Origin of the sequence: Citrobacter freundii complex sp. CFNIH9, from assembly GCF_002903305.1 — a bacterium.
In the GTDB taxonomy this organism is placed as follows: Bacteria; Pseudomonadota; Gammaproteobacteria; order Enterobacterales; family Enterobacteriaceae; genus Citrobacter; species Citrobacter portucalensis.
In genome coordinates, this window is record NZ_CP026238.1 from 2,978,784 (window position 1) to 3,036,198 (window position 57,415).

Annotated in this window: 59 protein-coding genes and 3 tRNA genes (2 of these 62 only partly in view); 16 read left to right on the plus strand and 46 right to left on the minus strand. The window is 51.0% G+C overall.

The features are described 5' to 3' along the window. Positions 1 to 158, minus strand: partial view of a VOC family protein gene (locus C2U43_RS15270; protein WP_003833855.1) — the 5' end (the start) only. 409 nt of this gene lie to the left of the window's left edge; the window shows 158 of its 567 coding nt (coding positions 1-158); its start codon is at positions 156 to 158; its stop codon lies beyond the left edge, outside the window. 238 nt (positions 159 to 396) lie between these two features. On the opposite strand from C2U43_RS15270, the gene argS reads away from it, so the two are divergent. After that, positions 397 to 2,130 carry an arginine--tRNA ligase gene (gene argS, locus C2U43_RS15275; protein ID WP_008785061.1) on the plus strand — a complete coding sequence of 578 codons (1,734 nt, stop codon included), beginning with the start codon at positions 397 to 399 and terminating at the stop codon, positions 2,128 to 2,130. Between the two features lie 229 nt (positions 2,131 to 2,359). Next, positions 2,360 to 4,297, plus strand: coding sequence for a penicillin-binding protein 2 (gene mrdA, locus C2U43_RS15280; protein ID WP_048216124.1), 1,938 nt, complete (start codon positions 2,360 to 2,362; stop codon positions 4,295 to 4,297). On the opposite strand, the gene bglB is transcribed toward mrdA, so the two are convergent. From bglB to tar, 10 genes are all read right to left on the minus strand, one after another. After that, a complete protein-coding gene (bglB, locus tag C2U43_RS15285; protein ID WP_008785063.1) occupies positions 4,269 to 5,408 on the minus strand; it encodes a beta-galactosidase BglB in 1,140 nt (379 codons plus the stop codon). The two genes, mrdA and bglB, sit on opposite strands and share 29 nt — an antisense overlap. A 308-nt stretch (positions 5,409 to 5,716) precedes the next feature. Then, positions 5,717 to 6,109, minus strand: coding sequence for a flagellar protein FlhE (gene flhE / locus C2U43_RS15290; protein ID WP_003833862.1), 393 nt, complete (start codon positions 6,107 to 6,109; stop codon positions 5,717 to 5,719). After that, on the minus strand, positions 6,109 to 8,187 hold the full coding sequence (gene flhA / locus C2U43_RS15295) for a flagellar biosynthesis protein FlhA (RefSeq protein ID WP_003833865.1): 2,079 nt from the start codon (positions 8,185 to 8,187) through the stop codon (positions 6,109 to 6,111). The genes flhE and flhA overlap by 1 nt, the downstream gene beginning before the upstream one ends. After that, the gene (gene flhB / locus C2U43_RS15300) at positions 8,180 to 9,331 is read right to left on the minus strand and encodes a flagellar biosynthesis protein FlhB (protein ID WP_003833866.1); all 1,152 of its coding nucleotides are present in this window, start codon (positions 9,329 to 9,331) and stop codon (positions 8,180 to 8,182) included. Before flhB ends, flhA begins: the two co-directional genes overlap by 8 nt. 158 nt (positions 9,332 to 9,489) lie before the next feature. Beyond that, a complete protein-coding gene (cheZ, locus tag C2U43_RS15305) occupies positions 9,490 to 10,134 on the minus strand; it encodes a protein phosphatase CheZ (protein WP_003034659.1) in 645 nt (214 codons plus the stop codon). Between the two features lie 10 nt (positions 10,135 to 10,144). Next, positions 10,145 to 10,534: a chemotaxis response regulator CheY gene (gene cheY, locus C2U43_RS15310; protein ID WP_003034656.1), complete on the minus strand. Its 390-nt coding sequence runs from the start codon at positions 10,532 to 10,534 to the stop codon at positions 10,145 to 10,147. A gap of 17 nt (positions 10,535 to 10,551) precedes the next feature. Further along, positions 10,552 to 11,601 carry a protein-glutamate methylesterase/protein-glutamine glutaminase gene (locus C2U43_RS15315; RefSeq protein ID WP_003833872.1) on the minus strand — a complete coding sequence of 350 codons (1,050 nt, stop codon included), beginning with the start codon at positions 11,599 to 11,601 and terminating at the stop codon, positions 10,552 to 10,554. Further along, positions 11,598 to 12,470, minus strand: a complete 873-nt coding sequence (gene cheR, locus C2U43_RS15320) for a protein-glutamate O-methyltransferase CheR (RefSeq protein ID WP_103285435.1) — start codon at positions 12,468 to 12,470, stop codon at positions 11,598 to 11,600. The genes C2U43_RS15315 and cheR overlap by 4 nt, the downstream gene beginning before the upstream one ends. Positions 12,471 to 12,489: 19 nt before the next feature. Then, a complete protein-coding gene (tap, locus tag C2U43_RS15325) occupies positions 12,490 to 14,091 on the minus strand; it encodes a methyl-accepting chemotaxis protein IV (RefSeq protein WP_103285436.1) in 1,602 nt (533 codons plus the stop codon). A 43-nt stretch (positions 14,092 to 14,134) separates the two neighbouring features. Continuing rightward, positions 14,135 to 15,790, minus strand: a complete 1,656-nt coding sequence (tar, locus tag C2U43_RS15330; protein WP_003833879.1) for a methyl-accepting chemotaxis protein II — start codon at positions 15,788 to 15,790, stop codon at positions 14,135 to 14,137. A gap of 406 nt (positions 15,791 to 16,196) precedes the next feature. On the opposite strand from tar, the gene C2U43_RS15335 reads away from it, so the two are divergent. After that, positions 16,197 to 17,456: a dicarboxylate/amino acid:cation symporter gene (locus C2U43_RS15335; RefSeq protein ID WP_003833882.1), complete on the plus strand. Its 1,260-nt coding sequence runs from the start codon at positions 16,197 to 16,199 to the stop codon at positions 17,454 to 17,456. A gap of 76 nt (positions 17,457 to 17,532) precedes the next feature. Here the strand turns inward: C2U43_RS15335 and cheW are convergent, their stop codons facing one another. The 6 genes from cheW to flhD form a co-directional block, all read right to left on the minus strand. Continuing rightward, complete coding sequence (cheW, locus tag C2U43_RS15340; RefSeq protein ID WP_003034638.1) at positions 17,533 to 18,036, minus strand: chemotaxis protein CheW; 504 nt, start codon at positions 18,034 to 18,036, stop codon at positions 17,533 to 17,535. A 20-nt stretch (positions 18,037 to 18,056) separates the two neighbouring features. Next, on the minus strand, positions 18,057 to 20,093 hold the full coding sequence (cheA, locus tag C2U43_RS15345; RefSeq protein WP_057068897.1) for a chemotaxis protein CheA: 2,037 nt from the start codon (positions 20,091 to 20,093) through the stop codon (positions 18,057 to 18,059). Positions 20,094 to 20,097: 4 nt separating this feature from the next. Further along, a complete protein-coding gene (motB, locus tag C2U43_RS15350; RefSeq protein ID WP_103285437.1) occupies positions 20,098 to 21,027 on the minus strand; it encodes a flagellar motor protein MotB in 930 nt (309 codons plus the stop codon). After that, positions 21,024 to 21,911 carry a flagellar motor stator protein MotA gene (motA, locus tag C2U43_RS15355; protein WP_003034628.1) on the minus strand — a complete coding sequence of 296 codons (888 nt, stop codon included), beginning with the start codon at positions 21,909 to 21,911 and terminating at the stop codon, positions 21,024 to 21,026. The genes motB and motA overlap by 4 nt, the downstream gene beginning before the upstream one ends. 124 nt (positions 21,912 to 22,035) lie before the next feature. Next, the gene (flhC, locus tag C2U43_RS15360) at positions 22,036 to 22,620 is read right to left on the minus strand and encodes a flagellar transcriptional regulator FlhC (RefSeq protein ID WP_103285438.1); all 585 of its coding nucleotides are present in this window, start codon (positions 22,618 to 22,620) and stop codon (positions 22,036 to 22,038) included. After that, complete coding sequence (gene flhD / locus C2U43_RS15365) at positions 22,617 to 22,958, minus strand: flagellar transcriptional regulator FlhD (RefSeq protein WP_003034622.1); 342 nt, start codon at positions 22,956 to 22,958, stop codon at positions 22,617 to 22,619. The genes flhC and flhD overlap by 4 nt, the downstream gene beginning before the upstream one ends. Before the next feature lie 793 nt (positions 22,959 to 23,751). On the opposite strand from flhD, the gene uspC reads away from it, so the two are divergent. Further along, a complete protein-coding gene (uspC, locus tag C2U43_RS15375; protein WP_008785072.1) occupies positions 23,752 to 24,180 on the plus strand; it encodes a universal stress protein UspC in 429 nt (142 codons plus the stop codon). Positions 24,181 to 24,197: 17 nt separating this feature from the next. On the opposite strand, the gene otsA is transcribed toward uspC, so the two are convergent. The 6 genes from otsA to C2U43_RS15410 all read right to left on the minus strand — a co-directional run bounded on the left by otsA (position 24,198) and on the right by C2U43_RS15410 (position 31,086). Continuing rightward, the gene (gene otsA / locus C2U43_RS15380) at positions 24,198 to 25,619 is read right to left on the minus strand and encodes an alpha,alpha-trehalose-phosphate synthase (RefSeq protein ID WP_008785073.1); all 1,422 of its coding nucleotides are present in this window, start codon (positions 25,617 to 25,619) and stop codon (positions 24,198 to 24,200) included. Next, complete coding sequence (gene otsB, locus C2U43_RS15385) at positions 25,594 to 26,397, minus strand: trehalose-phosphatase (protein WP_008785074.1); 804 nt, start codon at positions 26,395 to 26,397, stop codon at positions 25,594 to 25,596. The genes otsA and otsB overlap by 26 nt, the downstream gene beginning before the upstream one ends. Before the next feature lie 175 nt (positions 26,398 to 26,572). Next, positions 26,573 to 27,559, minus strand: a complete 987-nt coding sequence (gene araH / locus C2U43_RS15390) for an L-arabinose ABC transporter permease AraH (RefSeq protein ID WP_008785075.1) — start codon at positions 27,557 to 27,559, stop codon at positions 26,573 to 26,575. A 14-nt stretch (positions 27,560 to 27,573) separates the two neighbouring features. Further along, positions 27,574 to 29,088 carry an arabinose ABC transporter ATP-binding protein AraG gene (gene araG, locus C2U43_RS15395; protein WP_060683804.1) on the minus strand — a complete coding sequence of 505 codons (1,515 nt, stop codon included), beginning with the start codon at positions 29,086 to 29,088 and terminating at the stop codon, positions 27,574 to 27,576. A gap of 132 nt (positions 29,089 to 29,220) precedes the next feature. Then, complete coding sequence (locus tag C2U43_RS15400) at positions 29,221 to 30,210, minus strand: arabinose ABC transporter substrate-binding protein (protein ID WP_003833897.1); 990 nt, start codon at positions 30,208 to 30,210, stop codon at positions 29,221 to 29,223. A 318-nt stretch (positions 30,211 to 30,528) separates the two neighbouring features. After that, positions 30,529 to 31,086: a DJ-1/PfpI family protein gene (locus C2U43_RS15410; protein ID WP_103285999.1), complete on the minus strand. Its 558-nt coding sequence runs from the start codon at positions 31,084 to 31,086 to the stop codon at positions 30,529 to 30,531. Between the two features lie 553 nt (positions 31,087 to 31,639). Between C2U43_RS15410 and C2U43_RS15415 the strand changes: the two genes are divergently transcribed. Then, complete coding sequence (locus C2U43_RS15415; protein ID WP_003034597.1) at positions 31,640 to 32,143, plus strand: non-heme ferritin-like protein; 504 nt, start codon at positions 31,640 to 31,642, stop codon at positions 32,141 to 32,143. 139 nt (positions 32,144 to 32,282) lie between these two features. On the opposite strand, the gene C2U43_RS15420 is transcribed toward C2U43_RS15415, so the two are convergent. Next, entirely contained in the window at positions 32,283 to 32,534 is a 252-nt protein-coding gene (locus C2U43_RS15420; protein WP_003034595.1) for a DUF2766 family protein, read from the minus strand. 129 nt (positions 32,535 to 32,663) lie between these two features. On the opposite strand from C2U43_RS15420, the gene C2U43_RS15425 reads away from it, so the two are divergent. Beyond that, entirely contained in the window at positions 32,664 to 34,085 is a 1,422-nt protein-coding gene (locus C2U43_RS15425; RefSeq protein ID WP_103285439.1) for an MFS transporter, read from the plus strand. Positions 34,086 to 34,118: 33 nt separating this feature from the next. Here C2U43_RS15425 and C2U43_RS15430 read toward each other — a convergent pair whose 3' ends face one another. Continuing rightward, positions 34,119 to 34,757, minus strand: coding sequence for an RpiB/LacA/LacB family sugar-phosphate isomerase (locus C2U43_RS15430; protein ID WP_003034591.1), 639 nt, complete (start codon positions 34,755 to 34,757; stop codon positions 34,119 to 34,121). A gap of 267 nt (positions 34,758 to 35,024) precedes the next feature. On the opposite strand from C2U43_RS15430, the gene yecR reads away from it, so the two are divergent. Continuing rightward, positions 35,025 to 35,360 carry a YecR family lipoprotein gene (gene yecR / locus C2U43_RS15435; RefSeq protein ID WP_008785081.1) on the plus strand — a complete coding sequence of 112 codons (336 nt, stop codon included), beginning with the start codon at positions 35,025 to 35,027 and terminating at the stop codon, positions 35,358 to 35,360. Positions 35,361 to 35,554: 194 nt separating this feature from the next. Beyond that, on the plus strand, positions 35,555 to 36,052 hold the full coding sequence (gene ftnA, locus C2U43_RS15440) for a non-heme ferritin (RefSeq protein WP_003034588.1): 498 nt from the start codon (positions 35,555 to 35,557) through the stop codon (positions 36,050 to 36,052). A 45-nt stretch (positions 36,053 to 36,097) separates the two neighbouring features. Here ftnA and C2U43_RS15445 read toward each other — a convergent pair whose 3' ends face one another. Next, positions 36,098 to 36,337: a YecH family metal-binding protein gene (locus C2U43_RS15445; RefSeq protein ID WP_003034586.1), complete on the minus strand. Its 240-nt coding sequence runs from the start codon at positions 36,335 to 36,337 to the stop codon at positions 36,098 to 36,100. Positions 36,338 to 36,562: 225 nt separating this feature from the next. Between C2U43_RS15445 and tyrP the strand changes: the two genes are divergently transcribed. After that, the gene (gene tyrP, locus C2U43_RS15450) at positions 36,563 to 37,774 is read left to right on the plus strand and encodes a tyrosine transporter TyrP (protein ID WP_003833907.1); all 1,212 of its coding nucleotides are present in this window, start codon (positions 36,563 to 36,565) and stop codon (positions 37,772 to 37,774) included. A gap of 26 nt (positions 37,775 to 37,800) precedes the next feature. On the opposite strand, the gene C2U43_RS15455 is transcribed toward tyrP, so the two are convergent. The 6 genes from C2U43_RS15455 to C2U43_RS15480 all read right to left on the minus strand — a co-directional run bounded on the left by C2U43_RS15455 (position 37,801) and on the right by C2U43_RS15480 (position 41,812). Next, the gene (locus C2U43_RS15455; RefSeq protein ID WP_103285440.1) at positions 37,801 to 38,466 is read right to left on the minus strand and encodes a YecA/YgfB family protein; all 666 of its coding nucleotides are present in this window, start codon (positions 38,464 to 38,466) and stop codon (positions 37,801 to 37,803) included. Between the two features lie 209 nt (positions 38,467 to 38,675). Further along, entirely contained in the window at positions 38,676 to 38,957 is a 282-nt protein-coding gene (locus C2U43_RS15460; protein ID WP_003833910.1) for a heavy-metal-associated domain-containing protein, read from the minus strand. Beyond that, positions 38,954 to 39,310, minus strand: coding sequence for a mercuric transporter MerT family protein (locus C2U43_RS15465; RefSeq protein WP_003833912.1), 357 nt, complete (start codon positions 39,308 to 39,310; stop codon positions 38,954 to 38,956). Before C2U43_RS15465 ends, C2U43_RS15460 begins: the two co-directional genes overlap by 4 nt. Next, a complete protein-coding gene (locus C2U43_RS15470; RefSeq protein ID WP_103285441.1) occupies positions 39,288 to 40,430 on the minus strand; it encodes a transglutaminase-like domain-containing protein in 1,143 nt (380 codons plus the stop codon). Before C2U43_RS15470 ends, C2U43_RS15465 begins: the two co-directional genes overlap by 23 nt. Before the next feature lie 208 nt (positions 40,431 to 40,638). Further along, entirely contained in the window at positions 40,639 to 41,109 is a 471-nt protein-coding gene (locus C2U43_RS15475) for an SRPBCC family protein (protein ID WP_103285442.1), read from the minus strand. Positions 41,110 to 41,122: 13 nt separating this feature from the next. After that, positions 41,123 to 41,812: a LolA family protein gene (locus tag C2U43_RS15480; RefSeq protein ID WP_103285443.1), complete on the minus strand. Its 690-nt coding sequence runs from the start codon at positions 41,810 to 41,812 to the stop codon at positions 41,123 to 41,125. 204 nt (positions 41,813 to 42,016) lie between these two features. On the opposite strand from C2U43_RS15480, the gene C2U43_RS15485 reads away from it, so the two are divergent. Beyond that, entirely contained in the window at positions 42,017 to 42,334 is a 318-nt protein-coding gene (locus C2U43_RS15485) for a hypothetical protein (RefSeq protein ID WP_103285444.1), read from the plus strand. Positions 42,335 to 42,490: 156 nt separating this feature from the next. Here the strand turns inward: C2U43_RS15485 and C2U43_RS15490 are convergent. The 6 genes from C2U43_RS15490 to uvrY form a co-directional block, all read right to left on the minus strand. After that, positions 42,491 to 42,577, minus strand: a tRNA-Leu gene (locus C2U43_RS15490). Positions 42,578 to 42,589: 12 nt separating this feature from the next. Further along, positions 42,590 to 42,663 (minus strand) — tRNA-Cys (locus tag C2U43_RS15495). Between the two features lie 51 nt (positions 42,664 to 42,714). Next, positions 42,715 to 42,790, minus strand: a tRNA-Gly gene (locus C2U43_RS15500). A gap of 151 nt (positions 42,791 to 42,941) precedes the next feature. Continuing rightward, positions 42,942 to 43,490, minus strand: a complete 549-nt coding sequence (pgsA, locus tag C2U43_RS15505) for a CDP-diacylglycerol--glycerol-3-phosphate 3-phosphatidyltransferase (RefSeq protein ID WP_003030490.1) — start codon at positions 43,488 to 43,490, stop codon at positions 42,942 to 42,944. A gap of 55 nt (positions 43,491 to 43,545) precedes the next feature. Beyond that, positions 43,546 to 45,375: an excinuclease ABC subunit UvrC gene (uvrC, locus tag C2U43_RS15510; protein ID WP_103285445.1), complete on the minus strand. Its 1,830-nt coding sequence runs from the start codon at positions 45,373 to 45,375 to the stop codon at positions 43,546 to 43,548. Continuing rightward, complete coding sequence (gene uvrY, locus C2U43_RS15515) at positions 45,372 to 46,028, minus strand: UvrY/SirA/GacA family response regulator transcription factor (RefSeq protein WP_003834023.1); 657 nt, start codon at positions 46,026 to 46,028, stop codon at positions 45,372 to 45,374. The genes uvrC and uvrY overlap by 4 nt, the downstream gene beginning before the upstream one ends. A gap of 296 nt (positions 46,029 to 46,324) precedes the next feature. Here uvrY and C2U43_RS30215 point away from each other — a divergent pair, with 296 nt between their 5' ends. Next, positions 46,325 to 46,468, plus strand: a complete 144-nt coding sequence (locus C2U43_RS30215; RefSeq protein WP_418219448.1) for a hypothetical protein — start codon at positions 46,325 to 46,327, stop codon at positions 46,466 to 46,468. 19 nt (positions 46,469 to 46,487) lie between these two features. Then, positions 46,488 to 46,712, plus strand: coding sequence for a DUF2594 family protein (locus tag C2U43_RS15520; RefSeq protein WP_003030482.1), 225 nt, complete (start codon positions 46,488 to 46,490; stop codon positions 46,710 to 46,712). A gap of 66 nt (positions 46,713 to 46,778) precedes the next feature. Here the strand turns inward: C2U43_RS15520 and sdiA are convergent, their stop codons facing one another. The 8 genes from sdiA to C2U43_RS15560 all read right to left on the minus strand — a co-directional run bounded on the left by sdiA (position 46,779) and on the right by C2U43_RS15560 (position 54,255). Beyond that, entirely contained in the window at positions 46,779 to 47,501 is a 723-nt protein-coding gene (sdiA, locus tag C2U43_RS15525) for a transcriptional regulator SdiA (RefSeq protein WP_008785095.1), read from the minus strand. Positions 47,502 to 47,731: 230 nt separating this feature from the next. Next, a complete protein-coding gene (tcyN, locus tag C2U43_RS15530) occupies positions 47,732 to 48,484 on the minus strand; it encodes an L-cystine ABC transporter ATP-binding protein TcyN (RefSeq protein ID WP_003030477.1) in 753 nt (250 codons plus the stop codon). Next, positions 48,481 to 49,149: a cystine ABC transporter permease gene (gene tcyL / locus C2U43_RS15535; protein WP_003030474.1), complete on the minus strand. Its 669-nt coding sequence runs from the start codon at positions 49,147 to 49,149 to the stop codon at positions 48,481 to 48,483. The genes tcyN and tcyL overlap by 4 nt, the downstream gene beginning before the upstream one ends. Before the next feature lie 21 nt (positions 49,150 to 49,170). After that, a complete protein-coding gene (gene dcyD / locus C2U43_RS15540) occupies positions 49,171 to 50,157 on the minus strand; it encodes a D-cysteine desulfhydrase (protein WP_103285446.1) in 987 nt (328 codons plus the stop codon). Positions 50,158 to 50,264: 107 nt separating this feature from the next. Then, complete coding sequence (tcyJ, locus tag C2U43_RS15545) at positions 50,265 to 51,065, minus strand: cystine ABC transporter substrate-binding protein (protein ID WP_003030469.1); 801 nt, start codon at positions 51,063 to 51,065, stop codon at positions 50,265 to 50,267. Between the two features lie 100 nt (positions 51,066 to 51,165). Next, positions 51,166 to 51,717, minus strand: a complete 552-nt coding sequence (fliZ, locus tag C2U43_RS15550; protein ID WP_003030467.1) for a flagella biosynthesis regulatory protein FliZ — start codon at positions 51,715 to 51,717, stop codon at positions 51,166 to 51,168. 57 nt (positions 51,718 to 51,774) lie between these two features. Continuing rightward, complete coding sequence (gene fliA, locus C2U43_RS15555) at positions 51,775 to 52,494, minus strand: RNA polymerase sigma factor FliA (protein WP_016153479.1); 720 nt, start codon at positions 52,492 to 52,494, stop codon at positions 51,775 to 51,777. A gap of 162 nt (positions 52,495 to 52,656) precedes the next feature. Then, positions 52,657 to 54,255 (minus strand): flagellin N-terminal helical domain-containing protein, encoded by a 1,599-nt coding sequence (locus tag C2U43_RS15560; protein WP_103285447.1) that lies wholly within the window; start codon positions 54,253 to 54,255, stop codon positions 52,657 to 52,659. A gap of 255 nt (positions 54,256 to 54,510) precedes the next feature. Here C2U43_RS15560 and fliD point away from each other — a divergent pair, with 255 nt between their 5' ends. From fliD to amyA, 4 genes are all read left to right on the plus strand, one after another. Next, the gene (fliD, locus tag C2U43_RS15570) at positions 54,511 to 55,911 is read left to right on the plus strand and encodes a flagellar filament capping protein FliD (RefSeq protein ID WP_103285448.1); all 1,401 of its coding nucleotides are present in this window, start codon (positions 54,511 to 54,513) and stop codon (positions 55,909 to 55,911) included. Positions 55,912 to 55,926: 15 nt separating this feature from the next. Further along, positions 55,927 to 56,334, plus strand: coding sequence for a flagellar export chaperone FliS (gene fliS, locus C2U43_RS15575; protein ID WP_103285449.1), 408 nt, complete (start codon positions 55,927 to 55,929; stop codon positions 56,332 to 56,334). Next, positions 56,334 to 56,705, plus strand: a complete 372-nt coding sequence (gene fliT, locus C2U43_RS15580) for a flagella biosynthesis regulatory protein FliT (RefSeq protein WP_003030458.1) — start codon at positions 56,334 to 56,336, stop codon at positions 56,703 to 56,705. Before fliS ends, fliT begins: the two co-directional genes overlap by 1 nt. A gap of 68 nt (positions 56,706 to 56,773) precedes the next feature. Beyond that, a protein-coding gene (amyA, locus tag C2U43_RS15585) for an alpha-amylase (protein WP_103285450.1) crosses the window boundary here: on the plus strand, positions 56,774 to 57,415 show its start. 846 nt of this gene lie beyond the right edge of the window; 642 of the gene's 1,488 nt are visible here — the first part of the coding sequence; it begins with the start codon at positions 56,774 to 56,776; its stop codon lies beyond the right edge, outside the window.

Sequence of the window (57,415 nt, forward strand, 5' to 3'; positions counted from 1 at the left end):
GCGGTGGTATTTTGATGGCAACGCAAGGAAATGTGATCGGCTTCCAGGCCTGTGATATCCAGCCCAAGACGGGTAGAAAGTTCCGTTAATGCCTGCGTGAAATGCGGTAAATCTGCAGAAATATCCTGTAGTTCTGCAACGGTTTGCCAGTTCGCCATATTAAAAGCTCATATCCATGTTCAAAGTCGCTAATTTACTCTGTTGCGCTGCGCCATCCAACCGCTGTTTTCTTCGAACACATCATGAATAAATTTACGCCATTGCATTGTTTATATTTCAGGCTACTGGCGGTACACACAATGCTGACGGCAACGGGCATTTGCAGTATACTCCCGCCCTTAATTCTTAAACTGGTGCGGTGAATTTTAGGCCGCTTCATAAATGTAAGGTATTCCGGTGAATATTCAGGCTCTTCTCTCAGAAAAAGTCAGTCAGGCCATGATTGCTGCAGGCGCGCCTGCAGATTGCGAACCGCAGGTTCGTCAGTCAGCAAAAGTACAGTTCGGCGACTATCAAGCTAACGGCATGATGGCTGTCGCTAAAAAACTGGGTATGGCGCCGCGACAACTTGCTGAGCAGGTGCTGACTCATCTGGATCTCAACGGGATTGCCAGCAAAGTTGAAATTGCAGGCCCGGGCTTTATCAATATTTTTCTCGATCCGGTATTTCTGGCGCAGCACGTTCAGCAGGCGCTGGCTTCCGATCGTCTGGGCGTCACTCAACCGGCTAAACAAACCGTCGTGGTTGACTACTCTGCGCCTAACGTAGCGAAAGAGATGCACGTTGGTCACCTGCGTTCCACCATCATCGGTGACGCGGCGGTGCGTACGCTGGAGTTCCTCGGTCACAACGTTATTCGCGCTAACCACGTCGGCGACTGGGGTACTCAGTTCGGTATGCTCATCGCATGGCTGGAAAAACAGCAGCAGGAAAATGCCGGAGAGATGGCGCTGGCTGACCTGGAAGGTTTCTATCGTGATGCGAAAAAACATTATGACGAAGATGAAGCCTTCGCTGAACGCGCCCGTAGTTATGTCGTGAAACTGCAAGGCGGTGACGAATACTTCCGCGAGATGTGGCGCAAACTGGTCGACATTACCATGTCGCAGAACCAGTTAACCTACGATCGCCTCAACGTTACCCTGACCCGTGACGACGTCATGGGCGAGAGCCTGTACAACCCGATGCTGCCAGGCATCGTCGCCGATCTGAAGGCGAAAGGCCTGGCTGTTGAAAGCGAAGGCGCTACCGTCGTATTCCTTGATGAGTACAAGAACAAGGAAGGCGAACCGATGGGCGTTATCATTCAGAAGAAAGATGGCGGCTATCTCTACACCACAACCGACATCGCCTGCGCCAAGTATCGTTACGAAACCCTGCATGCCGATCGCGTACTTTATTACATCGACTCTCGCCAGCATCAGCACTTAATGCAGGCCTGGACCATCGTACGTAAAGCTGGTTATGTGCCGGATTCAGTGCCGCTGGAACACCACATGTTCGGTATGATGCTGGGCAAAGACGGTAAACCGTTCAAAACCCGTGCGGGCGGCACGGTTAAACTGGCCGATCTGCTGGATGAAGCGCTGGAGCGCGCACGTCGTCTGGTCGCGGAGAAGAACCCGGACATGCCTGCCGACGAACTGGAAAAACTGGCAAATGCGGTCGGTATCGGCGCAGTGAAATACGCGGATCTGTCCAAAAACCGTACCACCGACTACATCTTCGACTGGGACAACATGCTGGCGTTCGAAGGTAACACCGCGCCATATATGCAGTACGCTTATACCCGCGTACTGTCCGTGTTCCGTAAAGCAGATATCGACGAAAGCGCGCTGGCAAATGCGCAGGTCGTTATCAGCGAAGATCGCGAGGCTCAACTGGCGGCGCGTCTGCTGCAGTTTGAAGAAACGCTGACCGTCGTTGCGCGTGAAGGTACGCCACACGTGATGTGTGCTTACCTGTACGACGTTGCTGGTCTGTTCTCCGGCTTCTATGAGCACTGCCCTATTCTCAGCGCTGAAAACGAAGAGATTCGTAACAGCCGACTGAAGCTGGCACAACTGACGGCGAAAACCCTGAAGCTGGGTCTGGATACACTGGGTATCGAAACCGTAGAACGTATGTAATCACTTCAAATAATGTGAAAGCCCGCGCTATGTCGCGGGCTTTTTTATTTCCCCGAATGACCGCCCTCGTAGGCCTGATCAGCAAAGCACCATCAGGCGCTACGTTCACTGTAATTTGTAACAACCCACAAGGAATGACACATTTCCCTAGAGATATGGAACATCTTTTGCCTGTCATCCCGTCTAAGCCTCCGTATCATTAGGCGGCGAATTAATCGGGTACGAGTCAATGACATTCAGAGATTTTGAGGCGGAAGAAAAGCTCTTCCAGCGGCGTGTATTGGTGGCCTTTGGCCTAGTAGTCATCTGTTTTGGCATCCTGATTTACAATCTGTATAACTTACAAATCTGTCAGCACCAGTATTACACCACCCGGTCGAATGCAAACGACATCAAAATGCTGCCCGTCGCCCCAACGCGTGGCATGATTTACGATCGCAACGGCATCCCGCTGGTGCGCAACGTTACCTGGTACGATATTTCCGTTACGCCGTATAAAATCAGCGATATGAATGCGTTACTCCAGCAGCTCACGCCGATCGTTGACCTCACACCTGATGACATAGACCAGTTTCGCCATGAGCTGAAAGCCAGCAGCCGCTATCGTCCTGTGGTGCTAAAAAATGCGCTAACCGATGTCGAAATCGCCCGTTTTTCGGTAAACCAGTTTCATTTTAGCGGCGTCAACATCAATAGTTACGAAGACCGCCAGTATCCCTATGGCGCGGCGCTGGCGCATGTCCTGGGTTATGTTTCAAAAATCAATGACAACGACCTGAAAGCACTGGATCAAAAGGGTCTGGCGGAGAACTACGCCGCCGATCACAACATCGGTAAGCAAGGTATTGAGCGCTATTACGAAAACGAACTGCATGGAAAAACCGGTTATCAGGAGGTGGAAGTAGATAACCACGGACGCATCGTACGCCTGATCAAAGATGTGCCGCCCGTTGCCGGAAAAGATATCCATCTGACGCTGGATTTACATTTACAGCAATACATTGAGAGCCTGTTGGCTGGCCAGCGTGCCGCCGTTTTGGTTGAAGATCCACACGACGGTTCCGTACTGGCGATGGTCTCAAACCCCAGCTATGACCCTAATCCGTTTGTCAAAGGCATCAGCTATCAGGACTATAACAAGCTACTCCAGGATAAAGACCTGCCATTAATCAACCGCGTCACGCAGGGATTGTACCCTCCCGCTTCAACGGTCAAACCGTATATGGCGATGTCGGCATTACTGAACGGGGTAATCACGCCGCAGACCAGTTTCTTCGGTGCCCCTACCTGGACGCTACCCGGCACCGAGCGACATTACCGTGACTGGAAAAAAACGGGCCACGGTATGCTGGATGTCACCAAAGCGATAGAAGAGTCTGCCGATACGTTCTTCTATCAGGTGGCGTATATGATGGGGATCGACCGGATTAACAGCATGCTCAGCCAGTTTGGTTACGGTAAACCGACCGGCATCGATCTTGATGAGGAGTATAACGGCCTGCTCCCGAGCCGCGAATGGAAGCAAAAAGTGCACAAAAAAGCCTGGTATCAGGGGGACACTATTTCAGTTGGCATCGGTCAGGGCTACTGGATTGCCACACCTATCCAGATGGTAAAAGCCATGGTCGCACTGATTAACAACGGCAAGGTTATCGTCCCTCACCTGCTGCTCGATGAAGAGAGCGGCAAAACCATCACGCCGTATCAGGCTCCAGAAGCACCGTCACAAATCGCCTCAGCCTCATCGCCCTACTGGGGACTGGTGCGTCAGGCGATGTTCGGCATGGCGAATGAACCAAATGGTACAGGTTATAAGTTCTTTCACACCGCGCCATACGGCATTGCGGCAAAAAGCGGCACCTCGCAGGTCTTTAGCCTGAAAGAAAATCAGACCTACAATGCGAAGATGATCCCTGTCCGCTTGCGCGACCACGTGTTCTATACCGCATTTGCACCCTATAAGAACCCGAAGGTCGCGGTGGCGTTAATTCTGGAAAACGGCGGCAGCGATGGTGTCACCGCCGCGCCGGTTATGCGTCAAATCATGGATCATCTGTTTGCCCCGCAGGACAACACGGTACAAACAGTGACGACTGAACAATCAGGTCCGATAGCGGTATCACCATCGAATACCGATATCAAAAATACTTTCGCAAGTATTCGGTAAGGCACAGCATCGCCATCGCCTGTCCGTAAGGCATGGAGGTCCGAGGGATGTTGCGGTAGAAATCGAGATTGTGTCCCATCCCGGTACCAAACGAGGTGTGCAGCAGTTCACCTTCCGGTGAAATATGCTGCACAATGCCGCGAATGGCTTTTTCGGCTACCGGCGCATACTCTTGCCCAACATAGCGTTTACGTACTGCTTTGAGGATCCCATAGGCAAATCCGGCAGTTGCCGATGCTTCCAGATACGACTGCGGGTCGTCCAGCAAGGTATGCCACAACCCACTTTCATCCTGGCATTTCGCCAGCGCCGCGATTTGCGCGTTCAGGACCTGTACAAGATAGCGGTGAACAGCATTGTTTTCCGGTAAATCAAGTAATTCGAGGAAGTCCGGGATCACGATAGTTAACCAACTGTTGCCACGCGCCCAGCGGGCATTAGCAAAGTTATGATTTCCTTCATAGCTCCAGCCGTGGAACCACAGCCCCGTTTCTTTATCCATCAGGTTTTGCACGTGCAGCAGGAACTGATACGTTGCCTCTTCGATGTAGTCCGGGCGATTGAGTAGCTTGCCAATCTTCGCCAGCGGTAAAACCGTCATCATCAGCGTGTCATCCCACATCTGTTGATGGTTTTCTTCCGCCAGCGTGATGTGTTGCATACCACCAAATTCGGTACGCGGCATCTCATGCATTGCCCACTCAGCCCAGCTGTCGAGCCACGGCAGATACGCTGGATTACGCGTCTCTTCATAGCGATACGCCAACGTTAAAAATGGCGCCATGGTGTTCACGTTTTTAGTGGTTGCACCTTCAGCAAAGCGATCGGCAAACCAGCTATCGATGATATCGCGCATCGTTTCATCGCCGGTTTGCAGATAGTACTGATACATCCCGTACAGGCCGACGCCGTGTGTCCACTCCCATCCCGCCCAGCCTTTAGTATCAATTACGCGTCCATCGTCCAGACGCAGTAAGAACTCACCGGTTTCGTCATGAATATTGACCAGGTTATGCGTCACCTTTTTGATCAGCGTTTTTAATTCATCCCTGGCAATAAAATGTTCTGGCTGGCGCAATAATGGGCTATGTTTAACCGGGTAAACAATCATTTACTAAACCTCTGTCAATGTCGGATTCAATGCTGTGACCTGCCCCTGTTACGGCGCAGCAGCTTTATTTGGGAGGCCCCGCAATCCTCGCTTTGACAATGGGCATCCTTATAGGGTCACAGTAAAAGCTAACAGAAAGTGAAACCTTTCTATTTCTGCCAGAAGGATTCGTGAAATGGCAAGAATACAAAGAGTCCGGCAACGTACGTCACTTATTTTATAAAACGACGTTTCTATTTAATTGAATGAGAAGCTGGAATGTTGAAACAACCAGCAGTTTCAACTGCTGGTCTGAATGACGGAGGGGGTTAACGGTAGTTCACAATCACCTGATTGCTCTGAATGCGTAACGCGGGGATCAGGCGACCACCGCCGGGGACCTCCCAGACAAAATGCATCGGTTCAATGGCCGGAACGTTATTGAACCCGTTGGTGGTCCCACTTTGCCCGTCCAGCTCGACACAACGGGACTGAGAACATAAACGCACCCGCAAACCTGCGGGCGTGGGGCCATTCAGCTCATAGCGCCAGGCCACCAGCGTCATCAAGCCTGAGACCGGCTGGCTGGGAACCAAAGGATCAGACGAGGCTGACTGGCCACGGTGATTTAAGGTGATCCCCATGCCACTTGCCTGCCAGGCCCCTTCTCCGGCGGCCTGCGCCACCAGAGGAAAAAACAACAACCACAGTAACTTACGCATTATTTACCTCCAATGGTCGCCGTCATGCGGATATGGCGGTTATCGGAAAGCTCCATGTTCGATAACACCACCAACTGCGGGATGCTGCGGCGTAAAAACCGCGCCAGTAACGGACGTAACGCGTGATTAACCAGCAAGACCGGCGGCGCGCCCAACATTTCCTGCCGGGACAGCGCTTCCTGAGTCTGGGCCAGCAGTCGGTCTGCAAGCCCAGGCTCCAGACCGCCGCCCCCCTGCAGCGCTTGCAGCAGCAAACGCTCGAGCGGAGTATCAAGACCGATAACCTGAACCTCTTCATTACCCGGGAACCACTGCTGAGTGATGGCGCGTCCTAACGCAACACGGACGACCGCGGTAAGCTCATGCGGATCGTTTTGCAGCGGCGCATGTTCCGCCAGCGTTTCAAGAATGGTGCGCATATCGCGAATCGGTACTTTCTCGTCCAGCAAGTTCTGCAGCACTTTATGCAGCGTGGTGAGCGTCACAACGCCCGGCACCAGATCTTCCGTCAGCTTTGGCATCTCCTGCGACACTCGATCCAGTAACTGCTGCGCTTCCTGACGGCCAAACAGCTCAGCGGCGAACTGCCCAATCAGGTGGTTTAGATGCGTAGCGACAACAGTACTGGCTTCAACCACCGTAAAGCCCTGAATCTGCGCCTGTTCCTTCAATGCGCTTTCAATCCAGATAGCGTCCAATCCGAACGCCGGATCGACCGTTTTCTCACCCGGCAGCGACCCGGCGGCAGTACCCGGGTTAATGGCCAGCCAGCGTCCCGGATAGGCGTCACCGCTGCCAATTTCTACCCCTTTCATCAAAATTCGATAGCGGGCTGGCTGCAGATCCATATTGTCTCGAATGTGTACCACCGGCGGCAGGAAGCCCATATCCTGGGCAAATTTCTTACGAATACTGCGAATTCGCCCCAGCAACTCGCCATCCTGTTGAAAGTCCACCATTGGGATCAGGCGGTAACCTACCTCCATGCCCAGCGAATCTTCCAACTGCACGTCGTTCCATGTGGCTTCCACCACGGAGTTGTTTTCCGGCATTTTCACCGGCTGCGGTTCATCTGGCGCTTTTTGCTCACGACCGCGCATCCACCATGCCAGAGCCAACAATGCGGCAGTAAACATCAGAAACACCAGGTTCGGCATGCCCGGAACCAGACCCAAAAGTCCAAGTACCGCCGCACTGAGCAACATGACGCTGGGGTTGCTGAACAGTTGGGTCACCATCTGTTCGCCTACGTCCTGGTCGGTACTCACGCGGGTCACGATAACACCCGCCGCAGTAGAGATAACCAGCGCAGGAATTTGTGCCACCAGCCCGTCACCGATGGTCAGCAGGGTATAACTTTCCGCAGCGCTGCCCATGCTCATACCATGCTGCAACACCCCAACTAACAGACCGCCGACCACGTTGATTACCATGATCAAAATACCAGCGATGGCATCTCCACGGACGAATTTACTCGCACCGTCCATTGAGCCGTAAAAATCCGCTTCCTGGGTCACTTCCGAGCGTCGTTTTTTAGCTTCATCTTCGCCAATCAGACCGGCATTTAAATCTGCATCAATCGCCATCTGCTTGCCGGGCATACCATCCAGAACGAAGCGCGCGCCAACCTCGGCGATACGCCCTGCACCTTTGGTGATTACCATAAAGTTAATGATGACGAGAATCACGAAGACCACGATGCCGATCGCGAAGTTACCGCCCACCAGGAAGTGGCCGAAGGCTTCAACCACCTTCCCCGCCGCCGCCGCGCCAGTGTGTCCTTCCATTAAAATGATACGGGTAGACGCGACGTTCAGGGCCAGACGTAATAATGTGGTAAACAGCAAAATCGTCGGGAATGCGGCAAACTCCAGTGTACGCTGGGTGAACATCGCCACCAGCAGCACCATGATCGACAGCGCAATGTTAAATGTGAACAGCAAATCGAGGACGAAAGCCGGCAGCGGCAGCACCATCATCGACAGGATCAGCAGGATGAGGATCGGTCCGGCAAGAATTTGCCATTGCGTGGATTTCAGGTTGCTGGGCAGACGCAGCATCGCGACCAGATTAGCCATCAGTATTCTTCTCGTTCATGAAATCCAGTGCTTCAGGCACCGGAAGGTTTTCAGGTTGTGGTGGACGCTTGCCGCCAGCCAGACGCCAGCGTTTTAGCTGCCATACCCATGCCAGTACTTCAGCAACGGCGGCATATAATTGACCCGGTATTTGCTGACCAATCTCAGCATGGCGATAGAGCGCACGCGCCAGTGGTGGTGCTTCTAATGTCGGGACACGGTGCTCTGCGCCAATTTCACGAATGCGCAGCGCAACCAGCCCGGCCCCTTTCGCAACAACTTTCGGCGCACTCATTTTGTTCTCGTCATACTTCAACGCCACTGAGTAGTGCGTAGGGTTAGTGACAATAACGTCTGCTTTCGGCACATCCGCCATCATGCGACGCTGAGCGGCCGCGCGCTGCATTTGACGAATTTTGCCCTTAACGTGCGGGTCACCTTCGCTTTGCTTAAATTCATCGCGGATATCCTGACGCGACATACGTAGCTTTTTCACATGGCTATAGATCTGGAAAAAGACGTCAAACCCCACCATCGGAATAACGCCAAGTACCACCAGTAGTGCACACATACCGACTAAATCCAGGGCGTTGCCCATCGCCGTAATTGGTGACTCCGCCATCAGACGCATCATCGCTGGCCAGTTATGCCAGAGATAAAATCCGGCCACGCTTCCCACTAACGTGGACTTTAGTATTGCTTTGAGCAGTTCTGCGCCGGTTTGCGCGGAAAACATGCGCTTAATGCCCGGCAGCGGATTCAGCTTAGAGAATTTGGGTTGCAGGGATTTACCGCTGAAAATCAAGCCGCCAAGCATCACCGGGGAGATTAAAGCCACCAGAACGACGCCGGTAATCAACGGTAACAGCGCAATCATCGCGTCTTTAATCAGCAGGATGATTTGGCTGAGGATCAGATTCGGGTCGTTAACCATACTGTGGTCAAAACGTAATCCGGCCGACAGCATGCCAGCCAGCCTGCGGGCAAGCGACTCCCCACCAATCCAGATAATGCACACACCCACCAGCAAAATAAGCAGTGAGGTCAGCTCTTTGGATCGGGGGATCTGCCCTTCTTCCCGCGCTTTTTCAAGTCGGTGGGGTGTGGGGGCTTCTGTTTTGTCGTCGTCGCTTTCTTCTGCCACGCATCAGACCCTGGATAGAGATATAGGCGTGAATGATGCCAGAACAGCTATCCAGCAATGGGAAGAGTAAGCGGTAAAAAAGACGGGATTTATGGCTTTAAGCTGAATTGCGTGTAAGCCGGATGAGAGGCCCACGCCTCACATCCGGCAAATACGCATCAGAACCCGAGGCTATCCAGCAGGTCGTCAACCTGATCCTGACTTGCTACTACGCCGGCTTTCGAGGCGTCAACCTGCGGGCCGTTAAGCAAGCTTTCGTTTTCACGTTTTGGACGTGCGCCCTGTTCCGGAATGTTTTCCAACAGAACCATCAGCAGCTGACGTTCAATCTCCTGGATAACATCCATCATGCGCTTGATGACCTGACCGGTGAGATCCTGGAAATCCTGCGCCATCATGATGTCCAGCAACTGGGCATTGGTAAAGCTGGTATGTCCAGGCACATCACCAAGGAACTGACGGGTATCGGTGACCAGTTCACGAGCATCGGACAGTTCGATCGGATTTTCGAACCATTCATCCCAGCGTTTAGTCAGGTCTTTGGCCCCTTTTTCCATCGCGTCCTGATGCGGCTGCGAAGCTTCTACGCTGTTTAGCGCACGCTCCGCCGCCTGCGCGGTCATCTGTACAACGTAATCGAGACGATCGCGGGCATCAGGAATCGCTTCTGCCGCTTCGGCAATGGCCTGATCCAGCCCCAGTTCACGCAGGCTGTCGCGCAGCATTCGGGTCAAACTGCCGATGCGCGCGATGATGTCCCCTGCAGAGTGTTCGTCAGCAGGTTTAATTTGTGGTTGCATCATCATCACACCCTCACATGCCCAGTTTCTCAAAGATTTTATTCAGTTTTTCTTCCAGCGTCGCCGCCGTGAACGGTTTCACGACATAGCCACTGGCACCTGCCTGTGCTGCCGCAATGATGTTCTCTTTTTTCGCTTCTGCCGTGACCATCAGCACCGGCAGAGAAGCCATCCCGCCATCGGCACGGATGGTTTTCAGCAGTTCCAGTCCATCCATGTTCGGCATGTTCCAGTCAGAAATAACAAAACCGAATCCCCCAGCCTGCAGCTTGTTCAGCGCATCCACGCCGTCTTCAGCCTCTTCAACATTGTTGAATCCCAGCTCTTTAAGCAGGTTACGCACGATGCGACGCATGGTGGAAAAGTCATCCACAACCAAAAACTTAAGCTCTTTATCCGCCATAAAAATAAACTCCTGATTCAAATACGTATTGCCTGTCCGGCACTAATTTTCACCAGCATTTGCTGGCTCACCTGGCTAAGATCGACCACTTCGCTTACGCCACCCATATTGATGGCCTCGCGCGGCATGCCGAACACCACACAACTTGCTTCGTTTTGCGCAATGGTCCAGGCTCCCGCCTGATTCATCGCTAACATTCCGGCTGCGCCATCGTTGCCCATACCGGTCAGGATCACCCCGACGGCATTGCGCCCCGCATGTTTCGCCACCGAATGGAACAGCACATCCACTGAGGGCCGATGCCGATTAACCGGCGGACCGTCATGAATTTTGATTTGATAGTTCGCGCCGCTGCGTGCCAGTTCCATATGCTTGTCGCCCGGCGCGATATACGCATGCCCCGGGAGTACGCGCTCTCCGTCTTCTGCCTCTTTCACGGTTATCTGGCACAGTTTGTTCAGACGTTCGGCGAACGAACGGGTAAACCCTGGTGGCATATGCTGGGTAATAAGAATACCGGGGCTTGAAAGCGGCAATGGCTGGAGTACATGGCGAATTGCCTCTGTTCCTCCGGTTGATGCCCCAATCACCAGCAGCTTTTCCGAACTGAGTAACGGCCCTGCTTTCAAGGTCGTCGGTGCCGCCATGGGCTTATGGGCCGCCAGTTTTGCGCGCGATGCGGTGCGGATCTTTTCGGCAATCATCTCGCTATATGCCAGCATCCCTTCGCGGATCCCCAGTTGCGGTTTGGTGACAAAATCAATCGCCCCCAGTTCCAAGGCCCGCAGCGTGACCTCTGAACCTTTACCGGTCAGTGAAGAAACCATCACCACAGGCATTGGACGCAGGCGCATCAACTTCTCCAGGAAGTCGAGGCCGTCCATACGCGGCATTTCCACGTCCAGCGTCAGGACGTCGGGATTGTATTTTTTGATTAAATCCCGGGCGACCAACGGATCCGGCGCCGTCGCCACCATTTCCATATCACTGTGACTGTTAATAATTTCGGTCATGATTTGACGCATCAATGCAGAATCATCTACCGACAACACCCTGATTTTACTCATGCTTTATCCTTACCTGGCGCATGCGCATACACGGTCTGTCCACGCAGGCTAAACTCGCGCACAAGGTTGCTAAAGTTTTCTGAATGACCTGCAAACAGCAGCCCGTCAGGTTTAAGAAGTGGAACAAAACGGTGCAAAATGTCCTGTTGTGTCGTTTTATCGAAATAGATCATCACGTTACGACAAAATATGGCGTCGAACGGTCCGGGCACGTTGTACTGCTTATCCAGTAAGTTCACGCTGGAAAATTCAACATGACCTGCCAGTTCCTGCCTTACGCGTACCAGTCCTTCATGCGGCCCGGTGCCGCGCATGAAATAACGCTGCAACTGCTGGGGTGACAGCGTCTTTAGCTCATCGAGGCGGTAAATGCCGTTTCTGGCCTTTTCCAGCACTTCGGTATCAATGTCGCTGGCAAAAACGCGCCAGCGGCCCGGAGCCATACCTAAGGTATCGGCAAGCGTAATCGCAATGCTGTAGGGTTCTTCTCCGGTTGACGCCGCCGCGCTCCAGACGCGGTATTCACCGCTGCGCCGACGAGCGTGATCTGACAGCACCGGAAAATGATGCCCTTCGCGAAAAAACGCGGTCAGGTTGGTAGTCAGGGAGTTAATATAAGCCTGCCACTCAGCACTGTTCTGGTTAGCTTCCAGCATGCTGAGATAGCGACCAAAGTCATCCAGCCCCAGGGTACGCAGACGACGAACCAGGCGGTTATAAACCATGTCCCGCTTATGGTCGGCCAGTACGATCCCCGCACGCTGGTAGATTAATTGACATATCCGACGAAAATGCGCGTCAGACAGCGCGAGGCGCTGTGTCATCTGTAACAATAATGACGTTTGCCCAGAGGGCAGAGATGATGTCATAGCGCCTTCTCAATCACATTCAGGATACAACGGGCGCAACCTGAGGCTGCGCCAACTCTTGTTTTGCTACGGTTTGCTCTTCAAGTTTAAAAAATGCGACACAAGCAGAAAGATGATCGGCCTGCGTGGCAAGTTGTCCGGCGGCGGATGCGGCTTCTTCCACCAGACCGGCGTTTTGCTGCGTCACGGAGTCCATCTGGCTGACGGCCTGCGCCACCTGCTCAATGCCTCTGCGCTGTTCATCGGATGCCGAGGCAATCTCGCCCATGATGCCGTTAACCCGGGTCACCGAACTGACTATTTCCGTCATAGTGCGCGACGCCATATCCACCAGCTGCGAGCCCTGATGCACCCGGGTGACAGATTCCTCAATCAGTCCCTTAATTTCTTTCGCCGCCTGTGCGCTACGGCTTGCCAGATTGCGCACCTCACCAGCGACGACGGCAAAACCACGCCCTTGCTCCCCCGCTCTGGCAGCCTCTACCGCGGCATTCAACGCCAGGATATTGGTCTGGAAGGCAATGCTGTCAATCACGCCAATAATGTCGCCGATTTTCTGCGAGCTGGCAGAAATCTCATGCATGGTGCTGGCGACCCGGGACGTCTGCTCGCCACCTTTATGCGCTGTGTCTGCCGCACTTTTGGCGATTCCTGACGCCTGGCGCGCGTTATCAGCGTTCTGGCCGACGGTGGCGGTCAGTTGCTCCATGCTGGCCGCCGTTTGTGCCAGCGCGGCCGCCTGCTGCTCAGTTCGCAAAGATAAATCGTTATTGCCCATCGCGATTTCTGAAATACCGCTATGCATGGCTGAGCTGCCCTGACGAACGTCACTGACCGTTTCGCGTAACGCCTTTTGCATCTTCTGCAAGCTGGCAAAAATGGCCGAGATCTCATTGCGCCCATAAACCGCTACCGGTCGTGCCAGGTTCCCCGCGGCAATACTGTCGAAATGGCTGCCAATAATCGCCAGCGGCTGAACGATCATCTTGCGCGACCAGAACAGCGCACCGCTGGTGAGCAGTGCCGCCAGTACCACCATGGTGGCGAAAATCACCCCCGACATATGGTAATTTCGCTGGCTCTGATCGCCTGCCGTTTGTAACACGCTGTCGATGTTGCTCTGCCACGCATTCACATTCGCATCAAAAGCATCCTGAGCCGCCTGCACCGGCGCGGTCAGAAAATCTGACAACTGATTGTTTTCAAGCCAGGTGGCCTGATGCGCGAGAGCGCTATGCCACTGGTTGAAATTTTTCTCAGTTGCGCCTAACAGCGCCTTGCCTTGTTCCGTCGAATCCGACGTCGCCATAAAGCGTTTAAACATCAATTCAGACTGCGCCAGGCTGTCGCGCGCGAGGGTCATCAGCGTTTTGATGTCCTCTGGCGGATAGCTCAGGGCGGTCAGCGTCCCTGCCTTATTAAGGGCCGTACTGGCCTGTAATAACACAGCGCGGGTTTGGGCCAGCGCAGCGCGTTGCTGATTACTCCGTTCGACCTGATTCAGGTTCTGAAAACCGTCCCGAAATGCCCAGAAGGACAAGCCATTACTGCCAATCTGCAAAACTCCGCAGAGGATCAAAATCAAAAACAGCGTGGTCGAAATTCGAATACGATTAAACATCAACGCTCCCATCGGGCGGCACTGGCCGCGGTTTAACTATCAGTCAAAATGTTTCCCAATTCGTATCTTGTTCAATGCTCTGGCGCGGATAGGATGCGCTCGGGGCTGCTGGTAATCGTGTATCGCGTGGTTTTGTCGAGGCCGGACGTGACGCAAGACGGAAAGTCGATACCGACTGCGTTAAGCGACTGGCCTGTTCTTCAAGAGCGGCCGCTGCGGCAGCTGACTCCTGTACCAAAGAGGCGTTCTGCTGCGTAACACGATCCATTTCAGAGACCGCGAGCGCAACCTGATCAATCCCCCGGCTTTGCTCGTCAGATGCCGAGGCAATCTCGCCCATAATGTCGGTCACCCGCGTCACGGCATTGACGATGTCGTTCATTGTTTCGCCGGCGCTTTCTACCAGTACGGAACCGGTATCAACCCGGGAAACGGAATCCTCAATTAATGCTTTGATCTCTTTCGCCGCCTGCGCACTGCGGCTTGCCAGATTACGCACTTCACCCGCCACCACGGCAAAGCCGCGGCCTTGCTCACCGGCGCGTGCTGCTTCAACTGCCGCGTTCAGTGCGAGAATGTTGGTCTGAAAGGCAATGCCATCAATGACGCTGATGATGTCGGCGATTTTCTTCGAGCTATCGGCGATTTCGTGCATGGTGTTCACCACGCTATCAACCACTTTGCCGCCATGCTGCGCGGTATCGGACGCGCTTTTCGCCAGTTGCGAGGCCTGACGCGCGTTGTCCGCGTTTTGCTTCACGGTTGCCGTCAGCTGTTCCATGCTGGCTGCGGTCTCTTCCAGTGCAGACGCCTGCTGTTCCGTACGAGATGAAAGGTCGGTGTTCCCGCTGGCAATTTCGCTGGTACCGGAATAAATCGCATCAGAGCCTTCACGCACCAGAGTGACTGTTTCCGTCAGCGAGCGCTGCATATGATCAACCGTACTGGCCAGCTCGCCGATTTCGTTACGGCCACTAACGGCGAGAGTTGCGGTCAGGTTACCGCTGGCGATTTCCCGGATATGGGCAATGACACGGGACAGAGGATTAAGCAGGGTATGACGGATGCCATACCAGACCACCACCAGAATCAGCACCAGCACCACGGCCAGCACGCCGAGCTGCCATTGGGCGAAATGGTAATCCCGCGCGCTTTGATCAAATGCCTGGACGTAAAGCTTTTCGCTAACGCTGGCGTACTTGCCCAGCGCCTCGCCGAGCGCGTTTTGCATTCCCTGCGTAGGCTGCGCGAAGTAGGCGTCCATATTGCCGCTTTCCAGAAACTGAACCAGTTCTGCCAGGGCCGCATGGTACTGCTGATATTTTTCCTCAACGTTGCCGCTGGCTTCTGCCATTTCCGGCAACGGTGTGATGTTTTTAAATTTTGCGTAATGCGTTTCAGCCTGCGCCAGCGATGCTTTCGCATTCTTCAGCAGATCGTTTTTGGCGCTGCTTTGCTGGTTAGACGCATCCATCATCATGCGCGCAGAAGAACGGCTTAAATTGATTCGTGTCTGCAGCATCAGATCCCATGTTGAGGTGAGTTCACTTTGCTGCTGTCGAAGATCGTTAGAAATAACAAAACTTTGCTGATTCTGCTGCAATGAAGAAAACAACAGACCACCGGAAACAAGCTGTAGCAGTGCGAAAACCCCCAGCACCATCATCAGCATTGTGACAACGCGGATACGGTTAAACATAAGGCACCTTCCTGAAAACGAGTTATCAACGTTATCGGCACTCGCTGAGATAACTTTACGTTTGCGAAAAGGAAATCCTGAAGGGATGTGAAGCCTGGCGAGGGGAAGATAAAACGGGTGTGCAGCAACCACAAATCATTCACATAAAAACACCATAATCATCATGTAAATAACATTTATTTTCATCGGTGAGCACGGTCAGAATGGCCGAAATACGCATTTTTATGTGATTGAGATCACACATACGCATCGTAAATACCACAACAAAATGGATAAAAAATTAAAAAAAGTTGTATCCGTTTACGCTTTAATCCAATTTATATGATGAATACCTCGTTACCACTTAATAAGTATAAAAAATGAGTAACCGATCAATAAATGTTAAATCCTTACTGAGGGCTTTTTAGTGGCAAATGCAAACAAACTCACGTTGTTTATCGTGATCTTCATGCTGGCGGGGATCCTGTCGGGTGCGGTGATCCACTCTTATGCCTCCCCCGGCGTCGTGACCGCCTGGGCCGATAACATTACGCTTCTTACCGACATCTTTTTACGCCTGATTAAAATGGTGATCGCGCCTTTAGTATTCAGCACCCTGACCGTTGGTATTATGCGCCTGGGAGAAACGTCCACCATCGGTCGCGTGGGCGGCAAAGCGATGATCTGGTTTATCAGCTCTTCTATATTGTCTATCCTGGTCGGTCTGTTTGTGGTTTCCCTTGAGCAACCCGGCAGCGGGCTGAACCTGGCGATCCCGCTGGAAGCCACCGACACCGGCCTGGCCGTAGGCGGCATGAGCCTGAAAGGTTTTCTGACGCATACCATTCCAACCAGCATCGCCGAAGCGATGGCTAACAATGAGATCCTGCAAATTGTGGTGTTCTCAATGTTCTTCGGTATTGGTGGTGCATCGCTCGGAGAGAAATTTAACGCTCCACTGGTTGCGGCGCTGGATGTGGTTTCCCATATTATGCTGAAAGTGACCGGCTACGTGATGTACGTTGCGCCGCTGGCTATTTTTGCCGCCATCTCTTCCGTCATCTCCACCCAGGGGCTGGGGATTCTGCTTAACTATGCGTCGTTTATCGGCGGCTACTATGTGGCGATTTTGCTGACCTGCCTGGTTCTGCTGGCTGTGGGTTATGTCATGCTGAAAAAAGAGGTATTTCGCCTGGTGAGCATGCTAAAAGACCCGGTTTTGGTCGCATTTACCACCAGCAGCTCTGAGGCCGCTTATCCGAAAACGCTGGAGCAATTAACTAAATTTGGCTGCTCACCCAACATCGTGTCATTCGTGCTGCCTATCGGTTATTCGTTTAACCTGGTCGGTTCTATGGTCTATTGTTCATTTGCCTCCATGTTTATCGCGCAGGCCTATAACATCCACCTCTCCTTCGCAGAAATCACCGTCCTGATGCTGACGCTGATGCTGGCGTCCAAAGGGATTGCCGGTGTGCCGCGTTCAGCACTGGTAGTGCTGGCTGCAACCATCCCGAGCTTTAACATTCCGGTCGCCGGGATCCTGTTACTGATGGGAATTGACCACTTCCTGGATATGGGACGTTCAGCAATCAACGTATTAGGTAACGGGATTGCAACGGCGATGCTGGCGCAGGATGAAGGTTTACTGGAAGAAGAACCTGAGCTGGTTGAGCGGGAAGCGTAAGAGGGAAATCTGCCGGATGCGCTACGCTAATCCGGCCTGCAACAGCAATCATTGTAGGCCGGATGAGTTATGGCGATTATGCGACGTGGGAAGCGGCAATATCCAGCAGCGCCATTTCTTCGCTGTTCAGCAGTTTCTCAATGTTGACCAGAATCAGCATCCGGTCACCCAGCGCACCCAATCCCGTCAAATATTCCGTTGACAGCGTGACCGCAAACTCCGGTGCCGGACGGATTTGATCCGTTGTCAGCGACAGCACATCCGAGACGCCATCTACCACAATTCCAACCACCCGCTGACCCAGATTCAGCACAATCACCACGGTGTTTTCATTGTAATCCACATCGCTCTGGCTAAATTTCACGCGCAGGTCGACGATAGGCACAATCACACCACGCAGGTTTGTGACGCCTTTGATAAACGCAGGCGTGTTAGCGATGCGCGTCACCTGATCATAACCACGGATTTCCTGCACTTTCAGGATATCGATACCGTACTCTTCATCCCCCAGCGTAAACACGAGGAATTCCTGACCTGACGGTTCGCCGGCCAGTTTAGTTACATTACTCATACCGGTCATATTATTCCCTTCTCACTCAATCAGGCGGCTGTGATCGCCACACGTTGTTCGCGGTTTAACCCCTGCAATGCAGAGACATCGACAATCAGCGCGACGCTGCCGTCGCCGAGGATCGTTGCAGCAGAAATACCTGGCACTTTGCGGTAGTTGCTTTCCAGGTTTTTGACCACTACCTGGTGTTGGCCAATTAACTGATCGACCAGCAGCGCATAGCGACGCCCTGCACTTTGTAAAATGACCACAATGCCCTGAGTCGCTTCAGTTTTAGCGCCTTCAACCTCAAAGACTTTCCACAACTCAACCAGTGGTAAATATTCGCCACGCACTTCCAGAACGCGCTCTCCTCCGGCCAGCGGATGGAGATCTTCTTCGCGCGGTTGCAGCGATTCCATAACGGCATTCAGTGGCAGAATGAAGACCTCATCGGCCACACGCACGGACATCCCGTCGAGGATCGCCAGCGTCAGCGGCAGCAGAATGCGAATAGTGGTCCCCTGTCCCTGTTTAGACTGGATCTCAACATGACCGCCCATCTCCTGGATATTTCGCTTCACCACATCCATACCCACGCCGCGTCCGGAAACATCCGTCACCTGTTCGGCGGTCGAAAAGCCTGGCGCGAAGATCAACATACCCACTTCGTCATCGCTCATGTTTTCGTGGATCGGCATGCCCTGAGAGACAGCTTTAGCCAGGATACGTTCGCGGTTCAGGCCAGCGCCATCATCGGTCACTTCAATACAAATATTCCCGCCCTGATGCTCCGCGGAAAGCGTCAGATTGCCGATTGGGCTTTTGCCGGATTCAAGGCGTTTTTCCGGCAGTTCGATACCATGGTCGAGGCTGTTACGCACCAGGTGCGTCAACGGATCGATGATGCGTTCAATCAGGCTCTTATCGAGTTCGGTTGAGCTACCTACCTGCGTCAGCTCGACCTGTTTACCCAGCTTACCGGCCAGATCGCGCACCAGACGAGGGAAACGGCTGAACACGTACTCCATTGGCATCATACGAATCGACATCACCGACTCTTGCAAATCTCGGGCGTTACGTTGTAACTGACCCATGCTGGTGATGAGATCGCCATGATTGACAGGATCCAGTTCGTTAGAGCGCTGGGCCAGCATCGACTGGGTGATCACCAACTCGCCAACCAGGTTAATAAGCTGATCAACCTTTTCAACCGCTACGCGGATACTGGTCGACTCGCTGGCGCGGGCGGGTTTTTCACGTTCCGCGCGGCTATGTGGTGCTTCACTGGCGGTAGCTTTCACCGCAGGTGCCACAGCAACCGGCTGCGGTTCAGTGACAACTGCCACCTCTTCAGCTTCAACTGCCACAGGCGCTGCGCTGACGGTTTCGAATTCAATTTGGTCAGCTTCAATGACAAAGCAAAGCACCGCGATGATGTCATCTTCTGCCAGGTTGCCATCAAGCGTTGCTGATAACGTGTCGCTTCCTTTTACCACATCGGTTAAGGTCGCCAGATTCCCCAGTTCCTCTTCCAGTAAATCCACTTCGCTGGCTTTCAGGCGCGAGAGAGTAATGCGTTTTTTGCTCTCTTCACTGGCGGGTTCAGGCTTTGCAACCGCCTCTTCCTGCATCGCGGCGCTGTCAACAACGCTAAGTTTTGCTGAGTTAACAACTGCCGGTGCGGTTTCACCTTTCGCTTCGAGCGCTAACTGCCGTAACGCCTGGCAGATGTACTCAAAACTGTCGGCATCAGGCTCCACTGAGCTTTTATAGGCGTCGAGCTGTTCCTGCATAATATCTTTCGTTTCCAAAAACAGGTTGATAATGTCGGCATTGAGCTGCATCTCGCCACGCCGCGCTTCATCCAGCAGGTTTTCCATCAGATGGGTCGTTTCCTGCAAAATGGTAAAGCCGAAGGTGCCCGCCCCGCCTTTAATCGAGTGCGCTGCACGAAAAATGGCATTCAGCTGTTCGGAATCCGGGGCTTCAGGAACCAAATCAAGCAGGTGTTGCTCCATATCAGCCAACAGTTCGTCAGCTTCATCAAAAAATGTCTGATAAAAATCGCTAATATCCATGCTCACGCTATCACCTCGGATTGGCTGGTGGCGATGTGGGAACGCTTACCGGCGGGAGTTCCGCTGGCCGTTGTAAGACACTTACCGGCTCATTCTGGCTTTCAGCGTTTTCATGCAAAATGGCCTCTTCTGCCTGCTTATTGAGAACCAGCAGGCTAATACGGCGGTTGATAGCGTCTTCAGGACCGCGATCGCTCAGACGCATCGTGGCGGCCATACCTACCACACGTAATACTTTTCCATCATCCAGACCGCCGCTAACCAGCTCGCGACGCGATGCATTTGCGCGATCGGCAGACAATTCCCAGTTGCTGTACCCTTTCTCACCATTCGCGTAAGGGTAATCATCCGTGTGACCGGAAAGGCTGATCCGGTTAGGGATCCCGTTGAGCACTGGAGCAATCGCGCGCAGGATATCGCGCATATACGGCTCAACGTCAGCGCTACCGGTCTTAAACATCGGGCGATTCTGACTGTCGATAATCTGTATCCGCAGCCCTTCCTGAACCAAATCAATCTTTAAATGCGGACGCAGCGCTCGCAGTTTGGGATCGGATTCAATCAGTTGATCGAGATCGCCGCGAAGTTTGCTCAAGCGGCTCTGTTCCATACGTTTTCTCAGGTCATCAATATTCGGCTGCTTGTTCACCTCGCCCTGCTGCTGGGTGTAATCATCCCCGCCGCCTGGAATCGGGCTTTGGCTATTCGAAATACGATTTCCCCCGGTCACTGCGGTGGCCAGCGGTGTACGGAAATATTCGGCAATCTGGATCAATTCTTTAGGGCTGGAAATAGAAATGAGCCACATCACCAGAAAGAAGGCCATCATCGCGGTCATAAAATCGGCGTAGGCGATTTTCCACGAGCCATGCGCCCCACCACCGTGATTCTTATGTTTGCGTCGCTTTACAACGATAATGGGATGGGCCTGATTTTTCATGCGTCCTCGGTCGTCTGTTGCGCAGTTGGATTTCTCACCGCACGAACATGTTCTTCCAGTTCGATAAACGAAGGACGTTCGCTGGAGTACAGTGTCTTACGACCAAATTCAACGGCAATCGGCGGCGCGTAACCATTCAGATTGGAGAGCAGCGTTATCTTCACGCACTGCATCATTTTGGTTGTTTCAGCGCTTTTCTGGCGCAGAACGCTGGCAAGCGGAGAAATAAATCCATAGGCCAGCAAAATACCGAGGAATGTTCCCACCATCGCATGCGCAATCAACGCACCCAGCTCTGCTGCCGGGCGATCGGCAGAAGCCAGCGCATGCACAACACCCATAACGGCCGCGACGATCCCGAATGCCGGTAGTGAGTCGCCGACCATCGCCAGACTATTCGCCGGGACTTCAGCCTCACTCTCATGAGTCTCAATTTCTTCGTCCATCAGCGCTTCAATTTCAAACGTATTCATGTTGCCGCTGATGATCAGGCGCAGATAATCGACAATAAAATCAAGCATTACCGCATCCGCAAGAATGCGCGGATAGCTGGCGAAGATTTCACTTTCTTTTGGGTTTTCGATGTCGCGCTCAAGCGAGAACATGCCCTGTTGACGTGACTTAGCCATCAGGCGATACAAGAGCGCCAGCAGATCCATATACATCGCTTTGGTGTATTTCGAACGACGGAAAAGCAACGGGATCGCTTTCATCGTCCCTTTGATGGCTTTCCCGTTATTGCCGACGATGAATGCCCCAATACCCGCACCACCGATAATCACCAGCTCAGCCGGTTGATAGAGTGCCCCAAGGTGTCCGCCGGTCATCATGTAACCGCCGAAAACTGTACCAATAACAACCAGGTAACCTAATAAGATAAGCACGACATCATCCTTTCGCAATTGACTATGACAGGATGCGCAGTCGGGCAATTAACGTAAGGTCAGGACAAAAAAAAGCAGCGGTAATCGCTTACCGCTGCTGGAGTGTTCATCCACACCGTATCAGTTAAACAGCCTGTTCGATCTGTTCATCCAGCAGTTGTGGAATAATATCGGCAGCATTCTGGGAAAGTTTACGTCTTTTTACGGCCCGTGATGGCGGTTGGCATAAACTACAGGCAAAGCTGCCTGCGGGTTGGTGTGCGTGGGTGATAAAATTCCCACCGCAGCAATTGCATTGGGACAACTCCAGCAATCCGCTGTCGACAAATCGCACCAGCGTCCACGCGCGGGTTAACGCCAACAATGGCCCTTCTTCAGGCTGCGGACACTGCTCAAGATATAACCGATACGCCTTGATCACGGCATCCACGCCGCTACAGAGACCCGTTTTGAGCAGGAATTGCCATGCATTGCAAAACATCGACGCATGAATATTTTGTTCCCACGTCATAAACCAGTCGGTGGAAAACGGGAGCATCCCTTTTGGCGGAGGACTACCGCGTAATTCTTTGTACAGCTTGATTAATCGACCACGGCTTAATTGCGTTTCGCTTTCCAGCATTTGCAAACGGGCGCCCAATGTGGTTAATTCCATTGCTAACTGGATATCACGCGCTTCCTGAACAATGCTTTTTTCGCTCATCATCAAGCCCTTTTCTTACGTGCTGCATCATCGATGTCGCTTAACAGGCGTGTTGAAAGCATGATACCAGTATGAATTTGCTGAAGATCGTCAACGCGGGAGTCTTGCGTCAGGCGAGTAACAGTCTGGTGATCGTCGAAACGGAAATGACATACCAGTTGGTTTGTTTCGGCCAGTTTGACCATTTGAGGAAGTGTTAATGTTGCCAACGTGTCCGCCATTTCCTCGCTGATACCAAGGCGAAACATCGCAGATGCTTTGTCCTGAACGATCAAACGCTGTGCAAGCAATAAATATGACAAATTGATGTCATAGATGTGTTTCAGCAACTCGGATGTATGCATTATTTGCATCCATAATAACCAACATTGTTTTCATGCGGTAAAACCGCACCCCGTGATGTCGCCGGGAAGGCCCGGTAAAAAAAAGCAAAAGGTCAAATACATAGCAGCGTGACGACACTTACGCGTTGTCTAAACATTCCCTTTTAAGAAGGCAGCGTCCCTTACAAGCTCACATCAATTCTTACAAATGTCTAAGATTTTTCCTAATTCGACGCAACTCTACCCGCCGTCAGTTACACATACAACGGAGGTATGCTGCGAATTTAAAGAATATGTGATCAAGATCACATAAACCAGCCAAACACTTAACATAAATCCATCAGCGTAGCTTTTACTTTGCTTATTTTTTAATCCGCCATCATCCATTTCAATTCCTGATGTACGAATATTCTTGCAATAAAAGCGAATAGTATTTTGTTCACATCCGTTAATATCACGCCGTGAAATAGCGAGCTGGATCACATATTTAACTCAAAAAACTTTTTTAATTAAATTCTTTAGAAACAATAAGTTAAATATTTAGAGTGATTAATTAATACCGCGATGTGACGACCTTGCAAATGTTAATATATGTTTAATTTTTATTAACACATTGTTTTCATTAGCGGTGGGTTTCACTTAAGTAACCTGAACATATCTGCAACTAATATGAATCGATTATTCTATTTATAAGAATAATTAATGAATAATCATGATGACATTCACACTATCGAGGCGGGAAACGTTGCAGTATGGGGTAAGCTGAGTAAAGCTGAAAAGCCCTCTCATAATTCTTGAAAAAAAGGAGCGAGTTATGAGCTATTCGCACATTCTTGTTGCTGTTGCCGCCACCCCTGAAAGTCAGCAGTTGTTAGACAAGGCGGTTTCTATCGCTCGCCCTGTCAACGCCCGAATTAGCCTGATTACACTGGTCTCAGACCCCGAACTGTATAACCAGTTTGCTGCCCCCATGCTGGAAGACCTGCGTGAAGTGATGCAAGAAGAGACTCAGGATTTTATCGACAAACTTAGCAAAGAAGCAGAATACCCCATTGAACATACCTTTATTACCTATGGGGCTCTGAATGAACATATCCTGGATGTATGCCGCAAACACGCCGTTGATCTGGTCATTTACGGCAACCATAACCACAGTTTTTTTTCGCGCGCATCCTGTTCAGCGAAAAGCGTGATTCATACCAGCCAGGTGGACGTTCTTCTGGTTCCGCTAGCTGGAGATTAATCCACAGCGCCACGACTTCATGCGAGTTTAGAACATGAAGAGATATTGTCTGGCAGTTGGCATTGACTCCGACGCGGCGTGACTGTTTTAAGATCGCAAATGAACGTCGCCTGCCAGTTGTCGATATCGTTTTTAACGATAGTCTCAAGCATTTCAGCGTGGCGCGAGATACGTTCGGTAAGTGGCATCGTCAGCGCCTGGTTTAATGCGCCTGCCACTTCATCCCGGTCATAAGGATTAACAATAAGCGCGGAGGTTAGCTCGTTCGCCGCCCCGGCAAATTGCGATAAAACCAGCACGCCAGGGTTAGCAGGATCCTGTGCGGCCACAAACTCTTTCGCCACCAGGTTCATACCATCGCGCAACGGGGTCACCAACCCTACATCAGAGTAGCGGAAGATCTTCATCAGCAATTTACGATCAAAATACTGGTTCAGATAGTAAAGCGGCGTCCAGCCCAGTTGCCCATATTTGCCGTTGATTCGCCCAGCCTCTGTTTCCAGTTGGTGGCGAATATCCTGATAGGCCTGCACCTCTTCACGCGAGGTCGGTGCTATCTGCGTATAGCGAATTTTACCGTGGTGCTGCGGATAATGTTCCAGTAAGGCCTCATAGGCCTGAAAGCGCTCCGGCAAGCCTTTGGAGTAATCCAGACGCTCCACGGAGAAAATATTCTGTACATTTTTAAGCTCCGCTTTTAGCTGTGCCAGTTTTGGTGGCAGCGGACCGGACGCCTGTCGAGCAATCTCATCCGGTTCAATACCGATGGGATAAACCTGAGTGCGAAACGCTTTTCCCCATGCCAGGTGCTGCTTATCTTTATGCGTGGACACCCGAGTCTGGGCTGCGAGACAGTCCAGAAAAGCCTGACGATCGTTTTCGGTCTGGAAACCAAGCAAATCAAAATCACACATTTGCTCAAGCAGCGCCAGATGTGGCGGGAGCGCATTAAAAATTTCCGGCGTCGGAAAAGGAATATGCAGGAAAAAACCGATGCGATTGCGCACGCCGCGCTTACGTAACTCGCAGGCAAACGGCAACAGATGGTAATCATGAACCCAAATAATGTCGTCATCGCCAAGCAACGGCAGAAGTTTATCTACCAGTAAGGCATTAACCCGTTGGTAACCTTCCCAGGCAGAGCGCTGAAACTGAACTAAATCCAATCGATAGTGAAACGCGGGCCATAAAACCGCATTTGAAAACTGGCAGTAATACTCTTCGTAATCTTGCTCACTCAAATTAAACGAGGCCCAGGTGATATTGCCACGGGTGACCTTTTTTAACGGTTTATCCTCATTACCTGTATCACCACTCCAGCCAAACCATAAACCACCAGCAGCTTTTAACGCGCCCAGTACACCGACCGCGAGCCCACCCGCGCTCCCTTTGTCATCTGGTGAGGCGATACGATTAGATACTACGACTAAACGACTCATAGCCACCTCTTCTGTTATTCGTTGCTTTCGGTTCTTGCTGCGAAGAGTTATTTTTCTCCAGCCAGTGCCAGACATCCCTGACACCATCCAGACGCCATGTTGCCTGCGTCGGCCCGCTCCCTACCTTTACAGAAATACCGCCAGCGCGGTTAACTACAGCAAACCCTGTTTCATCTGTCAGATCGTCACCGAAAAACACCGGGATCCGGCCAGCAAAAGGCGCTTCCTGCATAAATGCAGCTATCGCGTCGCCTTTATTACTGCCCTTAGGCTTTATTTCCACGACACATTTTCCGTGCTGCAGAGCAAGCTGCGGCCATTTGCGCGTGATGCGCTCAGCCAGGGTAACCAGCGCCGCTTCGTGTTCGGGTGCCTGGCGATAATGCAACGCGAAGGCCATGCCTTTGGTTTCAAGTGTTGCCCCCGGTAACATCACCAACGCTGCGTGTAATAACGCCCCGGCTTCACGTTCGATACCTTCAGGCAGGTTTACTATGTGCGTTTGACCATTGATGTCACGGCGTTCTGCCCCATGTACTCCGGCAAGCGGAAAACGAAACGGAGTAGTGAGTGCGTCAAGCTCAACCATTGAGCGCCCTGAAATCAATGCCAGCGCATCCGCATTCTGCGTCGCTAACTGATGTAGACATTGCAGGATTGTCTTAGGGACAACGACCTGGTCGGGAAAAGGTTTAATCTCAGCAAGTGTCCCATCGAGATCAAAAAAGTAAGCACAGTTTGCAGATTGTTCAGGGGGTAAAGTCAGTGATGCTGTCACCCGGTTATCCTCCTCATCATGATCAGAACGCCACGCGGATCGCGGCGTATAGATGATGTATGACGGATATAAGTATAGACAGTGTGACCATGCTCGCCATTTGAAAAAACAATCGCCAGCCGGGTAGCGGCTGGCGACGGGCAGAAGCTAGACTAAAAAGTTGGGGTTTAAATCATCAAACGGTACGCTTCGCTTTTTGCTTATAACGGTCGAAGATCACCGCCGCCAGCAGGATGAGGCCACGAACCACATACTGCGCGAACGGAGAGATATTCAGCAGGTTCATCGCATTCTCAACCGTCCCCAGGATCAACACCCCGGCCACCACATATGAGATTTTTCCGATGCCGCCTTTAAGCGAAACGCCCCCTAACACGCAGGCTGAAATCACGATCAACTCATAACCGATTGAGGTCATTGGCTGGCCGCTGGTCATACGCGATGCGAGGATAATCCCGGCAATGGCGGATACCAGACCGGAAAGAATAAAGATAATAATCTTGGTACGAACAACCGGAACCCCAGCCAGGCGCGCCGCCTCTTCATTGCCCCCAATGGCCAGCGTATTACGCCCAAACGTGGTTTTGTTCAGCAGTAAGCCAAAGACAATGAAACAAACGACCGTGATCCAAATAGGCGCCGGCAGACCAAACCAGTTAGCATAGCCGAGTGTGAAGAAACGCTCGTCTTCAATCCCGACTGCCTTACCGTCGGAGATAATATAGGCCAGACCACGTACAATCTGCATTGTCGCAAGAGTAGTGATCAGGGCGTTAATTTTTAACCGCGCAATCACGAAACCATTCACCAGACCACACAGAATACCGAGCAGCAGCCCGGCAGCCACGCCAATCCACAGACTTTCGGTCATGTTAATGACTACGGCAGTGGTAACACCAGCACAGGCAATTACAGACGCGACAGACAGGTCGAAATCACCGGATGCCAGGCAAAACAGCATCCCGCAGGCAACCATACCCGACATTGATACCGCCAGCCCTAACCCCTTCATGTTGATGAAAGTAGCAAAGTTTGGCACAAAGAGGGAACAAACCAGGAACAGCACGGCGAACACCACCAGCATGCCGTATTGGTCCCAAATGCGGCCCAGATTTAGCGCCGACTTCGTTGCGCCAGAACCCGATGTAGAAACGGAAGACATCATACTCTCCTTATTCAGGCTACAGCCTGGCTGACTTTAGGCATAGCAAGGCTCAACGCCTGGCGCTCATCCGCCTGTTCATGAAGTAACTCACCGGCAATTTCGCCTTCTCTCATCACCACAATACGGTCGGCGACACCGAGTACTTCTGGCAGGTCACTGGAAGCAAACAATACGGCCACACCGCGCGCTGCGAGGGCATAAATCACGTTGTAAATTTCATGCTTGGCGCCCACATCAATGCCGCGTGTAGGCTCATCCAACAAAATCACTTTCATCTCTTCCGATAACCAACGACCGAGAATAGCCTTCTGTTGATTACCGCCGGAGAGGTTCATGATCAGTTGCTCTGCACCCGGCGTTTTGATGTTGAGTGAACGAATATGGTGATCGGCATTGGTCTCTTCCCAGCCGTTGTTGATCACGCATCCCCCCAGAACATGCTTACGCCGTGCACTAATGTTGATGTTGTTGCGCACTGAATGGACCGGAATAATCCCTTCGGCTTTGCGATCCTCCGGGCACAGCATCATCCCCGCTTCAATGGCATGGCTTGGTTTACGGATATCGATAGGCTGTTCATCAATAAATACTTGGCCCGCCGTGATACGCGTACCGCCGAACAGCCCTTTCATTAATTCGCTACGTCCGGCCCCCACCAGGCCAAACAGCCCGACAATTTCACCGCTTCGCACGGATAAGCTGATTGGCGTACGCACGCCTGGAGCTTTGACTTCATGCAGCCGCAGACGCTCTGTGCCATACGGTCTGGATTTCCAGCCATAGATATCCCCGAGGTCGCGCCCGACCATCGCCTGCACCAGCGCATCGTGATCGACCTGCTGCATGTCCGTGAACGTTTTGACGTAATGACCATCTTTAAACACGGTGATGGCATCGCTGAGAGCAAAAATCTCCTCCATACGGTGCGAAACGTACAGAATGATGCGTCCTTCGTTGCGCAGCTCACGGATGACGCGAAACAGATTCTCAATCTCGCGAGCCGACAGGGAGCTGGTTGGTTCATCAAAGGCGATAATTTTGGCGTTTCGCGCCAGCGCTTTTGCAATCTCCACCATCTGCCACTGACCAATGGAGAGGTATTTCAGTGGGGTATCGGGATCGATATCCATCCCCAGATGCTTCAGCTGGATTCCTGCTTCATAGTTCAGCAGCGAGCGGTTCACAATCCCGCCTTTGTGCGGTAACTGCCCTAAGTAAATATTCTCGGCAACGGTCATTTCAGGGACGAGATGCAGTTCCTGATAAATAATGGCGACACCGGCGTTGAGTGCGGCAGTGGTATCCGCGAACGAAACTTCCTGTCCGCGGACCGTCAGAGATCCCGTTGTTGGCGCATAGTTACCGCTGAGAATTTTTAAGAGTGTTGATTTCCCGGCGCCATTTTCGCCCATCAGCGCATGCACCTGTCCGGCATAGCAGTCGAAACTGATATCCGTCAGCGCCTTAACGCCCGGGAACGTTTTGCCAATGCCGCGAAATGAGAGATACGGGGTAGACTGTTGCATAACGTCTCCGTGAGTCAGGATTTTACCGGCCTGGAAAACCGCCGGGCGTAGGCCCGGTAAGCACAGCGCCACCGGGCATTGCGCCGGAAGGCGGCTTCGCCTAATCCGGCCTACAACATCGCAGCACTTCTGTTACTTACCGCCTAAGCCTTTCTTCGCCAGCTCTTCTTTGAAGTTATCGCGGGTAATCAGCACCACATCTGTCACTTCAGTGAATGCCGGTGGCTCTGCACCTTTCGTTACCCAGTTGTAGAGCATTTCACTGGATTTGTAGCCGTGCACGTCCGGGCTTGGCAGCAGTGAACCGTAGAACCCGGTCGCTTCGCCTTTTGACAGTTCGCTCACCGCGTCAACGCCGTTGATCCCGATACCAATCACGTTTGGTGCTTTGAAGCCCTGCCCCTCGGTCGCACGTACGCCACCCAGCACGGTGTTGTCGTTCATGCCGACAATCAGCCAGTTTTTGACTTCAGGATGCTGAACCAGCATGGAGTTGGCGGCGTCAAATGCGCCGGGGATGTCATTCGATTTTGTTGGGACCTGGTAAATCTGTTTTTCCGGGAAGCCTGCGGCTTTAAGCGCTTCCATTGAACCAGAAGTACGACGACGTGCGGTATCCAGTTCGTTGGCGGTAATGGCCATTACGGCGGTGGATTTCACATCCCAACCGCGTTTTTGCATCTCTTTGTACAGCTCCTGGCCCTGGCGCTCACCAATTTTGGTTGCCGCCATCATCACCAGTGGCACGGTATCCATCGGCTTACCTTTGGCGTTGGCAAACTGGTCGTCGACGGCAATGACTTTCATATCGTAGCCGCGCGCCTTAGCCATAATGGCTGGCCCCAGTTTTGGGTCTGGCGTACAAATCACAAACCCTTTTGCTCCACTTGCAGCCAGGCTGTCGATGGCGTTAAGGGTTTTCTCACCATCCGGAACGGCAATTTTAATCACCTCAAAACCAAGGTCTTTACCGGCTTTATCGGCAAATTTCCATTCAGTCTGGAACCACGGTTCTTCCGGCTGTTTGACCAGGAAACCGAGCTTCATGGATTCAGCGATAGCGGATTGTGACATAATGGCCGCCAGACCGATGGCAGCCAGCGCTTTAGTGAATTTGTGCATGGTTAACTCCAGCTTTAACGTTCTTTTATGTAGGGTAAAATCAGACGATTTTTTGTAATTCGGACGTAAAACAAGGCATTACCTTTTATTGATAAGATCAATGCCAGTGCTGAGAGTATTTTTAGCGGGAAATTGATTCTCCATAAGAGAGCGGCATCACACCACAGAATTACAGTAATTGCGTACATAAATTCAGCGGGAAATGACATAAAAAAACGCGGTTTTGTCGACGGGAAAAAAGAGGGGTAGCAGATTAGTCCATAACATCAGCCAACGAATCCTTGTTCCCGAATACCGAAGCATTCGGGAGCACAATGATTACCATCTGTAATAAATGTGGTCAGCGTGATCGCGAACCGGAATGTCATCTTCCAGCAGACGCGCTGAAAGCGTGAAAGCAAAATCGAAAATATGCCCTAATCCTTTGCCGCTAATAAGGTTGCCATCTTCAACAACCGGCGCATCAATATATTCCCCATCCGCGACGTTTTGCCACAGATCTCCCGAACACACATAGCGACGCCCCTTCAGCAGGCCGTTGCCGCCCAGCACGCGCGCCGCCGCAGAACACACCGGGCAAATGAGTTTTCCTGCCTCGTCATGGCGAGCGATAAACTGGATGACAGCCTCACTGGCGGCAAGGTTAACGCTGCCCTGCGGCCCGCCGGGTAACACAACGGCATCATAAAGATCCGTCTGACGCGCAGCCAGCGTGCTGTCCGTCACCATCGGCACGTCATGGTAGCTCACCACCGCACGGGACTCGGCGCAGGCCATTGTTTCAACTTCGATCTGCAGGCGGCGCAGAATATCAATGGTAACAATGGCTTCCGCCTCTTCAAAACCAGGTGCCAGTAGCACGGCAACCTTTTTCATACACACTCCTCGATTTTTCCAAATACACCAAACAATAAATGTCGAATCATTCAGGCGCTTAACTTTATTAATTTCCACAAAACTGATCTGGCGCAAAAAATTAGCCAGCAAATAGCGTTCACCGACGCGGGTCAATGGTGAAATTTCTTCATCCGAAGACCAGATAATCATCTGGCGACAGACAATACCTGATTGTGAAATTCCATTTCGTGATATGAAACATCATTTCATTATCAATATTTCACTTTAATACTATAAATATCAATCTGTTATATTCACATCATTTATATGCACAAGCGGAAAAATCACTAATATTGCTATGACAATATGTAAAAAATCATAAATACGCAGATTTAAGGATTTTCTTATGTCGGGACTGGAGTTATGCTGAATCTCGATCGGGAGCGAATATAATTCGTGATCACTAAAGGACCGGCGGAACGGATTTATTCTGCTAACAGTTTTAATTGTACGTAGAGGTGACGTGTAGCGGCAGCCCGTTGCACTGACGTTAGTAACGTACATCCCCCTTTCTGGAAATAAGGATATTGATATGGCTGCAGTTGGAATTGTTCATAAACTCAACACACAAATGAACCTCGAGTTCTACGCATCGAATCTTTACCTGCATCTCAGTGAATGGTGCTACGAACACAGCCTGACTGGCACCGCAACCTTTCTACGCACTCAGGCGCAAGGTAACGTGACTCAAATGATGCGTATGTTTAATTTTATGAAAAGTGCCGGGGCTAACCCTATCGTCAAGGCTATCGATGTTCCGGGTGATGAACTAACTTCCCTTGAAGAACTGTTTCAGAAAACGCTGGATGAATACCAACAGCGTTACAGCAAGCTATCACGCTTAACCAATGAAGCAGAAGCCTTGAATGATGCAACAACCATTGATTTTCTTCACGATCTGGAAAAAGAGCAGCAGCAGGATGGCGTGCTGTTACAGACGATTCTTGATGAAGTCCGCAGCGCTAAACGTGCGGGACTGTGCATGGCGCAAACCGATAAGCACCTGCTGAACGTCGTGAACTATCAACATCACTAATCTTCAATTTTCATCGTGTTAATGCCGGATAACGATGCGACGCACCTTATCCGGCTGGTGCTTAATTTTCTCTACGCTCACGCCTCTCATTCTGCGAGGCGCAAAAAAACCTTTCTAAAACCTGAAACAACGGTTTATTTTAGTGAGATTCATTCTGCGGCGTGAATTTCAACTCGATCAAGGCAACCGCTTTTTGTATTGCGCGCATAGTGACCGGATCGGCACCTGCAGGATGGCTGGAAAAGTCGATGCTTTTCAGCTGGCTGGACATTTTCTCCCGAACTTCTACTGGGGCAATAACATCAAGAACATCCAGAATCTGCTTGATAACCAGCTGACAGGCAACAACGTCCGAGAGCAGTTCCTGATCGGCATTCAGTGTTTGGGACATAGTGAGCTCCTTATAGAAAGGTCGTCATAGTACCCATTCAACGAACGAAACGATAGCCGCGCATGCCTTCCGAATGCGCTGAAAATAAAAATAGTTCCAGTCAGTTTCTTTTGAGATGGCAAGCACAACATGAGTGAACATTTAGCGGTTGAGAACAAACGCGGTCTATCCCCGGCTGCATTACTTGTTGCCGGGGCTTTCTTTATGGAGTTTATTGACGGCACGGTGATTGCCACCGCACTGCCCGACATGGCGAAAAGTTTTGGCGTGCAGGCAGTTGACCTGAACATAGGTATCAGCGCCTATCTGATCACCCTCGCGGTACTGATCCCCGCCAGCGGCTGGATTGCGGATCGCTTCGGCGCCCGAAAGGTGTTTACCCTTGCACTGGCGATATTTACTTTCGCCTCGGTTTTATGCGGTTTGTCCGAAAGCCTTGAGAGCTTTGTCGCCATGCGAATCTTACAGGGTGTAGGTGGTGCGCTAATGGTTCCGGTTGGCCGACTCGCGGTATTACGAACCACGCCGAAACATCAGTTGATCACCGCTATTGCGACCCTGACCTGGCCCGCTTTAGTCGCGCCCATCATTGGCCCTCCCCTTGGAGGATTCATTACCAGCTATGCCAACTGGCGCTGGATCTTCTTCATTAATGTACCGCTCGGAATACTGGCGATTGCGCTGGCGCTACGTTTTATCCCGGATATTCATGACGACGAGCGCCGCCCATTTGATATAACGGGATTTATCGCAACCTCTGTTGCGATGGTGAGCCTGGTGTATGCCATGGAGTTACTGGGAACCCAACAGCCTCAGGGCTGGCTGACCGCCGGACTTTTGGCGCTAGGAACAGTGACCTTTCTGTTTGCCCTGCATCATTTTCGTCGCACCGCCTGGCCAATGATTCGCCTTGATGCCATGAACGTCCCTACTTTTCGCGTCACCATGTATGGCGGATCGCTGTTTCGTGCCTCTATCAGCGCCGTGCCGTTTCTGCTGCCGTTAATGTTTCAGGAAGGTTTTGGCATGAACGCTTTTCACGCGGGTTCGCTGGTGCTGGCGGTATTTGTCGGCAATCTGACGATTAAACCTGCCACCACCCCGTTGATACGCTGGCTGGGCTTTAAGAAGCTGCTGTTGATTAACGGTGCACTTAATGTTCTGGCGTTGCTGGCCTGTGCATTAATTACGCCGCAGACCCCCGTGTGGGTTATTTTGCTGGTGTTGTATCTGGGCGGTGTGTTCCGCTCAATTCAGTTTACCGGCGTCAGCACGCTTGCCTTCGCGGACGTCCCCGCTGCACAGATGAGCTACGCTAATACGCTGTTCAGTACGGCGACACAATTAGCAGTGGGATTGGGCATTTCTTTAGCCGCTATTGGCATCCGCATTGGTGATGTGGTCAGTGAAAGGCTGGCATTGGGCAATATTCCGGGGATCAGTTTCCGGCTGGCCTTTGTCGCTATTGCCATTATTTGTCTGGTAGGTATGGTGGATACGCTGCGGCTCACCCGTGATGCAGGAAGCGCAGTATCGAACAAGAACAGGTAGCCCGGAGGGTGAACGCCGCCGGGCTCACAGGATTTAGCCAATCACCTCGCGTACAAACGCTTCGATTGCTTTGTCCTGGCAGTTTTCAAAGAAGCACTGCTGGAAGCGCGGGCCTGATACAGCGGTTTTCACCAGTTCAGGATCGATCGCGCGCAGCGTGTCCAGATAATTTTCTTTTACCACAGCCGCTTTCACCTGATTCAGAATACCGGCATTACGCACCTGCGGCTCTTTACGCTCCGGTGGGTAGCCTTCGCCGTTACGCCCGGTGAACGCTTTTTCAAACATATAGCGCACATTCAGCTCAGCACCCCAGCCAAAACCTTTGGCGAATGCCAGAGAAAGCGCGTTGCCGTTGTTGATCTGAGAGAACAAGAACGCATCTGCAGGATCAAGGCAATAGCCACACACCACACCCGGATGGATATTCAGTGACATCATTGCCCCCTGGCCCGTACCGCAACCTGTAACAACAAAGTCTACAGCTTTGGAATTAAGCAGGATGCTGGCCATAATGCCTAAATGGATGTAGGTCAGATGATGATCATTTTCGTCGCTCATCCCAACGTTATAGACCGGAAAACCTTTCTCATCCGCAACGGCCTTAAGCTCGTTATGGATGATGGCGTTTTTGCTTGCCTGGCTGTTTTCCATCATCAATGCAATTTTCATTCTGTACTCTCCTGAATGCGCTGCGGTAGCCCGCTGAAAGTCATAACATTCAGCCACATTACTATTTTGCAATCACACTTTCAAATTTAATGAAATTTAGTTTTAAAAAATAAAATTGCGCTCACATTCCTGTCTGAACAGTTCAGAATTACCTCAAGCAAATGACCTCGTTGTGATTAATCGCAGGTGATCTTCGGGCTATTCAAGCCATTGATGAGGGTCTCTGTATGCCATGATAGTGTATCTTCGAACTTTCAGAGCGATCTCATGAAGACCTTTATCCTAGCGCTTTTGCCGCTCATGCTGACAGGATGCACAATTACAAAACAGGCACAGGTCAGCGAAGCCAGCGCCATCACTGGTGTGGTTCGCCTGACTTATAATCAGGCCATGTTACAAACAGCACGTACCGATGACTACGTTACCCAAGGGACAGCCACCAAAGAGTGTCAGCGCCTGGGCTATGCCAGCGCAGAAGCGTTTGGTCAGCCGGTGTCAACCTGTAGCGTGTATGCAGGCTCTCTGTGCTTAAATACCAAAATTACACTCGCCTGGCAGTGTCATGGTGTCGCGGTACCCCAATCACCTTCTTTCAATTATTAATATTTCCGACCAGCTCATTTTTGCTGGTCTTTTACCACTTTATTATTTATATCCTCCGTTTAATATCGTTAATGCGTTTTATTCCCATTCGCATTTTTAATAAATAAATTTATTATTTTACCTTTTGCAAATAATTAAATAACAAATTATAGTGGCGCCACGTCAATATATAATAACGTTTGTGGAGCAGAACCATGCTGAAAACAGAAATGATCGACCAACTGAATGAGCAAATGAATCTTGAATTATATTCATCTCTGCTCTACCAACAGATGAGCGCGTGGTGCAGCTATCACAGCTTCGAAGGTGCTGCCGCGTTTTTGCGCCGTCACGCCCAGGAAGAGATGACGCACATGCAGCGTCTGTTCGACTACCTGACCGATACCGGCAGCTTGCCGCGTATTAATACCGTTTCTTCACCCTTTGCTGAATATGCTTCTCTGGATGAACTGTTCCGTGTTACTTACGAACACGAGCAGCTGATTACCCAGAAAATTAATGAGCTGGCACACGCGGCAATGACCCACCAGGATTATCCAACCTTTAATTTCCTGCAATGGTATGTTGCCGAGCAGCATGAAGAAGAGAAATTATTTAAATCTGTTATTGATAAGCTGTCGCTGGCAGGAAAAAGCGGCGAAGGTCTTTATTTCATCGATAAAGAACTGGCTACGCTTGATACACAGAATTAACATTTTAGGGTAATGAAGGCAACCCGCCATCATTACCCCTTGAAATCAGTGACGGCAGATCTTGCTTTCGTGCGTAGAGAAGCCGTCTTCTTTTGCAATAAACTTTCCCTTCGCCGCTAAAAACGCCACCAACTCGCCTGCCGTCATATCCGCCGCAGAACAAGTGTGAAAACGCGCCTGCTCGCCGAAACGTGCCGTAATCGCCGCTTCAAGGCTGGCATTTGAATACTGCTCACCAGATTCAATCATCATGTTAAGCACTTCGTGACCGTGAATAGATTCCATATTACCTCCTTAATAAAGTCCGTAGCCTAATGTGAACAGCACATCGTCGCTTTGCGCTAACGCAGGTTTATCAGCAGATAAATGTCATTTGTTATACATCTTAATGGTCAAAAAATCGTAAACATTAATGTACAGTCATTGTAACGGTGATTTGACGAAAATAGCGTTTTGCCTTAATCTGCGCCGCAGATATAACCATTGATTATCTCTGGGACAGAGGAAAGCGTGAAAAACAGAACCCTGGGTAGTATTTTTATCGTGGCGGGAACCACGATTGGTGCCGGTATGTTGGCAATGCCGCTGGCTGCGGCAGGCGTGGGGTTTAGCGTCACGCTGGTATTGTTAGTCAGTCTTTGGGCGTTGATGTGCTACACCGCTCTGTTGCTGCTTGAAGTGTATCAACATGTCCCGGCAGACACCGGGCTGGGTACGCTGGCAAAACGTTATCTTGGTCGTTACGGACAATGGGTAACGGGCTTTAGCATGATGTTTTTAATGTATGCTCTGACGGCGGCGTACATCAGTGGTGCAGGTGAACTGCTGGCCTCCAGCATCAGCGACTGGACCGGAACAAATATATCCCCGACAACAGGCGTACTGCTGTTCACCTTTGTTGCCGGTGGCGTGGTTTGTGTTGGGACCTCGCTGGTCGATCTGTTCAACCGTCTGCTATTCAGTGCCAAGATAATCTTCCTGGTGGCGATGCTGGCTCTGTTAATGCCGCATATTCATAAAGTGAACCTGCTTACGCTGCCGCTGCAACAGGGGCTGGCGCTCTCCGCAATCCCGGTCATCTTCACCTCATTCGGTTTTCACGGCAGTGTTCCCAGTATCGTCAGCTATATGAACGGTAACATCCGTAAACTGCGTTGGGTGTTTATTACGGGTAGCGCTATTCCTCTGGTCGCCTATATCTTCTGGCAACTGGCGACGCTTGGTAGCATTAACTCGACAACATTCATGGGGCTTTTAGCTAATCACGCAGGCTTAAACGGCTTATTGCAGGCATTGCGTGAAGTCGTGGCTTCGCCGCACGTCGAACTGGCGGTGCATCTGTTTGCTGACCTCGCGCTGGCAACCTCTTTCCTCGGCGTTGCATTGGGATTATTTGACTACCTGGCCGACCTCTTCCAGCGCCGCAATACCGTAGCGGGAAGAATGCAAACCGGCGCGGTGACATTCCTGCCGCCGCTGGCATTCGCGCTGTTCTATCCGCGTGGTTTTGTCATGGCATTAGGGTATGCGGGCGTTGCCCTGGCGGTGCTGGCGCTGCTCATTCCCTCGATGCTGGCCTGGCAGAGCAGAAAACATAATCCGCAGGCCAACTACCGCGTAGCAGGCGGTGCTCCGGCGCTGGCGCTGGTATTTTTGTGCGGCATTGTGGTGATAGCAGTACAGTTTTCTATTGCAGCAGGATTACTACCAGAAGTGGGTTAAAACAAAGGGGCTTTCGCCCCTTTCTGTTAATGCAAACAGCACTGCTTATATTTCTTGCCGCTGCCACACGGACAAGGGTCATTGCGCCCTACTTTGGCATCCACTTTCACCGGTACTTTGACCGGCGTTTCATGAGGATGCGCCATCCAGTATGCATGCAGGTCCAGCGCTGCCAGGCGGATGGCATCCACGCTCTCTTCAAACGCTTCCGGCGTTAGTTTCTCAACCACCGCAAAGTTCTCTTCCGTACCGTGCAGCGCAATAGCTTCAAGTGCTGGTTTTAACGTGTCCGGTAACGCGGACCAGTCTGACAGTGCGACGCCGCGCATATAACCAAAGCACCACTCTTCAACGATGGTCAGTTCATGCTCGTCAATTTCACGCAAACCAAACAGCGGCTCAAACTGCTCAGGATATTCATCCAGACGATCGGCCGTATCCGCCATATGTTGAAACGCCAGGTTCATGAAACGCGTCATTTCTTTTTCGGAGGACCAGCGAGGGACATACTGCGCGCCGCCCCAAATTGCGACCAGCCACTGCTCTGGTTCAATTTCATACGGTGAACTCAGCACCGCCGTCAGCAAACCATCCAGTTCTGACACATCCAGAATAGCCTTGTCTGTATTGTACTTAGTCAGTACATCATCCAGCCATTCCAGTTCGCTCTCGTTTAATGGTCCCGTTTTCATAACGCTTTTCCTTAGTCAAAAAATCTTGCCTGTGATCATCCTACATGGCTGGAGGGATAACAGATAAAAATGGGCATATGCGGCATATAGCTGCCGCCTGTTCAGGTTAACAGGAAACGAGGGGAATTCCGGAAGTTAACGCACAAAAGAGAACACTAAGCCGCCGGGCATCATACCGGGAAAACACAATAAAACCACCCGTAGGTGGTTTACTGTTGTTCAATACGGTTGAGCGTTGCGGTATAGCCCGTTTTCGCTACCGCGTTAAGTAACGTATCGGTTGGGAAACCTTCTGGCACAATCGCTTCTGCTTGTCGGGTTTTTAGGGAGGATTTTGCTTTAATCACACCATCGGTTTCACGTAGCGCCTGATTGACCGAAATAACGCACAGCGAGCAAGTCATATTTTGTATATCCAGCACCACTTTTTGATTGGCCGCCTGAGCCCACAGCGGCAGCAACAAGCATGCAACTAATGTGAAGATTTTCATTCAAATACCTCATAAAACCAGGCAACGAGCGTTGGATAAAATAGCACCGGCAAAATCAACGCCAGCGCGCACCAGTAGAGAACGCGCGCTTGCTTCAACGTTAACCATCCGGAGCACCACAGCCGCCTGGAAAAATAGAGCCGCCAGAAGACGCGCAGTAATAAGCCCAATGACACCAGCATCAGGGGAATTCGCAAAAACTCAAACTGGGTGAAAACAGCAAAGCTCGCCGCCGAAATACCAAACAACAGATAGAGCAGCGGTCCAACGCAGCATAAGCCCGCGGTGACAGCAGCCGCAGCGGCCGTCAACAGGGTGAGTCCCGCCCCTTTAGCGTTGTTCTGTGGCGACATAGCTGTACGAGAACGCTTTAGGATCATAGAAATTGATCGGGTCACCATCGACTTCAGCGTAAGGATAGCCAAAGTTGTTCATGGCTCCCTGCTCCGTTGCTGGATACAGCTCGAAATCACGCCCGTAGTTAAATCCAACCCAGTTCATTTCCCAGTTACCAAACAGGTAAGTGTTTACCGCCTGGACATCGGCGTCCTGATGCGACTTTTTCTCTGCCAGACGCATTTTGGTCACATCAGCAGGATCGCACGGTAACCAGCCGTAACCGGCCAGATAGAATTCGGCGCGGCAATGTTGTCCGCCGCTCACATCGGCGACGCCTGCACTGTCTGCTTTGCCAAAAGCGCTTTTCGAGTAACGTTCGAGCTTATTGGCTTTGCCCAGACGGATGCCAAACAGTTCGCGCGCCGGAATGCCGCTGGCCCGCGCCAGAGCCACAAAAACGGAGCTCATGTCGGTGCATTTTCCTTTGAGCTTACCGCTTTTTAAGATCTCCGCCACATCCCCCGTGCCGCAGCCAATGACGTCGTTATCGCGCTCCATATGGCTACTCACCCACTCGTAAATCAGGCGCGCTTTTTTCAGCGGATCCTGCTCATTACCGGTGATTTTACGCGCAGTTTCCAGAACAAGCCCATCAACTGGGGTATGTGTCGTCGGCAGCAGGTACGGTTTTACATCCAGCGGATAAATAATCTGCTCCGGCGCTTGCCAGGTTTTCAGCGCGTCCTGCTTCAGCGGCTCCCAGTCGGCGGTTTCAATGTCGATATCAACGTTAATCAACAGTTCGCCCTGCGAGTCAGGCCAGGTGGCAAACAGAGTTTTCGCGCCATAAGTATTATTAGTGGTAACGTACGCCTGCTTATAGTTTCCGCTAAAGGCAAGCGCCGTCATTTGTTGAAACGCGGTATCTACCGGAAGCGGGATCCACAGTTTTACCACGCCGCTCGACCCCTTAGGAGGGTTAAGTTTATACGTCTGGGATAACACAAAGCGCCGACGCGCGACTGGTGCAACGGATGGCTCAGCGGCGTGAACCGTCTGGCTAATAACCGCAGGACCGACTAAACCGGCGGTGGAAAGGAGAACGCTATTTTTGAGAAATTGTCGACGTTGCATTGCTGTCTGTCCATGTTGTAAGAGTTGGGCTACGGCTAAGAAGGCAAAAACCGTATGCGATCATCACAGCAGACAGACGCTGGCATAAAAAGGTGAGCCGATGGAGGTTATTCATCAATAACAGACCTGTTAACTGTGAATGAAATAAGAAACTGCGCGACAGATAGTAAGCCATAGGCAGGCAAAAAGTACAGCCGTGAGAGCGAGTTCAGAATATATAAACATTCGTTGCCAGCTTACGGGCTAACCCTCTGGCCCCTTCGCGCATAACCATATCGTGATTCCAGCGAAAAACAGGTGCCGCCAGCGGAGCCAGGTAATTCATCCAGCGAATCGTGGTGCGAACATTCCAGTCATATCTGACGATAGTTTCTGCACCACTTGCAGAAAAAGACCACACGCCTCGCCCTTCAACCGCCCCGCTGGCTTGCCCCTCAAGCAGCGAGCAGGGCAGAATATTCAACACGTTGATGTCAAAGGTTAAGCGATAAGGAAGCGCTCCTTTCCAGGTATAACGATGCAGCGCCCCAATGCCCTGTGTATCACCTTTTTTAATCTCAACGATGCGTTCCAGACTTTCCCACCATTCTGGCCACTGATCGGGATGAGAAAAAACATCCCATACCTCCTGAATTGAAGCCTCAACCCGCCAGACGGTGGAAAACCGATAGTTAGCCATAATACAGACTCCCTCAAGGCGAGAAGAAATTGGCGGGAAAACGGATGTTAATGACCATAGCATCCAGAAGCACGGTTTCTAATCGCTGCCCATCTGGCGCATAGCTGATCACTTTGACAGGGAGTCCGTGATAATTATCCAGCCAGACGTCATAGCGGTGAACACCATCAACCGCCATTGTTCCTGGCCCAACCACAGATACGCGCGTCGTCGCCCGTCCTGCAAGGTTTTCATTACCAACTGTGGTCGTTGTCCCTTCGCGTTGCAGATGACGAATATTGCCCAACAACACGCCGATATCAGAGCGATCCACCCGATGACCGCGCTCATCCTGGATCAATGAATTAGTAGGCGACAGGTGCAAAATGGGCAACGTCCCCACACCAAATGGCCATAACGTCACTTTACCGCTGACAGGATTAAAGATAAGCACCGCACCTGAATGCGGTTGGGTAAAATCCATCCGCACATACCCAGGCTTTTGAAAGCTATAGCGAATAATTTTGCTTTCATCGGATGGCGACGAGGAGCGCATCATAACCTGATAAGACGTCAGGTTATTAAATGACTGTTGAGAAAACGCGATGGGATCCGTAGCCCTGGCATTCTGCGAAAAGATATCCCCTTCTTCCACCGAATATGCTGCACCACTAAAGGTAAGCAATGCTGCGAACATAACTATCGGAAAAGATGAAATGTTCATAGCAGCCCCCTGAATCAGCACTGTCTGCCAACAGAAGTAATCATCTGTTGGCTGTTTTTATTATAGTTCTTAACTGCGCGGCACTACTCTTCCGGACTTTTAAACACAGTATGGATAGCAGGTTTAAATTATTGGTTTTCTTTTCAGTTAAGATGACAACATAAAGCTATACTTTAATAGCCATGCTTTATATAGGTATTAATCATGAAACTGCCATCGGTATTTTCATGCGCCGTTCTCATATTACTGCTGCTGGCGTCATCGTCTGCCACAGCCAGCGCGTTACAAAACCAGGCTGTTAGAGAGCAAGAGTTGAGCGAGGCACTTCGAGCTGGTAATGGCGTGATCATCATTGGCGGGACAGATGATTTAGCTTTCACGTTCAGGGCACGAAACCGAATCCACAGACAGCTGGCGATACAGGATGGCTTTGGCGATCCCATCCTGATGAATGGTTTCCAGGATCACAACTATAATCCCGCCCGAGGGGGCTTTATGTTTAACGCGCCGATTCGGCGATAGATTGATTAGCAATAGTGAGTATATAGAGGGCAGTTTACGTTTCTGGCAGGTTGCTTGACGCAAGGAATCTATGCTTGTAAAAAACAGGCACAAAAAAACCACCCGTAGGTGGTTTCACGACACTGCTTATTGCTTTGATTATTCTGTTCTTTCCCATGGTACCCGGAGTGGGACTTGAACCCACACAGCGCGAACGCCGAGGGATTTTAAATCCCTTGTGTCTACCGATTCCACCATCCGGGCTCGGGAAGAAATTGGAGGCGCGTTCCGGAGTCGAACCGGACTAGACGGATTTGCAATCCGCTACATAACCGCTTTGCTAACGCGCCGAAATCTTCTGGCTTTACAGCCGACATCCGCTATTGCCGATGTCTTAAATTTGGAGCGGGAAACGAGACTCGAACTCGCGACCCCGACCTTGGCAAGGTCGTGCTCTACCAACTGAGCTATTCCCGCATCACCAAGTAAATTTGTTAATCACTTGATTTTGTTATCGTCTGGCAATCAGTGCTGCCGTTCGATGCGTTGCATTCTACTTACCTGACGCAATGAGTCAACGATATTTTTCACCACTGACGATCGTTTGCTGAAATTTGCGTCGAAACGATCACTGATCAAGCAAATCTCCACGTGCAGCGCTCAAATACTGGAACATTGACCACAAAGTCAGTATCGCGGCGACGAAGAAAAGTGCGATCCCAGCATACTCTACCCAGATATTTGGACGCCACAGCAGCCAGGCTAGTGCAGCCATTTGCGAAGTGGTTTTCACTTTACCGATCCAGGATACGGCTACGCTGCTGCGTTTACCCAGTTCGGCCATCCATTCACGCAGTGCAGAGATGATAATTTCACGCGCAATCATTGTTGCGGCAGGAAGCGTCACCCACCAGCTGTGGTAATGCTCTGTCACCAGGACCATCGCGATTGCCACCAGCACTTTATCAGCGACCGGATCGAGGAAGGCGCCAAAACGCGTGCTTTGGTTCCAGCGGCGCGCCAGAAAACCGTCAAACCAGTCAGTGACCGCTGCGATACAGAAGATCAGCGCACAAACAAAGGGAGCCCAGGTGAATGGCAGGTAAAAAGCCAATACAAAGAATGGGATCAGGATGACGCGAAACAGCGTGAGCAACGTAGGGATATTAAATTGCATATGACGGATAACTATCTGTTGTCAGTGAAATTACCCCTATGTTGCTACAGAGGGCCTAATGTTTCAACGAGTAGAAGATCTTTTCTGCCAGAGCTTGCGAAATACCCGGCACTTTTGCAATTTCTTCGATACTTGCGTTACGAAGGCCTTGCAAACCTCCCATATATTTCAACAACATCTGGCGACGCTTTGGCCCGACACCTTCGATGGTCTCAAGCGTGCTGGTGCTTTTCACTTTCGCCCGCTTTTTACGATGCCCGCTAATCGCATGATCGTGAGATTCATCGCGGATATGCTGGATAACGTGCAATGCAGGCGAATCCGGCGGCAGGCTAAAGCCCTCACCTTCCGGCTCAAAGAACAGCGTTTCCAGCCCTGCTTTACGATCGGTGCCTTTTGCCACCCCCAGCAAGAGCGGGTGCTGTTTGTCCCAGGGAACATCCAGCTCAGCAAAAACGGCTTTTGCCTGCCCTAACTGACCTTTACCGCCGTCGATCAATATGACGTCCGGAATCTTACTTTCTTCAATCGCCTTACCATAACGCCGACGCAAGACCTGATTCATCGCCGCATAATCATCACCCGGCGTAATGCCGGTAATGTTGTAGCGGCGATACTCTGCGCGCAGCGGGCCATTGGCATCAAAGACCACGCAGGAGGCTACCGTCTGCTCACCCATCGTATGGCTGATGTCGAAGCATTCCATACGCTTCACCGCAGGTAACTTCAATACCGACGCCAGCGCCGTCAGACGTTGCGTAATCGTCGACTGCTGAGAAAGTTTTGTGGTGAGCGCCACTGCCGCGTTGGTCCGCGCCAGCTTGAGATAACGTGCGCGATCTCCTCGCGGTTTCGTCTGCACGTTAATCTTCCTGCCGGCCAGTTCAGACAGAGAGTCTGCCAGCAGGGTTTTATCGCTAAGATTAAAATCGAGCAGGATCTCCCCGGGTAAGGTACGCATCTGGCTCCCCTGCAGATAAAACTGCCCGACAAAGGTTTCGACGACCTCGCCGAGTTCCGTGCCACCGGGTACTTTCGGGAAATAGCTGCGGCTGCCCAGCACTTTACCCTGGCGAATAAACAGAACGTGCACACAGGCCATACCGGCGTCAAACGCCACGCCAATGACGTCCAGATCGTCTCCGGTATTAGAGACAAACTGTTTTTCTGTCACGCGGCGTACGGCCTGGATTTGGTCACGAATGCGCGCAGCCTCTTCAAATTCGAGATTTTGGCTGGCCTTTTCCATGCGGGCGATCAGCTGCGTTAATACCTGATCGTCTTTTCCGGACAGGAACAGACGAACATACTCGACCTGCTGCGCATACTCTTCCTCACTCACCAGACCCGCGACACACGGACCAAGACAGCGGCCAATCTGATATTGCAGACAAGGCCGAGAACGGTTGCGATAAACGCTGTTTTCGCACTGGCGGATAGGGAATATTTTCTGCAACAGCGCCAGCGTTTCACGCACCGCATAACCGTTCGGGAACGGTCCAAAGTACTCGCCTTTGGCATGCTTTGCCCCGCGATGCATCGCCAGACGCGGGTGCGTATCACCGCTAAGGAATATAAAAGGGTAGGATTTATCATCGCGCAGCAATACGTTATAGCGCGGCTGATACAGTTTGATGTAGTTGTGCTCAAGCAATAACGCTTCGGTTTCAGTGTGCGTTACCGTGACATCAATCTGCTGGATTTGCGCGACCAGCGCTTCGGTCTTGCGTGACGCAAGATTACTACGGAAGTAGCTGGAAAGCCTTTTTTTCAGGTCTTTCGCTTTCCCGACATAGATAACCGTCCCGGCGGTATCATACATACGATAGACGCCGGGCTGACTGGTCACGGTTTTCAGGAACGCTTTGGCATCAAACTCGGTCACTGGCTTGTTAATGTCTCCGCATTACACAGGCCATGGCGAATTGCCAGGTGAGTCAGCTCTACATCGCCGTGAATGTTTAATTTACTGAACATTCGATAGCGATAGCTGTTCACCGTTTTAGGACTAAGATTCAGTTGCTCTGAGATCTCATTGACCTTCTGACCTTTGGTGATCATCAGCATAATCTGCAACTCGCGTTCAGACAAACTGGCAAACGGGGTTTCCGTTTTCTCAGGCTCAATCTGGCTGAGCGCCATTTGCTGAGCGATATCGGAGGCAATATAACGCTGCCCGGAAAAAACCGAACGAATGGCACTCACTACTTCCTGGGGGGCGGCGCCTTTGCTGAGATACCCTGCGGCCCCTGCCTGCATAACTTTTGCAGGTAATGGGTTTTCGGTGTGTACCGTCAGCATGATCACTTTAATGTCTGCCGTGGAACGCGCAATTTTGCGGGTTGCTTCCAGACCGCCAATACCGGGCATATTCATATCCATCAGCACAACGTCAACGGAATTTGAGCGGCACCATTTTACCGCATCTTCACCGCAGCACGCTTCGCCGACAACTTTTATGCCTTTTATATCTTCCAGAATGCGTCGTATCCCTGCGCGCACCAGTTCGTGGTCATCAACAAGAAAAACGTTGATCAAAGGAATATCTCCAGAATAGGGATAACGCTACCGATAGTTAATCGGCCCTATGTTAACGGGTTTTATCTCAACTTTGAAATGTAAAAAACGCCCGACTTTCGATTTTGCTCTCGTTTTTGGAAATTAGATTGTACGACGAGTGGAAACTTTCAGTCCTGACAGCCTTCTGCCACGGTTATATCTGCATAGCTGTTTCAGAATAGTGACAAAAAATTCATATTCCCCCGCTGAATGCAAAATAGGCAGTCAAAGTTGTAACAATAATTAACGAGGAAAATACTCGAAATAAACAACATGTGGAGAAAATATATGCACTGCAACATGTTGTTTATTTTAATGTCCACAACATTGGTCCGCGCAAAAAACAACCACAGATATTTTTAGCCTCGCTTATGGTATACTCCGCCGCCTTAAGATTTGACATCGCACTTTTTCATTGAAACATAACGAGGAAAATAAATGAGTACGCCTGACTTTTCCACTGCTGAGAATAACCAGGAACTGGCCAATGAAGTCACCTGCCTGAAAGCCATGTTAACGCTGATGCTGCAGGCAATGGGTCAAGCCGATGCAGGCCGCGTGATTCTTAAAATGGAAAAACAGCTCGCGCTGATTGAAGATCAATCACAGGCGGCGGTATTTTCCAACACGGTTAAGCAAATTAAACAAGCTTACCGCCAGTAAAAAGAAACCGGCTGATAGCAATGCTCTCAGCCGGTTTTGCGTCTGACACTCAGAACGATAATTTACTCAGATAAGCCCGGTTGCCGCGGCATAACAGGCTATCTGCGTTTTGTTTGGTGCATTGAATTTCTTTTGCATATTCTTCTGATGGAAGTTCACGGTATTTTCAGAAATCGACAGAATGATGGCTATCTCAGAAGAGGTCTTCCCCTCCGCCGTCCATTTCAATATTTCCTTTTCCCGCTTGCTAAAGCGCATTTCTGGCGCCATAACCATGTCATCTTCCAGCCGCGTCAGTACAGACAGGCTTTCCCGCACCAGAAGCTGCATCCTGAGCTCCACTTCATCGCTCGCAAGGCGACTGTTACGAATACTTGCACGCGATACAGATAAAAAACCCAACGCCCGATTAGGCAACATTAAGCATTGCGTCATCCCTTTGCGTAAACCGTGATTGCGTGCGGCGTCCCACAAAGGTTGCGCATCGCGAAACAGAGTATCGTTCCAGGGTAAATGCCCCTGACTGAAGTTTTCAGGTTTCAGCACCGGATCAATGGCGAAATAATTTTCGGACTGATAATGCGCCACCCATGCTTTGGGATAGGTCGTATGAAGAGACGTTTTAGGTCGGGTAAAAGGTACCGGATGACGAACACAGAGCGCGTAAAAATCGAACTCTAAGTGCTGCGTCTGTTGTTGTAATTCCGTATAGACATCCTCTGCCGTCGCCATTTCCTGAAAGCGTAACAGCATGCTCCGTCGCCAGGTGAAGAAATCATGATCCTGCATACTAAGTGGTAATGCCCCTGAGATTGATAATCATCCAAACATATGAAACAAGCTAACACATAAATGTATTTTATATATGCAAATTATCGGACAAATGAAGAATTACTTGAGTATTACTCAGCAGTGGAAGGAAGTAACAGATTCAAGCATTAATAATAAAGCAATAATTATAAATAGTTATGCGAACAGCACTCGCCAGAAACAATTCCGACGAGTGCTATATGCACTATTTATTGCATCAAAAACTTCTCAAGAAACTGGCGGGTACGCGGCTGCTGCGGATGCGTGAATAAGGATTTTGCGGGTCCCTGCTCCACTATCCGTCCTTGATCCATAAATATCGCTCTATCGGCAACATCGCGAGCAAAGCTCATTTCATGCGTCACAATTACCATGGTGCGTTTTTCCTGCGCCAACTGGCGGATGGTATTAAGTACCTCGCCAACCAGTTCAGGATCAAGTGCGGAGGTCGGTTCATCAAAAAGAATAACCTCAGGTCGCATCGCCAGCGCTCGGGCAATCGCTACGCGCTGCTGCTGTCCGCCCGATAAACGCCGCGGATAGCTGGTTTCTTTGCCCGCCAACCCGACTTTCGCCAGCAATTCACGCGCACGAGCTGTCGCTTCAGCTTTTGGTTCACCTTTGACTATCACCGGCCCTTCAATAATGTTTTCCAGCACCGTCCGATGCGGGAACAAATTAAAGTTCTGGAACACAAAACCGACGTGCTGACGTAACTGACGAATCAGCCCTTTCTGCTGGGTCAACGAACGCGCGGTATCAATGGTAATCTCACCCACTTTAATAGTGCCCGCCTCCGGTTGCTCCAGCAAATTAATGCTACGCAGCAGCGTGGTTTTGCCCGATCCGCTCGGCCCGATAATCGCTACTACTTCACCAGGTTTGACGTCAAGATCGATCCCATGCAGCACCGTTTGCCCATGAAATTTTTTGACCAGGTTTCTGACTTCGATAGCACTCATTTCGGCTCTCTCTCCTGGCGGTTCAGTTGTTCTTCAAAATAGTTTTGCAGCGCAGAAAGCACCGTCGCCATCACCCAGTAAATCAACGAGGCCGCCAGATACATCGTAAAGACTTCCAGCGTACGCGAGGTAATCAGCTGCGCCTGACGGAATAGTTCCGGTACCTGAATAGTGGCGGCCAAAGAGGTATCTTTCACCAGACTGATAAAGCTGTTGCTCAGCGGCGGCAACGCAACGCGCGCAGCCTGCGGCAGGATTGCCCGGCGCATGGTCTGCCAGCGCGTCATACCAATACTGGCTCCTGCCTCCCACTGCCCTTTATCGATGGAAGAGATTGCCGCACGCAGAGTTTCCGCAGCATAGGCTGCCGTATTCAGCGACAAGCCAATCATCGCCGCCGGGATGGGATCAAGCTCAATACCAAACTGCGGCAGACCGTAATAGATCATGAACAGCTGGGCAATTAGCGGTGTTCCGCGAAAAATAGAGATATAAAAACGCGCCAGCCAGCGCACAGGCAACAGCGGCGACAAACGCATCAGCGCCAGGATAAACCCCAGCACGAGGCCAAAAAACATCCCGCCGATACTCAGTTGAAGCGTAAAAACCGCGCCTTTGAGCAGATACGGCAGAGAATCAATTACCAGTTGGATACTTTCATGCATTAGCGTTTTTCGACCTGGTTGTTACACGTGAGGATGGTAGGCAAACAGTGCAGGTGCCCCACCGGTATGAATAAAGAGGATTGGGCCTTCGTCTTTGAAGCGTTTCTGGCTGATACCGTCAATCAAACCCGCCATCGCCTTACCGGTATACACCGGATCCAACAAAATGCCTTCCAGGCGCGCCAGCAGTTTTACCGCCTCCATGCCTTCTTCGTTTGGCGTACCGTAGCCCGGCGCAAAATAATCGTCCCATAACAGGATATCCGCCGAGGCCGTCAGTTCCAGTTCGCGGGCAATATCCTGCTGCAACGTTACAACTTTGGGCTTTTGATCGGCGACGCTGCGCGAGACGGTCACGCCGATGAGCTCGACGTCTGGCATCAGTTGTTCCAGGCCCACGGCCAGCCCGGCGTGCGTTCCCGCACTGCCCGATGCCACCACAACGGAAGAAAGCGCAACGGCCCCTTCACACTGCTGGGCAATTTCCAGCGCGCTTTCCACATACCCCAATGCGCCCAGGGCGTTAGAACCCCCAACCGGGATCACATACGGGCGGAAGCCCTGTGCTTCAATGCGCGTCGCCAGCTCCTGAAGTTGCGCATTCGGGTCGGTCAGCGCATCGCACATTTCGATTTGCGTATTAAACAGGTCCAGCAGCAGACGGTTGCCGTTGGTGAGATAGTTTTCCGCAGTAGTGCCAATCGGATTTTCCAACAGCGCCACGCAGTGCAGACCAAGCTTAGCCGCTACCGCCGCCGTCTGGCGAACATGGTTAGACTGGATGGCACCCGCGGTTATCAGCGTATCAGCACCTTCACGAAGTGCGTCTGCGGCCAGGAATTCCAGCTTACGCAGCTTATTGCCGCCCAAGGCCATCGGCGTGACGTCATCGCGTTTGATGAAAATATCGCGCCCGAGGTAGTCGGAGAAGCGTGGAAGATATTCGAGCGGCGTTGGCGCGCCAATAAATTCCATACGTGGAAAGCGCGTTAAGTTATGCAGCGGCATACAGCCTCCGGTATTCGTTGTTGTGATGTTCTTTTTATTATGCACGCTCAGGCGCAATGAAATAAAAAAAGGCGCTGTTAAAGGCGCCTTTTTTCATCGAATGCCGATTATTTCGTCACATCCGCTCCAAACCATTTTTCAGACAGGGCTTTCAGCGTACCGTCTTTCTGCATTTCAGCAATGGCCGCATCAACCGCTTTCAGCAGATCTTCATTGCCTTTGCGCAGCGCCACGCCGGACTCCTGGCGGGAGAATGCTTCACCGGTCACAGCCAGCGTATCCTTGGTTTTCTTGACCAGATCCAGCGCCGCCAGACGGTCAACCAGAATGGCGTCGATACGGCCTACACGCAGATCCTGGTATTTGGTCGGGTCATCATCATAGGTACGAATATCCACGCCCTGCACGTTCTGGCGCAGCCACTCTTCATAGTTGGTGCCCAGACCAACGCCGACTTTTTTACCTTTCAGATCGGCAGCGGTCTTAATAACGCCTTCATTACCTTTCTTCACCAGCGCCTGAATACCAGAAACCGTATACGGGGTAGAGAAATCGTATTTTTTCTTACGTTCGTCAGAGATGGTCACCTGGTTGATGACCACGTCAATGCGCTTGGAATCAAGAGAGGCCAGCATACCGTCCCACTTGGTCGGCTTCAGGTTAGCTTTCACCCCAAGGTGCTTGGCCAGTTCCTCAGCAAACTCCACTTCGAAACCGGTCAGCTTGCCGTCATCGCCCTGAAAACTAAACGGGGGATAGGTCCCTTCCAGGCCCACCAGCAGCGTGCCGCGCTCTTTAACTTTATTTAACAGACCTTCATCTGCATAAGTCTTTACGCTCATTCCAGCGACAAGTGCAACAGCCATTACACCCATCAGAGCCTGACGTCCCAGAAGTGCTAATTTCATAGTTACCCCGAATATTGTCATTAGTGACTATCATTTATGACTACAGTGTAAAGCGTTTGCTGTGTTCCACAAACACGACTCTGTTACACCTTATTCGTTTTTAATATATATCAGAACTGGCTGTCCAGGAGGATTTCTGCATATGTCCCATATGCGTATGGGCTTTGAACTGCTCATACTTACGCAAGGCGATGCGGTAATTGTTGGTGCTGGTTTCCGGCAGCCACGGGGCAAGGTTTTCGTCGAGGAACCCTTCCTGCAGCAGGTCATGAGAGATATTTTGTTCGGTCAGGTGATTCCCGAGGCGACGCAGGCGGACAACGTATTCACGTACTGTGCCGTGGCTCATTTCGGTTTGCTCAAACAAAAATTGTTTAAATCCAATAATGTCGAAAAAGTCGCTCTGCTCTTTGCAATGCAAATCACCGCAAAAACGACACAGCGCCACCCACTCTTTTTTCTCCTGCTCCCACTCGGCTTCATCCAACAAAGTGTCCAGTCGAGCGATGGCGATTTTATTCACAATTTGCCCGCGACGAACCAGCGTGATCCGGTCGAGCAACTTAAAGCAATGGGCGCAATGCGTCTGGCTGTGTTTGAAATCTTTGAGGTAGCGGCTTAGAGGCCGTCTTTTTGATTGCTGCACCGTCATGAGAACTCCTGGTAGTCAATTCGTAATGCGGCATTGTTCAGGGGTAATAATGTACCCCTATAGCTTACCCAGCTTGGTGCGTAGACGTTTGATGGCCTGACTGTGCAACTGGCTGACCCGTGATTCCCCGACTTCCAGTACCGCACCAATCTCTTTCAGATTCAGCTCTTCCTGGTAGTACAGCGTTAACACCAGCTTTTCGCGCTCCGGCAACGCCTCGATCGCGTCCATCACGCGCTGGCGGAGGTTACCCTCAAGTAGCTGTTGTAACGGGTTTTCCTGCTGATGTTCTTCCGTCACCAGCTCAATACTATCGCCATGCTCTTCCCGCCACTCGTCATATGAGAAGAGTTGGCTGTTATTGGTATCGAGCAACATCTGACGATACTCTTGCACAGGAATAGCCAGACGCTCCGCCACTTCGGTTTCCGTCGCGTTGCGCCCTAATTCCTGCTCCAGTTGTCCCATCGCCTGTGCCACTTCGCGAGCATTGCGCCGAACGCTACGCGGCACCCAATCCCGGCTACGTAGTTCGTCCAGCATTGCTCCACGAATACGCTGCACTGCGTAAGTGGTAAATGCCGTTCCTTGCAAAGCGTCATATCGGTCAACGGCATTCAATAACCCGATGCCGCCCGCTTGTAGCAGGTCATCCAGTTCTACGCTCGCCGGCAAACGCACCTGAAGGCGCAATGCTTCGTGACGCACCAACGGTACATAACGCTGCCACAGCGAGTGTTTATCCATTACACCTTCAGCGGTATACAGTGAATTCACGATAAACAGCCCTGCGTTAAATGAGTTATCGGCATGATTATCCGTTTCTGCAGGGGTTTTAATCGGGTGAATAGTGGGTGAAATGGGGGGTTATTTGGGGGTTACGGGTAAAGCTAAATGTAAAAAACCCCGCCGGAGCGGGGTTTGCGCAATGAGCGTAAATTAACGCAGCAGAGACAGAACGTTCTGCGTAGTCTGGTTAGCCTGCGCCAGAACAGAAGTACCCGCCTGTTGCAGGATCTGAGCACGAGACATGTTAGACACTTCGGTCGCGTAGTCAGCGTCTTCGATACGGCTACGAGCAGAAGACAGGTTGTTTACGGTGTTACCCAGGTTGGTGATAGCAGAATCGAAACGGTTCTGTACCGCACCCAGGGAACTACGCAGTTTATCAACTTTAGCCAGCGCTGAGTCCAGTTTTTCCAGAGGATTATTGGTGCTAATTGCTTTCAAATCGCTTGCGGTCAGTTCTTTGGTTTTATCAGTAGTTGCTGTTGGTGCCGCTGTACCCAACGCCCCTAAAGTGGTTGCATAGGTTTTATCACCATCACGAACAATCGTTTTAGCGCTACCATCAGAGCCAAGAGCAAACTCAACATTTTTTCCGTCAGCATCTTTGATCACGGAAGTGTTACCAGTGGTTTTGTCCACATTGACGGCCAGATATTTACCATCTGCAGTTTTAGCTGCATACGTATCTGCAATAGCCTTGCCATCTTTGTCGAGTACCTGACGAACTTCAAGGTTTTTCCCATCAGCATATACAGACATTGGGGAATCATTGAATGCCAGAGCCTTACCAACCTTACCTCCAGCCAAATCAACAGATTTGGCAACACCAGCATCGTCAACAAATGCAGTTACACGACCACCAAAGTTTGCCAGTTGAACATCTTTACCTTCAACCTGAACTTTTTCATATCCCGTGCCAGATTGTTTCAGCAAGCTGAATTCATTACCCGCAGTGTTATCGTCCTGCCCTACAAAATAGGTCTGACCTTCAACTTGAATCTGGTATACCTTGGTACCTGCGGTACCCGTCGCATCTGTTGTATCCAGAGTATCAGTTGCAACACCAGCTCCAAAATAAGCAGCCGCAGTGGCTGCTGTTTTAAAAGTCGCTCCAAAGGCATCAACGCCGCCTACTTTACCATCAGCAGAAGCTACTTGCGTCAGACCGGGTGCTGCTTCGCTTTTCAGTGCAACGGATGAGGAAGTCGGAACTTTACCCGGTGCAACACTGAAGCTATCCAGCCCTAAAGTCTTAGCGTCGATTTTGTCCAGTTGAATTTCGATGGTTTCGCCATCATTAGCACCAACCTGGATTTTCATGGTCTGGTCAGCGGCCAGTACTTTCACGCCGTTAAACTGAGTCTGACCGGATACGCGGTCAATTTCGCTCAGACGCTGGGTGATTTCGTCCTGAATGGAGTTCAAGTCGGAATCTGAGTTGGTACCGTTGGTAGCCTGAACAGACAGTTCACGGATACGCTGCAGGTTGTTGTTGATTTCAGACAGTGCGCCTTCAGTAGTCTGAGCAACGGAGATACCGTCGTTGGCGTTACGGGAAGCCTGAGTCAAGCCTTTGATGTTAGAGGTGAAGCGGTTAGCAATCGCCTGACCAGCAGCATCGTCTTTCGCGCTGTTGATACGCAGACCGGAAGACAGACGCTCGATAGCGGAACTCAGAGAAGACTGAGATTTGTTCAGGTTGTTCTGGGTCAACAGCGACAGGCTGTTTGTATTGATGACTTGTGCCATGATCTTTTCCTTATCAATTACAACTTGATGTTATTGGGCTGTTGCCCACGGTTTCTGACCGTAACCCATGTATCGGCACCTTAAATTCGAACTTTAGAAAATTTTTACTTTCCGTTCTCTTTTTTCTTAGCCCATGAAATACCCTCTTTATATGCCACTATTCTGCGCATTATTTTTACAAAACTATCATTAAACTTTGCGCGCAGATTGCCGATAACCCGCTTAACTACTGTTTGCAATCAAAAGGAATTAGGCATGGCTTCATTTACTTCTCTGGGCGTCGGTTCAAATCTGCCGCTGGATACATTGCTAACGAATCTGACCATAGCTGAGAAAAAACGCTTAAACCCAATCACACAACAACAGAGCGACAATACATCTCGTCTGACAGCTTATGGCACATTAAAAAGCTCATTGGAAAAATTCCAGACAGCAAATAGTGCACTTAATAAAGCCGAAATATTTAGAAGTACTACCGTTACCAGCAGCACTGAAGATCTAAAAGTTTCCACTGAGGCCGGGGCAGCGCCAGGCATTTATACCATCAGTGTCACACAACTGGCTCAGGCGCAATCTTTGAGCACAGCAAACGTATCCTCAAGTAAAGATGCATTGGGTAACGGTTCCGCTAGCCGTACCATTAAGATTGAACAACCTGGCCGTAAAGAGCCGCTGGAGATTAAACTCTCTCAAGACAAAACCACACTGGACGATATCAGCAAAGCGATAAACGATACTGATAGTGGTATTTCAGCCAGTATTGTTAAAGTTAATGAAAAAGAGTTCCGTCTTGTACTGACTGCTGCCGAAGGTACGGATAGCAAAATGACTATCTCGGTTGATGGTGACAGCAAACTCAACGATCTGCTGGCCTACGACAGTACAGCCGGCACCGGTAAAATGGACGAATTGGTTGAAGCACAAAACGCCAAACTCACCATGAACGGTATCGATATCGAGCGTCAGAGCAACAAAGTAACCGATGCTCCGCAGGGTGTTACGCTGGAACTGACCAAAAAAGTCACTGACGCACGTGTCACCGTAACGAAAAGTAATGAGAAAGCCACTGAAGCCATTAAAGGCTGGGTGGATGCTTATAATTCTCTGCTTGATACATTTAATACGTTGACCAAATACAAGGCCGTTGACCCTGGCGCAGAAGAACAGGATAAAAGTAATGGTGCACTACTTGGTGACAGCGTAGTTCGCACCATTCAAACCGGTATCCGCGCACAATTTGCTAATGGTGCAAGTGATGGTGCATTCAAAACATTAAATGAAATTGGTATTAAGCAGGACGGCGCAACCGGCAAGCTGAAAATTGATGATGATAAGCTTAAAAAGGCGCTGAACGAAAATACAGCCTCCGTGCGTGAACTGCTGGTTGGCGACGGCAAGGAAACCGGTATTACCACCAAAATTGCCACCGAAGTAAAAAGTTATTTGGCTGATGACGGTATTATCGACAGTGCGCAAGACAGTATTAACGCCACACTGAAAAAACTGACTAAGCAGTATCTGTCAGTCAGCGCCAGTATTGAAGATACGGTGGCGCGTTACACGGCACAGTTCACACAGTTGGACACCATGATGAGCAAGCTCAACAACACCAGCAACTATCTGAGCCAACAATTTACGGCGATGAATAAATCCTGATAACACGAGGTAAGCATGTATACCGCGAGCGGTACCAAAGCCTATGCACAGGTCAGCATAGAGAGTGGCGTGATGAGCGCCAATCCGCATCAGTTGATCGAAATGTTGTTTGATGGTGCGAACAGCGCCCTGGTGCGCGCTCGCCTGTTTATGCAACAGGACGATATCGTCGCCAAAGGCGAGGCGTTAAGTAAAGCCATTAATATTATCGACAATGGTCTGAAAGCAGGTCTGGATCAGGAAAATGGCGGTGAAATCGCCACCAACCTGTCTGCGCTCTATGACTATATGATTCGCCGTTTACTGCAAGCCAACTTGCGTAATGATTGTCAGGCTATTGAAGAAGTCGAAGGGTTGCTCGGCAACATTGCGGAAGCCTGGAAACAGATCTCACCGAAAGCGTCGTCCCAGGAGTCTCGTTAATGACCTCAGCCGTGGAGTTTATCAACCGTTGGCAGCGCATCGCGCTACTCAGTCACTCGCTGCTGGAACTGGCGCAGCGGGGTGAATGGGACCTTTTACTGGAACAGGAAGTTACCTATCTGCAAAGTATTGAAGTGGTCATGGAAGAGCAAACTCCACCAGGCATTACACGAAGTATTCAGGACTTAGTGGCCGGGTATATTAAACAGACGCTGGATAACGAACAGTTACTGAAAACACTGTTACAACAGCGGCTGGATGAACTCAGCAATCTTATCGGCCAGTCGACGCGCCAGAAGACGCTCAATAACGCCTATGGCCGTCTTTCCGGCATGCTGTTAGTACCCGACGCCCCCACCGCCCCGCAATAATTTTCTGTTAAATCTGAATAATCTTCCATACTCCAGAGGTCGGCCAAACGACTTCTGGAGCACGGAAGATGAAAAATCCCACGTTATTGCAGTATTTTCACTGGTATTACCCCGATGGGGGTCAACTCTGGCCCGAGCTTGCCGAACGCGCAGGCGGACTCAATGATATCGGCATCAATATGGTATGGCTTCCCCCCGCCTATAAAGGCGCATCAGGCGGTTATTCCGTTGGCTACGACTCGTACGATCTGTTTGACCTGGGCGAGTTTGACCAGAGGGGAACCATCCCCACCAAGTATGGCGATAAAAACCAGCTGCTGGCGGCAATTGACGCGCTGAAACACAACGACATCGCCGTACTGCTCGACGTGGTGGTTAACCACAAAATGGGCGCAGATGAGAAAGAAAAGATTCGCGTCCAGCGGGTTAACGCCGACGATCGCACGCAAATAGAGGATGAAATTATCGAATGTGAGGCCTGGACGCGCTATACCTTCCCCGCCCGCGCAGGCCAGTATTCACAATTCATTTGGGACTATAAATGTTTCAGCGGGATTGACCATATCGAGAACCCCACCGAAGACGGCATTTTCAAAATCGTTAACGATTACACCGGTGAAGGCTGGAACGATCAGGTGGATGATGAGCTGGGTAATTTTGATTATCTGATGGGTGAGAACATCGATTTTCGTAATCACGCCGTGACCGAG

Excerpts from the sequence above, each read along its gene's own strand:
- mrdA (WP_048216124.1), top strand. The coding sequence starts at position 2,360 with ATGACATTCAGAGATTTTGAGGCGGAAGAAAAGCTCTTCCAGCGGCGT.
- bglB (WP_008785063.1), bottom strand. The coding sequence starts at position 5,408 with ATGATTGTTTACCCGGTTAAACATAGCCCATTATTGCGCCAGCCAGAA.
- flhE (WP_003833862.1), bottom strand. The coding sequence starts at position 6,109 with ATGCGTAAGTTACTGTGGTTGTTGTTTTTTCCTCTGGTGGCGCAGGCC.
- flhA (WP_003833865.1), bottom strand. The coding sequence starts at position 8,187 with ATGGCTAATCTGGTCGCGATGCTGCGTCTGCCCAGCAACCTGAAATCC.
- cheZ (WP_003034659.1), bottom strand. The coding sequence starts at position 10,134 with ATGATGCAACCACAAATTAAACCTGCTGACGAACACTCTGCAGGGGAC.
- cheY (WP_003034656.1), bottom strand. The coding sequence starts at position 10,534 with ATGGCGGATAAAGAGCTTAAGTTTTTGGTTGTGGATGACTTTTCCACC.
- C2U43_RS15315 (WP_003833872.1), bottom strand. The coding sequence starts at position 11,601 with ATGAGTAAAATCAGGGTGTTGTCGGTAGATGATTCTGCATTGATGCGT.
- cheR (WP_103285435.1), bottom strand. The coding sequence starts at position 12,470 with ATGACATCATCTCTGCCCTCTGGGCAAACGTCATTATTGTTACAGATG.
- tap (WP_103285436.1), bottom strand. The coding sequence starts at position 14,091 with ATGTTTAATCGTATTCGAATTTCGACCACGCTGTTTTTGATTTTGATC.
- tar (WP_003833879.1), bottom strand. The coding sequence starts at position 15,790 with ATGTTTAACCGTATCCGCGTTGTCACAATGCTGATGATGGTGCTGGGG.
- cheW (WP_003034638.1), bottom strand. The coding sequence starts at position 18,036 with ATGACCGGTATGAGTAATGTAACTAAACTGGCCGGCGAACCGTCAGGT.
- motB (WP_103285437.1), bottom strand. The coding sequence starts at position 21,027 with ATGAAAAATCAGGCCCATCCCATTATCGTTGTAAAGCGACGCAAACAT.
- flhD (WP_003034622.1), bottom strand. The coding sequence starts at position 22,958 with ATGCATACATCCGAGTTGCTGAAACACATCTATGACATCAATTTGTCA.
- uspC (WP_008785072.1), top strand. The coding sequence starts at position 23,752 with ATGAGCTATTCGCACATTCTTGTTGCTGTTGCCGCCACCCCTGAAAGT.
- otsA (WP_008785073.1), bottom strand. The coding sequence starts at position 25,619 with ATGAGTCGTTTAGTCGTAGTATCTAATCGTATCGCCTCACCAGATGAC.
- araH (WP_008785075.1), bottom strand. The coding sequence starts at position 27,559 with ATGTCTTCCGTTTCTACATCGGGTTCTGGCGCAACGAAGTCGGCGCTA.
- araG (WP_060683804.1), bottom strand. The coding sequence starts at position 29,088 with ATGCAACAGTCTACCCCGTATCTCTCATTTCGCGGCATTGGCAAAACG.
- C2U43_RS15400 (WP_003833897.1), bottom strand. The coding sequence starts at position 30,210 with ATGCACAAATTCACTAAAGCGCTGGCTGCCATCGGTCTGGCGGCCATT.
- C2U43_RS15410 (WP_103285999.1), bottom strand. The coding sequence starts at position 31,086 with ATGAAAAAGGTTGCCGTGCTACTGGCACCTGGTTTTGAAGAGGCGGAA.
- C2U43_RS15415 (WP_003034597.1), top strand. The coding sequence starts at position 31,640 with ATGGCTGCAGTTGGAATTGTTCATAAACTCAACACACAAATGAACCTC.
- C2U43_RS15420 (WP_003034595.1), bottom strand. The coding sequence starts at position 32,534 with ATGTCCCAAACACTGAATGCCGATCAGGAACTGCTCTCGGACGTTGTT.
- C2U43_RS15425 (WP_103285439.1), top strand. The coding sequence starts at position 32,664 with ATGAGTGAACATTTAGCGGTTGAGAACAAACGCGGTCTATCCCCGGCT.
- C2U43_RS15430 (WP_003034591.1), bottom strand. The coding sequence starts at position 34,757 with ATGAAAATTGCATTGATGATGGAAAACAGCCAGGCAAGCAAAAACGCC.
- yecR (WP_008785081.1), top strand. The coding sequence starts at position 35,025 with ATGAAGACCTTTATCCTAGCGCTTTTGCCGCTCATGCTGACAGGATGC.
- ftnA (WP_003034588.1), top strand. The coding sequence starts at position 35,555 with ATGCTGAAAACAGAAATGATCGACCAACTGAATGAGCAAATGAATCTT.
- C2U43_RS15445 (WP_003034586.1), bottom strand. The coding sequence starts at position 36,337 with ATGGAATCTATTCACGGTCACGAAGTGCTTAACATGATGATTGAATCT.
- C2U43_RS15455 (WP_103285440.1), bottom strand. The coding sequence starts at position 38,466 with ATGAAAACGGGACCATTAAACGAGAGCGAACTGGAATGGCTGGATGAT.
- C2U43_RS15460 (WP_003833910.1), bottom strand. The coding sequence starts at position 38,957 with ATGAAAATCTTCACATTAGTTGCATGCTTGTTGCTGCCGCTGTGGGCT.
- C2U43_RS15465 (WP_003833912.1), bottom strand. The coding sequence starts at position 39,310 with ATGTCGCCACAGAACAACGCTAAAGGGGCGGGACTCACCCTGTTGACG.
- C2U43_RS15470 (WP_103285441.1), bottom strand. The coding sequence starts at position 40,430 with ATGCAACGTCGACAATTTCTCAAAAATAGCGTTCTCCTTTCCACCGCC.
- C2U43_RS15475 (WP_103285442.1), bottom strand. The coding sequence starts at position 41,109 with ATGGCTAACTATCGGTTTTCCACCGTCTGGCGGGTTGAGGCTTCAATT.
- C2U43_RS15480 (WP_103285443.1), bottom strand. The coding sequence starts at position 41,812 with ATGAACATTTCATCTTTTCCGATAGTTATGTTCGCAGCATTGCTTACC.
- C2U43_RS15485 (WP_103285444.1), top strand. The coding sequence starts at position 42,017 with ATGAAACTGCCATCGGTATTTTCATGCGCCGTTCTCATATTACTGCTG.
- pgsA (WP_003030490.1), bottom strand. The coding sequence starts at position 43,490 with ATGCAATTTAATATCCCTACGTTGCTCACGCTGTTTCGCGTCATCCTG.
- C2U43_RS15520 (WP_003030482.1), top strand. The coding sequence starts at position 46,488 with ATGAGTACGCCTGACTTTTCCACTGCTGAGAATAACCAGGAACTGGCC.
- sdiA (WP_008785095.1), bottom strand. The coding sequence starts at position 47,501 with ATGCAGGATCATGATTTCTTCACCTGGCGACGGAGCATGCTGTTACGC.
- tcyN (WP_003030477.1), bottom strand. The coding sequence starts at position 48,484 with ATGAGTGCTATCGAAGTCAGAAACCTGGTCAAAAAATTTCATGGGCAA.
- tcyL (WP_003030474.1), bottom strand. The coding sequence starts at position 49,149 with ATGCATGAAAGTATCCAACTGGTAATTGATTCTCTGCCGTATCTGCTC.
- dcyD (WP_103285446.1), bottom strand. The coding sequence starts at position 50,157 with ATGCCGCTGCATAACTTAACGCGCTTTCCACGTATGGAATTTATTGGC.
- tcyJ (WP_003030469.1), bottom strand. The coding sequence starts at position 51,065 with ATGAAATTAGCACTTCTGGGACGTCAGGCTCTGATGGGTGTAATGGCT.
- fliZ (WP_003030467.1), bottom strand. The coding sequence starts at position 51,717 with ATGACGGTGCAGCAATCAAAAAGACGGCCTCTAAGCCGCTACCTCAAA.
- C2U43_RS15560 (WP_103285447.1), bottom strand. The coding sequence starts at position 54,255 with ATGGCACAAGTCATCAATACAAACAGCCTGTCGCTGTTGACCCAGAAC.
- fliD (WP_103285448.1), top strand. The coding sequence starts at position 54,511 with ATGGCTTCATTTACTTCTCTGGGCGTCGGTTCAAATCTGCCGCTGGAT.
- fliS (WP_103285449.1), top strand. The coding sequence starts at position 55,927 with ATGTATACCGCGAGCGGTACCAAAGCCTATGCACAGGTCAGCATAGAG.
- fliT (WP_003030458.1), top strand. The coding sequence starts at position 56,334 with ATGACCTCAGCCGTGGAGTTTATCAACCGTTGGCAGCGCATCGCGCTA.